Below are 57671 nucleotides of genomic sequence, written 5' to 3' on the forward strand. Positions count from 1 at the left end.
CCGGCGGCAACTTCGAGCAACTGACGCCGAACCCGACCCCGGCCCAGACCACGATCAACGACTCGGTCGACACCACCACTGCCACCCTGACGGCCACTCCGTCGGTGACCGAAGGCGGCGTCATCACCTACACAGTGACCCTGAGCAACCCGGCCCAGACCCCGGTGACCGTAACCCTGTCCAATGGCCAGACCATCACCGTCGAAGCGGGCAAGACCCAGGGCAGCGTCGACTTCGAAACGCCAGCGAACGACGTCTACAACAACGGCTCGACCGTCAGCGTAACCATCGAAAGCGCCACCGGCGGCAACTTCGAGCAGCTGACGCCGAACCCGACGCCGGCCCAGACCACGATCAACGACTCGGTCGACAACACCACGGCCACCCTGACGGCCACTCCATCGGTGACCGAAGGCGGGGTGATCACCTATACCGTGACCCTGAGCAACCCGGCCCAGACCCCGGTGACCGTAACCCTGTCCAATGGCCAGACCATCACCGTCGAAGCGGGCAAGACCCAGGGCAGTGTCGATTTCCAGACCCCGGCCAACGATGTCTACAACAACGGTTCGACCGTCAGCACCACGATTACCGGTGCGACCGGCGGCAACTTCGAGCAACTGACGCCGAACCCGACCCCGGCCCAGACCACGATCAACGACTCGGTCGACACCACCACCGCCACCCTGACGGCCACTCCATCGGTGACCGAAGGCGGGGTGATCACCTACACCGTGACCCTGAGCAATCCGGCACAGACTCCGGTGACCGTGACCCTGTCCAACGGTCAGACCATCACCGTCGAAGCCGGCAAGACCCAGGGCAGCGTCGACTTCGAAACGCCAGCGAACGACGTCTACAACAACGGCTCGACCGTCAGCACCACGATTACCGGTGCGACCGGTGGCAACTTCGAACAGCTGACGCCAGACCCGACGCCAGCATCGACTGTCATCAATGACAGTATCGATACCGTCACCGTGAGCATTGTCAGCAATGGCGATGTGACAGAGGACCAGCAGCCGTCCTTTACTGTGAAGGTAAGCCAGGCACTGGACCGTCCGTTGACGGTTACCTTGTCGAACGGCGATACCGTGACCATCGGGGCCGGCAAGACCGAAGTGGAATACAAGACTGCGGCCCAAGGCGATGACGTAATCCAGGATGCCGGCTCTGTCACGCTCAGCGTGACGGATGCCACCGTCTCGGGCGCCACCTTCGAGAAGCTGGCGTTCGGAGGCCCGGCTACCGTTGAAATCTCGGATACCATCAGTGAGGTCGTCGCCAAACTGACCGCTACCGAGTCCGTAAGCGAAGGTGGCGAAATTACCTACACCGTCACGCTGACCAGCAAGGATGGACTCCCGCTCAACATCCAATCACCGCTGTATTTCACCCTCAGCGATGGCAAGACCGTTATTGAGGTACCGGCCAACAGCACAACCGGTTCGATTACCGTTGCCGCGCCGGACAACGTCTACATGGGCGCCAATCCGCCGGTGGTCAATGCGATCGATTCGGTTAGCGGTGCGGATGTATGGAAGTTCGAGAAACTGACCTTGGACAAAACCGAGGTCAGTACCACCGTGACTGATGAATCCGGCACCCCTGGCTCTGGTGGCGATCTTGTGTTGGTAAGCATCGAGGCCGACCAAGCGTCGGTTCTCGAGAACCAGAACCCGACATTTACCGTGAAGATCAACACCGCGCTGGCGCATGATCTTGTCGTTACCCTGAGCAACGATGCCCAGGTCACTATCAAGGCGGGGGATACCAGTGCGCAGTACACCCACGCCGTACAGGGAGACGACGTTTATCAGGACGCCGGCACTATCAGTCTCGGCCTCAAGTCAGCGACCGATACTGCAGGTAGCACCTTCGAGAACCTGCAGTTTGGCGGCGCCGCGTCGGTGGAAGTGACTGACACCATCAACGAAGTGGTGGCCAGACTGACGGCTACCGATACCGTTACCGAAGGTGGCGAAATTACCTATACCGTCACGCTGACCAGCGAAGACGGCCTGCCGATCAACAACCACTCGCCGCTCTATTTCACCCTCAGCGACGGCAAGACCGTTGTCATGGTGCCAGCCAACAGCAACACCGGCTCTATCACCGTTACCGCGCCTAATGATGTCTATGTAGGCGCTCAGCCTGTAGTAAACGCGATCGACTCGGTCAGCGGTGCAGATGCCTGGAAGTTTGAAAAGCTGACCCTGGACAAAACGGAAGTCAGCACAACGGTTACCGATGGCCCAGGCTCCGAGGACATTACCTGCCTGACGCTCTCTGCTACGCCTACAGTGGCCGAAGGTGGCGCTATCACCTACACCGCCACGTTGACCAACAAGGCCGGCACTGACCTGGTCATCAAACTGAGCAACGGCGAAACCATCACCATCGCGGCTGGCCAGAAGGAAGCTTCGATCATCGTCGACGCCCCAGGCGACGATGTGTACATCGATGCCAAAGACCTCAGCGTGACCATCACCGATGCCACGGGTGGTAATTTCGAAAAACTGGATGTCAGCAGCAAGGCGGCTGTAACGAAAGTCACCGATACCATCGACACCACCACCGTGACCTTGACCGCCACGCAGAGCGTGGTCGAGGGCGGCGTGGTGACCTACACCGCATCGGTCAACCACAAGGTCACTGGCTCGGATCTGGTGGTGAAACTGGCCAACGGCCAGACCATTACCATTCCGGTGGGTGAGTCGTCGGCGTCGGTACCGTTCACCGCGCCAGACAATGCCTACAACACCAACCTGGACCTGACCAACAAGATCACTGACATCTCGGGCGGCAATTACGAAAAGACCGTAGCAGTTGGCGAGCCAGTGACGACCGTGACCGACGGACCAGGCACGAAGGACATTACCCACCTTACCCTGAGCGCGACCCCTACGGTTGCCGAGGGTGGCAAGATCACTTACACCGCGACCTTGACCAACAAGGCCGGCACCGATCTAGTGATCAAGCTGAGCAATGGCGAGACCATCACCATTGCCGCAGGCTCGAAGGAAGCTTCGGTCACCGTCGATGCTCCAGGCGATGATGTCTACATCGATGCTGAAGTGCTTCAGGTCAAAGTGACCGAAACCTCGGGTGGTGACTTCGAGAAGCTGAATGTAAACAGCGGCGCAGCCGTGACCAAGGTGACCGATACCATCGACACCACGACTGTCACTCTGACCGCGACCTCGACCGTCGCTGAAGGTGGCGTGGTCACTTACACCGCGTCGGTCAACCACAAGGTCACCGGTTCCGACCTGGTGGTGAAACTGGCCAACGGTCAGACCATCACCATCCCGGTGGGCGAGTCGTCTGCATCGGTACCGTTCACTGCACCGAACAACGCACTCAATACCAATCTGGACTTGAGCAACAAGATCACCAGCATCTCGGGTGGTAATTACGAGAAAACCGTGGCCGTTGGCGAGCCGGTGACCACTGTCACCGACAACCCGGCGACCCCGGATGTCACCACGCTTACGCTGAGCGCGACGGATACCGTGGCCGAAGGCGGCAAGATTACGTATACCGCTACGCTGACCAACCCGGCGGGTACTGCGCTTACCGTAAAGCTGAGCAACGGCGAGACCATCACCATCGCGGCGGGTCAGAAAGAAGGGTCGATTACCATCGACGCGCCGAGCGACGATGTGTACATCGATGCGGGTACCGTTCAGGCCAATATCGATAGCACCAGCGGCGGTGACTTCGAGAAATTGGACGTCAGCAGCACTGCGGCCGTGACCAAGGTTACCGACACCATCGACACCACCACCGTCACTCTGACCGCGACCTCGACCGTTGCTGAAGGTGGCGTGGTGACCTACACCGCGTCGGTCAACCACAAGGTCACCGGCTCGGACCTGGTGGTGAAACTGGCCAACGGTCAGACCATCACCATCCCGGTGGGCGAGTCGTCTGCTTCGGTACCGTTCACCGCTCCGAACAACGTCCACAACACCAACCTGGACCTGACCAACAAGATCACCAATATCTCGGGTGGCAACTACGAGAAGACCGTGGCGGTTGGCGAGCCAGTGACCACCGTCACCGACAACCCGGCGACTCCGGACGTCACCACGCTCACCCTGACCGCGACGGATACCGTAGCCGAAGGCGGCAAGATCACCTACACCGCGACCTTGACCAACAAGGCCGGTACCGACCTGGTGATCAAGCTGAGCAACGGTGAAACCATCACCATCGCCGCCGGTTCGAAGGAAGCGTCGATCACCGTCGATGCCCCAGGCGACGACGTGTACCTCGATGCCGAAAACCTGAGCGTGACCGTTACCGGCACCACCGGTGGTGACTTCGAGCAGCTGGACGTCAGCAGCACTGCGGCCGTGACCAAGGTTACCGACACCATCGACACCACCACCGTCACTCTGACCGCGACCTCGACCGTTGCTGAAGGTGGCGTGGTGACCTACACCGCGTCGGTCAACCACAAGGTCACCGGCTCGGACCTGGTGGTGAAACTGGCCAACGGTCAGACCATCACCATCCCGGTGGGCGAGTCGTCTGCTTCGGTACCGTTCACCGCTCCGAACAACGTCCACAACACCAACCTGGACCTGACCAACAAGATCACCAATATCTCGGGTGGCAACTACGAGAAGACCGTGGCGGTTGGCGAGCCAGTGACCACCGTCACCGACAACCCGGCGACTCCGGACGTCACCACGCTCACCCTGACCGCGACGGATACCGTAGCCGAAGGCGGCAAGATCACCTACACCGCGACCTTGACCAACAAGGCCGGTACCGACCTGGTGATCAAACTGAGCAACGGTGAAACCATCACCATCGCGGCCGGCTCGAAGGAAGCGTCGATCACCGTCGATGCCCCAGGCGACGACGTGTACCTCGATGCCGAAAACCTGAGCGTGACCGTTACCGGCACCACCGGTGGTGACTTCGAGAAGCTGGACGTCAGCAGCACTGCGGCCGTGACCAAGGTTACCGACACCATCGACACCACCACCGTCACTCTGACCGCGACCTCGACCGTTGCTGAAGGTGGCGTGGTGACCTACACCGCGTCGGTCAACCACAAGGTCACCGGCTCGGATCTGGTGGTGAAACTGGCCAACGGTCAGACCATCACCATTCCGGTAGGCGAGTCGTCTGCTTCGGTACCGTTCACCGCTCCGAACAACGTCCACAACACCAACCTGGATCTGACCAACAAGATCACCAATATCTCGGGTGGCAACTACGAGAAGACCGTGGCGGTTGGCGAGCCAGTGACCACCGTCACCGACAACCCGGCGACTCCGGACGTCACCACGCTCACCCTGACCGCGACGGACACCGTCGCCGAAGGCGGCAAGATCACCTACACCGCGACCTTGACCAACAAGGCCGGTACCGACCTGGTGATCAAACTGAGCAACGGTGAAACCATCACCATCGCGGCCGGCTCGAAGGAAGCGTCGATCACCGTCGATGCCCCAGGCGACGACGTGTACCTCGATGCCGAAAACCTGAGCGTGACCGTTACCGGCACCACCGGTGGTGACTTCGAGAAGCTGAACGTCAGCAGCACTGCAGCTGTGACCAAAGTTACCGACACCCTCGATAGCACCGGTCTGACCCTGACTGCCACTCCTACCGTCCAGGAAGGTGGCCAGATCACCTACACCGCCGCCTTGACCAACAAGGCCGGCACCGACATGACCATCAAGCTCAGCAATGGTGCCGTCATCAGCATCGAAGCGGGCAAGCTCTCCGGTAGCGTTACCGTTCCGGCGCCGACCGATGACGTCTATATCGATGCAGGCAACGTTTCGGCGAAGATCACCGAAACCAGCGGTGGCAACTTCGAGAAACTGAACGTCAGCGACACGGCGGCGGTCACTGCGGTCACGGATACCATCCAGACCACCACCCTGAGCATCAGCGGCACCGCCGCGGTTGCTGAAGGTGGCGATGCCACGTACGTGCTGAACCTGACCAACAAGGCCGAGACCGACGTCACCGTCAAACTGACCTACACCGGCACCGCGGCCGATGGCACTGACTACACCGGCGTGGCCACCGTGGTAATCAAGGCCAACAGCACGCAGGCAACGTTCACCATCCCGACCTTCAAGGACAGCGTCACCGAGGGCACCGAGCACTTCACGGTCAAGATCGATTCGGCCACCGGTGGCAACTTCGAGAAGCTCGACATCAGCTCCAGCGCCGGCAGCGTGACCACCCAGATCTTCGAGCCAGCCCCGGTTCTGGACCTGGATGGCAACGACTCCAGCGGCAAGACCGGTGCCGACTACCAGACCACCTTCACCGAGAACCAGCCGGGCAGTGGTGTGTCGATCGGTGATGTGGACGTCACCATCACCGACTTCGACAGCTCGAAGCTGACTGGCGCGACGGTCACCCTGACCAACCGCCAGCCGGGTGACGCGCTGAACCTGGGTAACAGTGTCAACGGCATCACGATCAACGCCAACAGTACCGACGGCAAGGTAGTCCTGACTCTGAGCGGCGCTGCATCGCTGGCCGACTATATCCAGGCGATCAAGAACATCACCTTCATAAACAGCAGCGAGAACCCGAGCACCACGCCTCGCATCATCACCGTGACGGTGACCGACGGCGTGAATACCTCGAACACCGCCACGACCACGGTGAATGTGATCGCAGTCAACGACGCACCGGTTGCCGCCGGCGGCGCCGTCACTGGCGTCGAAGACACGCCGCTGGTGCTGACCTGGAACGACTTCAACATTTCCGACGTCGACAGTGCCCTGTCGAGCCTGGGTGTGACCTTCACCCAGCTGCCAGCAGGTTCCCTGCAGCTGTTCAACGGCACCGCCTGGGTCAACGTCGCCCAGAACCAGACCGTCAGCCAGGCCGACATCGCTGCCGGCAACCTGCGGTTCGTGCCGAAATCCAACGAGTCGGGTATCGACGGATATGGCGGAACGGGCGTCGGCAACAAGCAGGCCGACTATGCCCAGATCAAGTACAAGCCTACCGACGGTACCGCTGCTGGTAACGAGGCCACCCTGAAGGTCGATATCACGCCTGTAGCCGACAAGCCTGGCCTGAACATCGGCAGCAATACCCCAGATTCGCTTGGCCTGACCAAGGAAACCTGGAACAGCCTCACGGGCCTGGGCACCAACGGCAACGGCATTAGCGGTACTGCGCTGAAGAACGTGTTCGCCAACTCTGGCAGTGCCAGCAAGACCGAGCAGGTTGTCAGCGCCGACTCGGGCGGCAGCGTTGCCGCCGGAACTGGCTCCAAGACCTCCGGCCTTATCTACCTGGAAGCCGGCCAGACCTACACCTTCAGCGGCACAGCCGATGACAGCCTGCAGGTCTACATCGGCAAAACCAGCGTGGTCGGCGCCACTTGGGGGGCGGGCGGTACGATCTCCGGCAGCTTCTCGCCGCCTGTCAGCGGCTACTACACCCTCGAGATCTACCATGCCAACCAGTCCGGCCCGGGCAGCCTGGATATCAACGTCAAGGTCGGCAACGGCCCCGTGACCGACCTGAGCAGCTCGGCCATCCCGATGTACCCGAACGTTGCGGCGATGGGTAACGCCGGGCTTTCCGTATCCGATTTCCATGGCAGTGACGGCCAAGGTTACTACGACGGCTACAAGCTCAACGAAGGGCCGGAGAACGGCACCGTCAAGCTGGTTGGCATTTCCACCAACCTGACCGACACCGATGGCTCCGAGAGCCTGAGCGTCAAGCTGGACGGCATTCCGGCAGGTTCGGTGATCAGCGATGGCGCCGGCCATACCGTAACCGTCGGCGCCACTTCGGTTGACGTCACCGGCTGGAACCTCAACGGCCTGAGCATCAAGCCACCGGCGTACTACCAGGGCAGTTTCGATGTGAAGGTCACCTCGACCGCTACCGAAAGCGTGGGCGGCAGCAAAGCCTCCACCGAAGGTACGATCAAGGTAACCGTTTATCCGGACACCTACACCGCCAGCAACCTGACCACCGACAGCGACAGTTTCACCGGCACCGCCACCAGCGACATCATCGTTGCCGACATCAGTGGCTTGCACGTGACGCCGGGCCAGGACTACAACATTGCGTTCATCGTCGATACCTCAGGCAGCATGGGCAGCGCTGTCGATGCCGCGCGCAACTCGCTGAAGTCGGTGTTCGATACCTTGGCCAACAGCGTCAAGGGCGCACAGTCCGGCACAGTGAACATCCTGCTGGTGGACTTCTCCACCCAAGTGAACAGTACGGTTTCGGTCAACCTGGGCGACAAGAACGCGCTGAGCTCGCTCTACACTGCGCTCAATACGCTTTATTCCAGCGGCTCGACCAACTACGAGGATGCCTTCAAGACCACCGCCAACTGGTTCAAGCAATTGATGGACGCGGGCAACACCGGCAGCCGTCAGACGTTCTTCATCACCGACGGTCAGCCGAACGTGTACCAGGCTGGCGAACGTGAGGGCACCTTCAAGAACATCGGCACCACGGTGGATTCCGTGCTCAAGTCGATCGGCTACAAGTTGGGCGACGTGGTCACCAACAAGATGGTGGGCAGCGACAACCGCTTCAGCATCGATGCCAAAGGCAACATGACCGCTGAGTACTACAACAAAGGATGGCGTAACGACAGTGGTGCATCCGGGCAGCTGCACGCCCAAGGTGATGGCACCTTCGAGTTCTCTTACGCCGAAAGCGGTTACTACTCTGTGGACTACAACTCGCAACAGAGCTTCTTGTTGCTGTCCAACCTGTCTGGCGTGGAAGCCATCGGCCTGAACAGTGCAGTCAATGTCAACGACCTGAAGCCTTACGACACCGATAGCAAGCCGCAGACCAATATCGACCCGAGCAAACTGGCGGAAGCGATCCTGGGCCACACCGAAGCCACCGTGCCGGGCAATGACACTGTCAACGGTGGTGACGGCAACGACATCATCTTCGGTGACCTGGTGAGCTTCGGTTCGGTCGCCGGCAACGGTGTCGAAGCCATACAGGGATATGTCGCAGGCCAGCTGGGTGTGGCCCTGGGTGATGTCGACGGTCGCGTGCTGCACAAGTACATCGTCGAGCACGTAAGCGAATTCGATGTCTCGCGCAGTAACGATGGCAACGACATTCTCAACGGTGGCGCGGGCAATGATCTTCTGTTCGGCCAAGGCGGCGACGACACTCTCGACGGTGGCAAGGGCAATGACATCCTGATCGGTGGCCTGGGCAAGGACACTCTGCTCGGCGGTGAAGGCAATGACATCCTGCTTGGCGGCAAGGGCGATGACACCATGACCGGTGGCAGCGGTGCCGACACCTTCGTATGGAAGGCTGGCGATACCGGCAAAGACGTGATCAAAGACTTCAAGGTGGCCGAAGGCGACCGTATCGACCTGAAGGACCTGCTCCAGGGAGAGAAGGGCAGCACCATCGACAACTACCTGAAGCTCACCACGGTGGAAGGCACGACGACGCTGCAGGTCAGCAGCGAAGGCAAGCTCAACGCCGCCGGTGGTATCGCCAACGCCGACGTGACCATCAAGCTGGAAGGGGTGAACTGGTCCAACACCACAATCAACTCGTTGATCAGCGGTGCTGACCCGACCATCATCATCCACAACAAGGACAGCTGATTGCTGATGCGCTAGCGGGCTGCTCTGCAGCCCGATCGCCGGCAAGCCAGCGATTGGCCGCTCAGCGGCCATGGCACTTTCCTGACATCCTGCGACAGCGCATACTCTGGCGCCGGGCCTGCGTGCCCGGTGATCTTTGCCTATGCTGCTGTCTACCACCAAGGAACCAATGTGACGAGGGACACTGCCATGTTCTACGTGCAACGCGACGACGCTGGCCAGTTGCTGCGGGTAGAAGCAGCCGCTTTTGACGAGTTCACCGAAATACTCCCCGCCGACCATGCCGATATCCAGGAATGGTTTGCCAATGACGATGTGGAAAACAGCCTCAACCAGCTCAAGCAAAGCGACCTCGACATGATCCGCGTGCTCGAGGACCTGATCGATGTGCTGACCGCCAAGGGCGTGTTCAAGATCACCGATCTGCCCGCTGGTGCGCAGGCCAAGCTGCTCAACCGTTCTAAAGCGCGCAAGGCGCTCAGCAGCCTGAACAACCTCATCGATGAAGAAGAGCAGAGCGGGTTGATCTGATTCGTACTGCCCGTGACAGCAGTGCTATGGTTATTCTGTATCGGTATTTAAAATAATTTTCTTATGACTATATAGTCACCTCCACTGCGTACCCGTCGACCAATCGATGCGCCGCACGACTTGAACCCACACGGGAAATCCCCGTGCGTTTCTGATCGTTGCGCGCCGTTGAAGTCGCGCACTGCGTGGGAGTGAATAATGTCAGCCGCCTCGAACGCCTTGTCGATCACCGACAGCGCCCAGCCGCAACACTTCGAAATCCGCCCCTTCTCCGGTGCCGTAGGCGCCGAGATCATCGGCCTGGACTTGGCCAGAACGGTCAACGCCGGGGATTTCGCCCGTATCCATCGCGCCCACCTCGATCACCATGTGCTGGTGTTCCGCGACCAGCGCATCAGCCCCGACCAGCAAATCGCCTTCAGCCGCCGTTTTGGCCCATTGCAGATCCATGTGCTCAAGCAGTTCCTGCTCGCCGGCCACCCCGAGATCCTGATCGTTTCCAACATCATTGAAAACGGCCAGAACATCGGCCTGGGTGATGCCGGCAAGTTCTGGCATTCGGACCTGTCATACAAGGAACTGCCCAGCCTCGGCTCCATGCTGCATGCCCAGGAACTGCCCGACGAGGGCGGCGATACTCTGTTTGCCGACATGCACAAAGCCTGGGACGCCGTACCCGCAGCCCTGCGCAAGGTGATCGAGGGCCGTGATGCTGCGCACTCCTACACCGCCCGCTATGCCGAGACCAAATTCGAAGGCAACTGGCGCCCGACCCTGACCGCCGAGCAGCTGGCGCAGGTACAGGAAGTCATCCACCCGGTGGTGCGTACCCACCCGGAGAACGGCCGCAAGGCGCTGTTCGTCAGCGAAGGCTTCACCACTCGTATCGTCGGCCTGCCAAGCGACGAAAGCCGCGATGTGCTGCAACAGCTGTATGCCCTGAGCGTGCTGGAGCAGAACATCTACCGCCACCAGTGGCAGCCCCACGACCTGGTGTTCTGGGACAACCGCTCGCTGATCCACCTGGCAACCGGCTGCCCCGCACATCTGCGACGCAAGCTGTATCGCACCACCATCCAGGGCGATGCCCCGTTCTGACGACTGAGGAAACCCACCATGCGTAAATCCATCAGCCGCCTGGCGGCAAGCATCGGCTTGGGCGCAAGCCTGGTCGTAGGCAGCCTGGCGGCCCCCGCCGCGGCGCAAGCAGAAGGCAAGATTCGCATCGCCGAACAGTTCGGCATCGTGTATCTGCTGCTGAACGTAGTACGTGACCAGCATCTGATCGAAAAACATGGCAAGGAGCAGGGCATCGACATCGAAGTCGATTGGGCTCAGCTGTCGGGTGGCTCGGCCATCAACGATGCACTGCTGTCCGGTTCGGTGGACATTGCCGGTGCCGGTGTTGGCCCATTGTTGACCGTGTGGGACCGCACCAAGGGCCGACAGAACGTCAAGGCCGTGGCCTCGCTGGGCAACTTCCCGTACTACCTGGTCAGCAGCAACCCCAACGTGAAGACCATTGCCGACCTCTCCGACAAGGACCGCATCGCCGTGCCGGCGGTAGGCGTTTCGGTGCAGTCGCGCTTCCTGCAGTATGCCGCTGCCCAGCAATGGGGCGACAAGGAATACAACCGCCTCGACAAGTACACCTTGGCCGTGCCGCACCCGGATGCCACTGCCGCGCTGCTGGCCGGCGGCACCGAACTTAACGGGCACTTCTCCAACCCGCCGTTCCAGGACCAGGTATTGGCCAACAAGAACGTGCACGTGGTGCTCAACAGCTACGACCTGCTCGGCCCCAACTCGCCGACCTTGCTGTTTGCCACCGAAAAATTCCGCAAGGACAACCCCAAGACCTACAAGGCCTTCGTCGATGCGCTGGCCGAAGCCGCGGACTTCGCCCAGAAGGACAAGGCAGCCGCCGCCGACACCTACATCCGCGTGACCAAGGCGAAGATCGATCGCGACACGCTGATCAAGCTGATCGACAACCCGCAGTACGAATTCACGGTCACGCCAAAAAACACCTACAAGCTGGCCGACTTCCTCTATCGGGTAGGCGCCATCAAGCACAAGCCGGAGTCGTGGAAGGACTACTTCTTCCAGGATGAACGGCCGCTGCAGGGGAGCTGACCGATCATGACCGCCCCATTGCCAGGCCACACGGCCAGCAACCTGAGCCGTGTCGCAACGCCACCTTTGCTCAAGGTGGATAACCTCAGCCTCGAATACCGCACCGCGCAACGCGTGGTGCGGGCCACCCACCAAGTCAGCTTCGAAGTCGACCGTGCCGACCGCTTCGTGCTGCTCGGCCCTTCCGGCTGCGGCAAGTCCACCTTGCTCAAGGCCGTGGCCGGGTTCATCTCGCCCCAGGAGGGGCAGATACTGCTGCAAGGTCAGCCAGTCAGCGGCCCTGGCCCCGACCGCATCGTGGTGTTCCAGGAGTTCGACCAGCTGCCGCCATGGAAGACGGTGAAACAGAACGTCATGTTCCCTCTGCTGGTGTCGGGCCAGCTGAAACGCGCCGAGGCCGAGGAGCGGGCACTGCACTACCTGGACAAAGTCGGCCTGGCCGCCTTCGCCGATGCTTACCCGCACACCCTGTCGGGGGGTATGAAGGCGCGCGTGGCGATCGCCCGTGCCCTGGCCACGCAGCCGAAGATCCTGCTGATGGACGAACCGTTCGCAGCACTTGATGCGCTGACCCGGCGCAAGATGCAGGAAGAACTGCTGCTGCTGTGGGAGGAGGTACGTTTTACCCTGCTGTTCGTTACCCACTCCATCGAAGAGGCTCTGGTGGTCGGCAACCGCATCCTGCTGTTGTCGCCCCACCCGGGGCGGGTGCGTGCCGAAGTGCACAGCCACCAGTACGACCTGGGCAGCCTGGGTGGTAGCGAATTCCAGGCCAGTGCCCGACGCATCCATCATTTGCTGTTCGATGAGGTGGGTGCCCCCGAACAGCCCGACGATCTTGGTTTCAACGATATCCGTATCGCCTACTGACAGGAGCTTCAGCCATGACCACTACACCTGTACGCCAGGAATACGAGGTGCAGCTGGAGCCTTTGCTCAGTGTGCCTGTGGAGCGCAACCTGCCGCTGGCACAGCGCCTGTGGCAGCACGGCTGGTTGCGCAAGGCGGTCATCCTGCTGGTGATCGCCGTGCTGTGGGAGGCCATTGCCCGCTATCAGGGCAACGATCTGTTGCTACCGACCTTCCTGCAGACGGCCACGGCGCTGTGGGACGGCATGGTCAGCGGTGAGTTGCCGGCCAAGGTTGGCGTGTCGCTGGTGATTCTGCTCAAGGGTTACCTGCTGGGGATCATTCTGGCCTTTGGCCTCACCAGCCTGGCGGTGTCGACCCAGCTTGGGCGCGATCTGTTAGGCACCCTGACCTCGATGTTCAACCCGTTGCCGGCGATTGCCTTGTTGCCGCTAGCCCTGCTGTGGTTCGGGCTGGGCGACAACAGCCTGATCTTCGTGCTGGTGCACTCGGTGCTATGGGCGCTGGCGCTGAATACCTATGCGGGCTTTCTTGGGATGTCGGAAACCTTGCGCATGGCCGGGCGCAATTACGGCCTGAAGGGGCTGCGGCTGGTGCTGCATATCCTTGTACCTGCGGCGCTGCCGTCGATCCTGTCGGGGCTGAAGATCGGCTGGGCATTTGCCTGGCGAACGCTCATCGCTGCCGAGTTGGTGTTCGGGGCCAGCAGTGGCAAAGGCGGGTTGGGCTGGTACATCTTCCAGAACCGCAACGAGCTGTACACCGACAAGGTGTTCGCCGGGTTGGCGGTGGTGATCCTGATCGGCTTGCTGGTGGAAGGCCTGGTGTTCAATACCCTGGAGCGGCTGACGGTACGGCGCTGGGGAATGCAGCGTTGACCTGCACTGGCCTCATCGCCGGCAAGCCAGCTCCCACAGGAAAGCCACAGCTCTCAAGGCTTGTGCATTACCTGTGGGAGATGGCTTGCCGGCGATAGGGCCGGTACAGGCTAAAAATTCTGGTACTGCGCCGCCGCATTGCTCAGGATCTTGCCGATCTCCTCCCGCAAGCCGCCCGGCTGCTCCACCACCACCCCATCGCCATGGCTCAACAGCCACCAGCGCAGTGGCCAGCCGTCACTAACCGTGGCCTGCAACCGATGCCCGTGCTCCAACGCCGTCAGCTGCATGTCGCTACTCAACGGCGCAACCCGCAACTGCCGCGCCAGCGTATCGCTGATCCGCGCCACCAACTCCACCCCCTCACCCCGAGCCGGTTGCAGCGCATCGCCGCGCAGGTGCGTCAACAAGTCGAAATTGCCGCGCAAGTCGCCCACTGCGCTCGCCGACCAGTGCCAGCCAAACGGGATGCTCTTGTCATTGCGCTCCAGCGGAAATATCAGCGACAGCTCGTTGAGATCACGCTCGACAGTGCGTTTGCTGACAGTGAAGCCCACGTCACGCAGGCGCCAGACCAGTTCGGCGCTGGTAATGCCTGGGGAACGGCTGGGCAGCTGGCGCAGCAGCGCCCACTGCCGACTGAGGGTGGCGCGAGTGGTGGCGAACGGCAAAAGATAACGTCCTTGTCTAGGCTTGCCGCAATAGGATGGCGGCAGGCGTGGGTCATGGCAATTGGCCACAGCCTGCTCAGATCAAGGAAGTCGCATTTGGTTGCCTGGTGCCGAATCGTTCGCGACAGGTTTTGACGTTACGTCACGCAGAATCACGCCTCATCACAGCCGAAGGTTGGGGTTGTGTGTCGTTCAATGAGGATGAACATGTCTGCTGCCAGCAATATCCATTCGCTGCTTGCCCGCCTTCTGCCCGAGCGGGTCATTGCCCCGCCGGCCGCTGTCGGGAGGCGACAGCGACTGTTTGCCGGGATAGGGTTGCCCAGCCAACGCTCGCTGCTTGTCACCCGTCTGGACGAAGCCAGCGACTTGCAGGCGGTGTACGTCGACCTGCGCCGCCAGGCCTTGCAAGGCAACGTGGCGGCGCTCAACGACCTTGGCTGGATCTGGCTCAACGGCAAATACTGGCGTGCTGACACCGTGTTGGCCGGCCACCTGTTGCGCATGGCGGCCCTGCAAGGCAATGCCGCGGCGTGGTTCAACCTAGGGCAGCAACATTACTTCGGCAAAGGTATCGACCCCTCCTATGTACAGGCGGCGGAGTGCTACCGGCAGGCATTCGAGCGGGGCATGTTGCATGCTGCTGCCGCGCTGGGTGACCTGTACGAGGAAGAGGTGTGTGATGGCGGCCTGCAATGGCAAGTCGACCTGATACAGGCTTACCAGTGGTTCCTGCGCGGGGCTGAGCAGGGCGAAGCACGCTGCCGTTTCGAGGTGGGTTACCGGTTGATGCACGGGCTGTACGTGGAGGCTGATTTAAAGGCCGCGCTGTACTGGCTTGAGCTGGCGGCAGCTGCGGGGGTGGTGCAGGCGGCAGAAGAGCTGGCGGTGCACTTCAGCAGCCGTGACGAGGGCCGCTACCAGGAGTGGCGTGACCGGGCGGTGCAGATGGGCAGCACATTGGCCTTGACCATGAAGCTGGAAGACCAGATACAGCCCTGAATGCGCTGCTGCTTGTCCGGGCCCTTCGCGGGCTCGCCCGCTCCCACAGGTACCGCGCATGGCTTGAATCGTATGCATCACCTGTGGGAGCGGGTTTACCCGCGATGAAGCCGGCACAGGCGGACCAAAGCCCCAGCATGAAAAACAATTCATCCATCCCCACGGTTGACGACAGGGGGAGGCACAGGCGTATATTGATAGTTAGCAAACTATGAATATCCTTGGTTCCTTTCATGTCCCTTGATCTCCTGCGCCTGCAAGTGAGCAGTGGCGTGGTGGTTGCCGCTCGCCATTGGCGGCGCATCTGCCATACCGCGCTGACCGGTTACGGTATTTCCGAGGCCTGCGCCACGCCGTTGCTGATGATCGTGCGCCTGGGTGACGGTGTGCATCAGGTGGCCGTGGCCCAGGCCTCCGGCTTGGAAAGCCCGTCGCTGGTGCGTCTGCTCGACCAACTGTGCAAGGCTGGCCTGGTATGCCGCAGCGAAGACCCGCTGGATCGCCGCGCCAAGGCCCTGAGCCTGACCGCCGAAGGCCGCACCCTGGCCGAATCCATCGAAGCCGAACTGGTGCGCCTGCGCCGTGAGGTGCTGCATGGCATCGACCAGGCCGACCTGGAAGCCGCCTTGCGCGTGCTGCTTGCCTTCGAAGCCGCCGGCCTGGGCAACACAGGCGGGGCAGCATGAACGGTTTCTTCAGCTCGGTGCCCCCGGCCCGCGACTGGTTCTATGGCGTGCGTACCTTTGCCGCCTCCATGATCGCCCTGTACATCGCCCTGCTCATGCAGTTGCCGCGCCCGTATTGGGCCATGGCCACGGTGTACATCGTCTCCAGCCCGTTCCTTGGCCCCACCAGCTCCAAGGCCCTGTACCGTGCCTTAGGCACACTGCTCGGCGCTGGCGGGGCGATTTTCCTTGTACCACCGCTGGTGCAGTCGCCGTTGCTGTTGAGCATCGCCATCGCCCTGTGGACCGGCACCTTGCTGTTTCTGTCGCTGAACCTGCGCACCGCCAACAACTATGTGCTGATGCTGGCTGGCTACACCTTGCCGATGATTGCCCTGGCGGTGGTCGACAACCCGCTTGCTGTGTTCGACGTGGCGTCTTCCCGCGCCCAGGAAATCTGCCTGGGGATCGTCTGTGCGGCGGTGGTCGGAGCGATCTTCTGGCCACGCCGGCTGGCGCCAGTTGTAGTCGGTGCCACTGGTAGCTGGTTCACCGAGGCGATCCGCTACAGCGACACCTACCTGGCCCGCCAGGCCAGCGCAGACCAGGTTGGCGGCATGCGCGGGGGGATGGTCGCCACCTTCAACTCGCTGGAGCTGATGATCGGCCAGCTCGGCCATGAAGGTGCCGGTCCGCACACCCTGAAAAACGCACGCGAGTTGCGCGGGCGGATGATCCACCTGCTGCCCGTGATCGATGCCCTCGACGACGCCTTGGTCGCCCTCGAAGGCCGCGCCCCGGCACAGTTTGCCCAGTTGCAACCGTTGCTCGATGCCGCCCGCGAATGGCTCAAGGGTACCGTCGACAGCGCCTCCATCGCCCGCTGGGCCGCCCTGCACGAACAGATCGAGCGCCTGCAGCCCGGCGCCGCTGCCCTCGACCAGCGTGCCGAACTGCTGCTGTCCAACGCCCTGTATCGCCTGACCGAATGGGCCGACCTGTGGCAGGACTGCTGCAGCCTGCAACATGCCCTGCGCAGCGACGATTCCAAACCCTGGCGCGCGGTGTACCGCCACTGGCGCCTGGGTCGTCTGACGGCGTTCTTCGACCGTGGCCTGATGCTGTATTCCGTGGCCTCCACCGTGCTGGCGATCATTGTCGCCTGCGGCCTGTGGATTGGTCTGGGCTGGAACGACGGCGCCAGCGCCGTGATCCTCGCCGCCGTGTCGTGCAGCTTCTTTGCCGCCATGGACGACCCGGCACCGCAGATCTACAAGTTCTTCTTCTGGACGCTGATGTCGGTCATTTTCTCCAGCCTGTACCTGTTCCTGGTGCTGCCCAACCTGCACGATTTCCCGATGCTGGTGCTGGCCTTCGCCGTGCCGTTCATCTGCGTCGGCACCCTGACCGTGCAGCCGCGCTTCTACCTGGGTACCTTGCTGACCATCGTCAACACTTCGACCTTCATCAGCATCCAGGGCGCCTACGATGCTGACTTCTTCACCTTCCTCAATTCCAACCTCGCCGGCCCCGTGGGGCTGCTGTTCGCCTTCATCTGGACCTTGGTGATGCGCCCGTTCGGCGTGGAGCTGGCAGCCAAGCGCATGACCCGCTTCGCCTGGCGCGACATCGTCGAAATGACCGAGCCGGCCACCTTGGCCGAGCACCGCCAGGTCGGCGTGCAGATGCTCGACCGCCTGATGCAGCATCTGCCGCGTCTGTCGCAAACCGGCCAGGACAGCGGCGTAGCACTGCGCGACCTGCGCGTGGGGTTGAACCTGCTCGACCTGCTGGCCTATATGCCGCGTGCCGGGCAGCAGGCTCGCGAGCGCCTGAACACGGTAGTCGAGGAAGTCGGCGCGCACTATGCCGCCTGCCTGCGCGCCGGCGAGCGCCTGCACGCCCCGGCCGCACTGCTGCGCAACATGGAGCGCGCGCGCCTGGCGCTGAACCTGGATGAGCTGTACGAGCGCGGCGATGCCCGTACCCACCTGCTGCACGCACTTAGCGGTCTGCGCCTGGCGCTGCTGCCGGGCGTGGAAGTGATGCTCGAACCAGCCGAACAACCGCAACTGCCCCCCGGCCTCGACGGAGCACCCCTGTGATTGGTGAACTGGATATCAGCGGGGTATTCCTGCCCACGCTGCTGGTGATGATGTTTGGCACCTACCTGCTGTTTCTCGGGGTGCACGCGGTGCTGGTGCGCCTGCATTTCTACCGCCTGGTCTGGCACCGGGCGTTGTTCAACGTTGCCCTGTATGCCGTGCTGCTTGGCGCGGTAGACCACTTTTGCCGAAACCTGATGCTGCCATGAAAAAACCTTTGCTGACCTTGGGCCGTGTGGTCCTGACCTTGCTGGTAGTGACCTTCGCCGCCGTGCTCGTGTGGCAGATGGTGGTGTATTACATGTTCGCCCCCTGGACTCGCGACGGCCACATCCGCGCCGACGTGATCCAGATCGCCCCGGACGTCTCCGGGCTGATCCAGAAGGTCGAGGTGCGTGACAACCAGACCGTCAAGCGCGGCGATGTGCTGTTCACCATCGATCAGGACCGTTTCACCCTGGCCCTGCGCCAGGCCAAGGCGACCCTCGGCGAACGCCAGGAAACCCTGGCCCAGGCTACTCGCGAAGCGCAGCGCAACCGCAAGCTGGGCAACCTGGTGGCCGCCGAGCAGCTGGAAGAAAGCCAGTCTCGCGAGGCCCGTGCCCGTTCCGCCGTCAGCGAAGCGCAGGTGGCCGTCGATACCGCCCAGCTCAACCTCGACCGCTCGGTGGTACGCAGCCCGGTGGACGGTTACCTGAACGACCGAGCACCGCGTAATCACGAATTCGTCACAGCCGGCCGCCCGGTGCTGTCGGTGGTCGACAGCGCCTCGTACCACGTCGACGGCTACTTCGAGGAAACCAAGCTTGGCGGTATCCACATCGGCGATGCCGTCGACATTCGTGTCATGGGCGACAACACCCGCCTGCGTGGTCATGTGCAAAGCTTCGCCGCCGGCATCGAAGACCGCGACCGCAGCAGTGGTGCCAACCTGTTGCCCAACGTCAACCCGGCATTCAGCTGGGTGCGCCTGGCCCAGCGTATTCCGGTGCGCATCGCCTTTGATGAGGTGCCGCAAGACTTCCGCATGATTGCCGGGCGAACCGCCACGGTGTCGATCATCGAGGGCCAGCGCCCATGAAACAGCTGATCCTGGCGGGGCTGTGCCTGTCGTTGGGGGCCTGCATGATGGTCGGCCCCGACTATGAACTGCCGAAGGACGCGGCGGTGCAACGCAGCGACCTCAACGGCCCGCTGCGCCAGGATGCCGACAGCGTGGTGTCGGCACCGGTGCCCGAGGACTGGTGGCAGCTGTACCAGGATCAACGGCTGAACGAGCTGGTGCACCAGGCGCTGAGTGCCAACACCGAACTGCGCGTGGCTGCCGCAAATATTGCCAAGGCACGCGCCCAGGTCGAAGTGGCTGAGTCGCAAGGTGGCTTCAACGGTGGCGTCAAACTTGGCGCCCAACGCCTGCAGGAGTCGGGCGAGGCGTTCCTGCTGCCAGAGAAAGTGCCGGTGGCCAACATCGGCGAGGCTATCATCAGTGCCTCGTACCAGTTCGACCTGTGGGGTACCTTCAAGCGTGGCACCGAGGCGGCCAAGGCGAATGCCGACGCAGTGCAGGCCGCCGCCGATACTGCCCGCATCACCCTGGTGGCGGATGTGGTCAAGGCTTACACCCAGGTGTGCTCGGCCAACGAGGAATACCACATTGCCCGCGAGTCGCTCGATCTGCAGGAGCAAAGCGTGAAGCTCAACCAGCGCCTGCGTGATGCCGGGCGCGGCGATGAAACCCAGGTCACCCGCTCGCAGACCCAGTTCAAATCCTTGCGCGCAGAGCTGCCACGCTTCAAGGCCGAGCGCGAGACCGGCCTGTACACCCTGGCCGCTTTGTTGGCCAAACCGGTTGACCAGCTACCTGCCGGCACTGCCGATTGTGCCGAGCTGCCGCACCTGAACCAGCTGCTCCCTGTTGGCGATGGCGCGGCGCTGCTCAAGCGCCGTCCCGACGTGCGCCAGGCCGAACGGCAGCTGGCCGCCGCCACCGCCTACATTGGCGTGGCCACCGGCGCTCTGTACCCTGACATCAGCATCGGCGCCCAGGTTGGTACGATTGGTATCCTCGAGAACCTTGGTGAGCCGTCGACCAACCGCTGGGGCTTCGGCCCGCAGATCAGCTGGACCATCCCCACCAACGGCACCCGCGCCCGCATTCGCATGGCCGAAGCCTCGACTCAGGCAGCCTTGGCGAATTTTGATGGGGTAGTGCTGAACGCAATTCGCGAGACCCAGACCCGCCTGGCGCAGTACAGCGCCCTGTTGGACCGACGTGACGCGCTGGCCGAGGCTGAGAAATCGGCCAAGGAAGCAGCGGACCAGACGCACCGCTATTACCAGGCTGGGCGTGAATCGTTCCTGGCCGACCTGCAGGCGACGCGCACCTACACCGACATGCGCGCGCAGCTGGCAGCGGCCAATAGCCAAGTGGCTCAGGGGCAGATTGGTGTGTTCCTGGCGTTGGGTGGGGGTTGGAAGGGCACCGCCAAGCCTTGATGCCAAATCGCCGGCAAGCCAGCTCCCACAGGTACTCCACCGCTTTTGAGGCCTGTGGTGCACCTGTGGTAGCCGGCTTGTACGTGCCTCGTAGTTGGTGCGGACCCTGTGGGAGCTGGCTTGCCGGCGATAGGGCCCTGACAGGCAAAGCCCCATCAAAGCCAAATTGCATCCCAATGCGGATAATCCCCCACCCTCGCGACCAATCCTGCCCGCTTCGGATTCATGACAATGTACCGCGCCACCGCCTGCACATTCTCCTCCCGGCGCAATGCTCGGTCATGAAATCCCTTCTGCCAGAGCTGGCCGCTTCGCCCTTGATACCTGTTGATCATCATGGTGCTGCGAGATTTCACCCTGCGCATCAAGCGCTTCAGGCTGCCCGGTCCAAGCTCGACCAGCCAATGAAAGTGATCAGGCATCACCACCCAGGCCAGCGATCTTACGGCACCTTCCTCTTCAGCCTGGCGCAACTCGGCAACCAGCAAGCGGGCCGAGTGAAAGTCATTGAATATTGGGGCCCGGTCAAGGGTTGTGCTGGTAAGCAGATACAATCGACTGGTTTCCGAAAAACGGCCAAGCCGTAACTGAACTGAGTGGGGGCGATCCATGTTCCCTGTCTCCTGATGGTTTGCTCCTCAGGCTAGTGGCTATGGATCTGCGAATAACCAATCAATTGGTACCCGGTGTTTCCAGTGACATCGGCGCAGCCTTTAGAAATTGAGCAAGACAGTTGCTCCCACCACGAGCGCATCTCCCTCAAGCCATGTGCAATACCTGTGGGCAGGCAACACAAGACAGAATCTCCCACAGGTTCAGCGCATTCCCCCTCTTCATCTGATTTGTAGCAAGATTTTTCATGAAATCCGCCCGGCACCCTTGAGCGAAGCTAAGTGGAAGTGAACAATGTTCTCTTTCGCATTCCCTTCGAGACTGGCCATGAAAACCCGTTCCCGTCTGCTTGCCTGGCTGCCGGTTATATTGCTCGGCCCGGTGCTGGCGCTGTGCAGCACCTTGGCGCAGGCCGAGGCCTCCGCCGAGGCCACCAAGGCCCTGCACCTGCTGGACTACATTGGCGCCGACTACCCGCCGACCGTACAAGACGGCAAGGTCATCGACGATGGCGAATACCGCGAGCAGCAAGAGTTCAGCGCGGTATTGGCCGAGCTGGTCAAAAGCTTGCCTGCAAACGCCGAGCAAGCTGCTCTGGAGCAAGGCATCCAGGCGTTGCGCCACGCCATCGACCAGCGTCAGGACGGCCCGGCTGTCGCCAAACAGGCCCGCCAATTGGGCGCTCGTCTGGCGGTGGCCTATGAGGTCAGCCAGGCTCCGGTGATTACCCCGGACCCGGCCCGCGGCGCTTCGTTGTACGCGCAAAACTGTTCGATCTGCCACGGCGACACCGGCGCTGGCGATGGCCCGGCCGGCGTGGGCCTTGAGCCTGCACCCGCCAACCTGCGCGATGTCTCGCGCCTCGACCAGTTGAGCCTGTTCGACCTCTACAACACCCTGGCCCTGGGCATCGATGGCACCGAGATGCCGTCCTTTGCCGACCAGTTGGACGACCGCCAGCGCTGGGACGTAGCCGCTTACATCGCCAGCTTCACCGCCAAGCCAGAAGCCGGCAAAGGCGACAAGACCTGGAACATTGGCGACTTGGCCCGCCAGACCCCGGCCGAAGTCGCCGCCAACGAAGGCCCTGCGGTCGTAGAAGCGTTTCGCGCCCAGCGCGCTCAACCGCCACAGGTCAAACGTGGCCCGGCGCAATTGCTCGAGTACACCGCGAGCACCTTGGACAAGAGCCTGGCGGCCTACCGCGCAGGTGATCACGACCAGGCTTATGACCTGTCAGTAGCGGCCTACCTGGAAGGCTTCGAACTGGTGGAAAGCTCGCTGGACAATATCGACACCCAGGCGCGCAAGGACACCGAAAAATCGCTGATGGCCTATCGTCAGTCGCTGCAGGACGGCATGCCCGTGGCCCAGGCCGAGCAACGCCTGAGCGAAGCCAAGGCCAAGCTCGAGCAGGCTTCCAAACTGCTCGGCAGCGATGGCCTGAGCTGGTCGCTGAGCTTTGTATCCGGCTTGCTGATCCTGCTGCGCGAAGGCCTGGAGGCGATTCTGGTGCTGGCGGCGATCCTGGCCTTCCTGCGCAATACCGGCCAGCAGTCGGCGGTGCGCAGCGTCAACATCGGATGGGGGTTGGCACTGGTGGCCGGTTTTGCAACCTGGGCCCTGGCAGCCTATGTGATCGACGTTGGTGGCGCTCAGCGCGAACTGCTGGAAGGTTGCACGGCGCTTTTCGCTGCGGTGATGGTGCTGTGGCTTGGCGTGTGGATGCACGACCGCCGCCATGCGGCCGCGTGGCAGGACTACATCAAGAGCAGCCTGGTCAGTGGTGGCGGACGTTTCGGTTTTGCCGTGCTGGCGTTCTTCTCGGTTTACCGCGAACTGTTCGAAGTGATCCTGTTCTACGAAACCCTGTGGCTGCAGGCCGGCCCAGCCGGGCACCAGGCGGTGCTGGCGGGCGGTGCCACGGCGCTTGTGCTGCTGGTGGGGTTGGCCTGGGTAATTCTGCGTGGTTCGGCCAAGCTGCCGCTGTCGCTGTTCTTCAGCATCAACGCAGCGCTGCTATGTGCCTTGTCGGTGGTGTTTGCCGGGCATGGCGTGAAGGCACTGCAAGAGGCCGGGGTACTTGGCACACGGCCGGTGGCGTTCTTCGAGTTCGACTGGCTGGGGATTCATGCTGACGCCTACTCGCTTTCGGCGCAGGCGCTGGCCTTGCTGGCCATCGTGTTCCTGTACGGGCGCTCGCGCCTGGTGGAAAAGCGCAGGGCAGCGGCTAACTGATCGCCTGACAGGCTGGCGCGGCCCCCTGTGGCAGCGGGTTTACCCGCGAAGCAAGCGGCGCGGTGTATGGCACCGGCTTCGCCGGTATTCGCGGCTAAAGCCGCTCCCACAGGGACCGCGCGAGTTTCAAAGTTTGAGCAAGACCGCCATTCAAGCCGGCTGTGGCGCCTTCAGGATGTTTTGCAGCAACTGGACACTTTCGACAGCGTCATGACCCAGGCTGGTCAGGTAGCCGCCATCAGGTTGATCGGTCAGCCCCTTTTCATACAGGCGCTGCGCGGCGGCTACCAGTGCGGGGGAAGCGTTCTTGTGAATCTTGATGCCTTCCTGGCTGCTGTCGTGCTTGAACAGCGAAAGTACTTCCAGTTCAGCGATCAGATCGGGGGTAAAAGGCATGGCGACTCCTGACTTCCAGACAAGGATGACGGCACCGTTCTACGGTGCCTGATCTTCGAGTGTAGCCGGGTTATTCGTCCTCGCCTTGATCCATCTCAGGCGGCAGCTCCGGCAGCGCGCGCAGGGCATTCTCGTACCATTCGCCATTGAACGCGCGGTCCTCCACAAGCATGTTATCGATCTCAAAGGCCAGCACGTGGGCCATCAGGTTGAGAATGTCTTCACGCTCATAGCCAACCAGGGTCAGCTTGTTGAAGGTGGCCTTGGCCGCTGGCGGCTCGCCGCTTTCTATCTGGTTTTCGATGGCCTGGGTCAGCGTTGCCTCGGCGAAGGCTTCGTCGTCGTCATTGTCGATGTCGGTGGGCTCGCTCATGGCGGTACTCCTGTGATGTGGAGGCACAGTGTGCCACGCCCGTGGCGGCAATGCCCGGGCATTGACGGGGCGCATGACGCTGGTCAGGGGCGGGCGTACGGTCTATAAATGCCGGGCCAACCCCTTACGGCCTGGAGGCTGTTACCTCATGCTCAAGCTTCATGGATTCTCGGTCAGCAACTACTACAACATGGTCAAGCTGGCCCTGCTGGAAAAAGGCCTGCCCTTCGAGGAAGTCACCTTCTATGGCGGCCAGGCGCCACAGGCGCTGGAAGTGAGCCCGCGAGGCAAGGTCCCGGTGCTGCAGACCGAACACGGCTTCCTCAGCGAAACAAGCGTGATCCTCGACTATATCGAGCAGACTCAAGGCGGCAAGGCGCTGCTGCCGGCCGACCCGTTCGGGCAAGCCAAGGTGCGCGAGCTGCTCAAGGAAATCGAGCTGTACATCGAGCTGCCGGCGCGTACCTGCTATGCCGAGTCTTTCTTTGGTATGCAGGTCGAGCCACTGATAAAGGAGAAAGCCCGTGCCGACCTGCTGGCCGGTTTTGCCACGCTCAAGCGCAACGGCCGCTTCACGCCCTATGTGGCGGGTGAGCAACTGACCCTGGCAGACCTGATGTTCTGCTTCTCGGTCGACCTGGCCTGCGCGGTGGGCAAGAAGGTGCTGAACATCGACTTCCTGGCAGACTTCCCGCAGGCCAAGGCGTTGCTGCAGCTGATGGGCGACAACCCGCACATGGCGCGGATCGTGGCGGACAAGGAGGCGGCGATGCCGGCCTTCATGGAGATGATTCGCAGCGGTAAACGCTAAAAGCTAGGGCTGCTTCGCAGCCCATCGCCGGCAAGCCAGCTCCCACAGTTACAGTGCTTACCTTGAGGGTCACGCTATACCTGTGGGAGCTGGCTTGCCGGCGATCGAGGGCAAAGCCCTCGCCTTGAGGCCTTAACGCGAAGCCAGCAGCGCCTTGCCGCGGGCGACGGCCGCATGCACCTGCGCCGGCGCGGTACCACCAATGTGGTTACGGGCATTCACCGAGCCTTCCAGGGTCAGCACGGCAAACACGTCCTGCTCGATCTGGTCGCTGAACTGGCGCAGTTCGTCCAGGCTCATTTCGGCCAGGTCCTTGCCGGTGTCCACGCCATATTTCACCGCATGACCCACGATCTCGTGGCAGTCACGGAACGGCAGGCCACGGCGTACCAGGTAGTCGGCCAGGTCGGTGGCGGTGGAGAAACCGCGCAGGGCTGCTTCACGCATGATGGCGTGCTTGGGCTTGATTGCCGGGATCATGTCGGCAAAGGCACGCAGCGAGTCGCGCAGGGTGTCGGCGGCGTCGAACAGCGGTTCCTTGTCTTCCTGGTTGTCCTTGTTGTAGGCCAGCGGCTGGCCTTTCATCAGGGTCAGCAGGCCGGTCAGGGCACCAAACACGCGGCCGCTCTTGCCACGTACCAGTTCCGGCACGTCCGGGTTCTTTTTCTGCGGCATGATCGAGCTGCCAGTGCAGAAGCGGTCTGGCAGGTCGATGAACTGGAACTGCGCGCTGGTCCACAGCACCAACTCCTCGGAGAAGCGCGACAGGTGCATCATCGCCACGCTGGCGGCGGCGCAGAATTCAATGGCGAAGTCGCGGTCCGACACGCCGTCCAGCGAGTTGCCGGCCACGGCTTCGAAGCCCAGCAGCTTGCAGGTGAGTTCGCGGTCGATCGGGTAGGTGGTGCCTGCCAGCGCGGCGCTGCCCAGGGGCATGCGGTTGGCACGCTTGCGGCAGTCGACCAGGCGCTCATAGTCGCGGCTGAGCATCTCGAACCAGGCCAGCAGGTGATGGCCGAAGGTGACCGGCTGGGCCGTCTGCAGGTGGGTGAAACCGGGCATGATGGTTTCGGCTTCACGCTCGGCCTGCTCCAGCAGGCCCTGTTGCAGGCGGGTGATTTCGGCCAGGATCAGGTCGATTTCATCGCGCAGCCAAAGGCGAATGTCGGTGGCCACCTGGTCGTTGCGGCTACGGCCGGTGTGCAGCTTCTTGCCGGTGATGCCGATACGGTCGGTCAGGCGTGCCTCGATGTTCATGTGCACATCTTCGAGGTCGACGCGCCAGTCGAAGGTGCCGGCCTCGATCTCGCCCTGGATGGTTTTCAGGCCATCGATGATGGTGTCGCGCTCGGCATCGCTGAGCACGCCGACCTGCGCCAGCATGGTGGCATGGGCGATCGAACCCATGATGTCGTGGCGGTACAGGCGCTTGTCGAAATCGACCGAGGCGGTGAAACGGGCGACGAATGCGTCGACGGGCTCACTGAAGCGGCCGCCCCAGGACTGATTGGTCTTGTCGGTGCTCATGGATTCACTCATTGCAGGCGTGAACGAAAAAGTGCCGCCGATGATAGCAGGGTTGGACTGGCCGCCGCAGGGCGCTGGTCGATAGAAATGCTCGGAAAACGACAGAGAAGGATTTGCAGGAATGAACGGCAGTGTTCCACGGACCGTCTACAGTTGGACAGAGGACTGGCAGTGAATCTGCCGGCCGAGTGAATCTTTGGCCATCGCACCGGTCTAGAGCGTGACCTCAGTGTCGCTCGAACCATACCTGTCTACGCTATACCTGTGCGAGACTCATTCAGGAATCCAGCGCAATTATGAATGTCCTGATCGTTGATGACGAACCCCAAGGCCGTGAGCGCCTCAGCCGGCTGCTCGGCGAACTGGAGGGCTACACCGTGCTGGAGCCTAGCGCCACCAACGGCGAAGAAGCCTTGGCGCTGATCGAAAGCCTCAAGCCCGATGTGGTCCTGCTGGACATCGGCATGCCTGGCCTGGACGGCCTGCAGGTTGCTGCTCGCCTGTGCGAGCGCGAGGCGCCGCCGGCGGTGGTGTTTTGCACCGGGGACGATGAATACGGTGCCGAGGCTTTCAAGGACAGTACCCTCAGCCATGTGACCAAACCTTTCCAGGCCCAGGCCTTGCGCGATGCCTTGCGCAAGGCTGAAAAGCCCAACCGGGCCCAGTTGGCGGCGCTCACCAGGCCAGCCAATGAAGGTGGCGGCCCGCGTAGCCACATCAGTGCCCGCACGCGCAAAGGCATCGAGCTGATCCCTTTGCCACAGGTGATCTATTTCATTGCCGACCACAAGTACGTGACCTTGCGCCATGAGGCCGGGGAGGTCCTGCTCGACGAGCCGCTCAAGGCCTTGGAAGACGAGTTTGGCGAACGCTTCGTGCGTATCCACCGCAATGCGCTGGTCGCCCGTGAGCGTATCGAACGCCTGCAGCGCACGCCGCTGGGGCATTTCCAGCTATACCTGAAAGGCCTGGACGGAGACGCCCTGACCGTCAGCCGGCGCCACGTGGCCGGTGTGCGCAAGATGATGCAGACCCTCTGAGCCTGGACCGGCCCAATCGCTGACAAGCTCCACAGGTATAGCGCCAGCGTTGAGCCTTGCACGGCTTCTGTGGGAGCTGGCTTGCCGGCGATTGGACGGTACAGGTGAGCACAGGATCCTGATCCACATCTGCTAGCGATACCGGCGATGCTGTTATCATCGGCAGCATTTCTCTGGATCGGGGCGTTCCATGTCCACTCGCGAAATCCGCATTGCCACCCGTAAAAGTGCCTTGGCCTTGTGGCAGGCCGAATACGTCAAAGCCCGCCTCGAGCAGGCCCACCCCGGTCTGCTGGTGACCCTTGTGCCCATGGTCAGCCGTGGCGACAAGCTCCTCGACGCGCCGCTGGCGAAGATCGGTGGCAAGGGTCTGTTCGTCAAGGAACTGGAAACCGCCCTGCTGGACAATGAAGCCGACATCGCCGTGCATTCGATGAAGGACGTGCCCATGGACTTTCCTGAAGGCCTGGGCCTGTACTGCATCTGTGAGCGCGAAGACCCGCGCGATGCCTTCGTTTCCAATACCTTCGACAACCTCGAAGCGCTGCCTGCCGGCAGCATCGTCGGTACCTCCAGCCTGCGCCGCCAGGCTCAGCTGCTGGCGCGTCGCCCGGACCTGGAAATCCGCTTCCTGCGTGGCAACGTCAACACCCGCCTGGCCAAGCTGGATGCCGGTGAGTACGACGCTATCATCCTTGCCGCTGCCGGCTTGATTCGCCTGGGTTTCGAGGACCGCATCACTTCCGCCATCGGCGTCGATGACAGCCTGCCGGCAGGCGGCCAGGGTGCGGTGGGTATCGAATGTCGCAGTGCCGACCACGAAATCCATGCACTGCTGGCGCCGCTGCACCATGCCGATACTGCCGACCGGGTGGTGGCCGAGCGTGCCCTGAACAAGCGCCTGAATGGTGGCTGCCAGGTACCGATTGCCTGCTATGCGGTGCTTGAAGGTGACCAGCTGTGGCTGCGTGGCCTGGTAGGCCAACCCAGCGGCGGTACCCTGTTGGTGGCCGATGCCCGCGCACCACGTACTGCCGCCGAAACCCTGGGCGTGCAGGTGGCCGAGGACCTGCTGGGGCAGGGCGCCGAGGCCATCCTCAAGGAAGTCTACGGCGAGGCCGGCCACCCGTGAGTTCGTGGCGCCTGTTGCTGACCCGGCCTGCCGAGGACTGTGCGGCACTGGCGCAAAGCCTGGCAGCGGAGGGGATAGCCAGCAGCTGCCTGCCGCTGCTGGCTATCGAGCCCGTCGTTGTGAATAACCAGCAACGCCTGTTGCTGGAAGGCCTGCAGGGCTTCCAGGCGATCATCGTGGTCAGCAAGCCGGCAGCCCGGTTGATGCTTGAGCAACTGGCCGATGCCGGCCTGCAGCCCCCGGTGCAAGGCTGGTTCACCGTGGGTGAAGCGACCGCCGCCGTGCTGCAAGGTGCGGGCCTGGCGGTGAGCTTCCCCCCACGTGGCGATGACAGCGAAGCGTTGCTGGCGCTGCCGGCCCTGCGCCAGGCAGTTGCCGTGCCGGCACCACGGATCTTGATCGTTCGTGGTGTGGGAGGTCGCGAACTGCTGGCAGAGCGTCTTGCAGAGCAAGGTGCTAGTGTCGATTATCTGGAACTGTATCGTCGCTGCCTGCCGGCTTACCCGGTGGGCACCCTGATGCGCCGCATCGAAGCGGAACGCCTCAATGGCCTGGTGGTCAGCAGTGGGCAGGGTTTTGAACACTTGCAGCAGATGGCCGGCGCCGATTGGCCGCAGCTCGCGCGTCTGCCGCTGTTCGTGCCCAGCCCTCGGGTTGCCGATCAGGCAAGGGCCGCCGGAGCCCAACAGGTTGTGGATTGCCGTGGCGCCAGTGCCACGGCCTTGCTGGCAGCCGTGCAGCGCAGCGCTGCACCTGCCTCTTAAGGCGCTAAGCTGAACGCGATGCGCCCCCATGCAAAGGATGGATACGTGAGCGAGACTGTCTTGTCCAATAACGATCAGCCGTCGGCACAGGCGCCGGCGGAACCCGTCACCGCCCCACCTGCCAAGCGCTCCGGCAGTGGTCTGGCAACGCTGGCCCTGCTGTTGGGCGCGGCCGGGGTAGCGGTAGGTGGCTGGGGTGTCTGGCAGGTACGTCAACTGCAAGGCAGCGAATTCAACCAGGGCCAGCACATCGAGGCGCTCAACCAGCGCGCCGAGGCCCTGCAGCAGCGTGAACAGCAGATCAGCGCGCAACTGGCCAGCCTGCCGGCGGCCAGCGAGCTGGAGGACCGCCGCCGCCTGGTGGCACAACTGCAAGGCGATCAGCAACGCCTCAGCCAGCGGTTGGAAACCATTCTGGGCGAAAGCCGCAAGGAATGGCGCCTGGCCGAGGCCGAGCACCTGCTGCGCCTCGCCACCCTGCGCCTGTCGGCGCTGCAGGACATCACCAGTGCCAAGGCCTTGGTAGAGGGTGCCGACGAGATCCTGCGCGAGCAGAGCGATCCGGGTGCTTTCGCCGCCCGTGAGCAACTGGCGCGCAGCCTGGCCACGCTCAACAGCACCCAGCAACCGGACCGTACCGGCCTGTTCCTGAAACTGGCGGCTCAGCGCGAGCTGGTGCAGCAACTCAGCGCCCAGTCGCCGGAGTTCGACACCAATGCCGATGCCCTGGGCGCGCTAACCGCCGATGGTGATGGCGCCAGTCGCCTGTCCCAGTGGTGGGCCGAGATCTCCAAGTACTTCCAGATCGACTTCAACGCCGATGACAATGTGCGCCCGCTGCTGGCCGGGCAGCAACTGAACCAGCTGCGCCTGGCCCTGAGCCTGACCATCGAGCAGGCCCAGTGGGCAGCGCTCAATGGCGATAGCAAGGTCTACACCCAGGCGCTGGACGACGCTCGCAGCGTGCTGCTGGCCAACTTCAACGCCGACAACCCGCAAAGCAAGGCCATGCTTGACAGCCTCAATGCCCTGGCCGAGCAGCCGGTGTCGGTGGTAACCCCTGACCTCAGTGAAAGCCTGGCCGCAGTGCAGGCCTATATACAGCGCCGCCACCTGCCGGCCGAGGCTGAAGGGGGCAAGCCATGAAGCGTGTCTACCTGCTGGCCGTGCTGGCGATCGTGGTCGCCGCGGCGCTGGGTATCGCGGTCGCCAAGCACAGCGGCTACGTGCTGATCTCGTATGGCAGCTTCCGCTACCAGTCGGGGCTGTGGGCGGCACTGGCCGGCTTGCTGGCTGTGGTGTTGCTGCTGTGGCTGGTGCGCTATCTGGTCGGCCTGGTGCTGACCTCCAGCGGCGTGGTCAACCCGTGGTCCCGGCGTAATCGCAGCCGGCGCGTTCGTCTGGCCATCGAGCAGGGCCAACTGGACCTCGCCGAGGGCCGTTGGGCCAGTGCCCAGCGGCATCTGCATCGTGCCGCCGAGGCCGAGCGCCAGCCGTTGCTGTATTACCTCGGTGCCGCGCGTGCTGCCAACGAGCAAGGCCGAACCGAGGACAGCGACAACCTGCTTGAACGTGCCCTGGAGCGCCAGCCGCAAGCGGAACTGGCTATCGCCCTTACTCATGCACAGTTGCAGATGGACCGTGGCGAAAGCGACGGCGCCCTGGAAACCCTGCTGGCCATGCAGGAGCGCCACCCGCACAACGGTCAGGTGCTGCGCCTGCTGCAGCGCCTGTACCTGGAGCGCGGCGACTGGTCGGCACTGATTCGCCTGCTGCCCGACCTGCGCAAGGGCAAGGTGCTGCCTGCCGCCGAGCTGGCTGCCCTGGAGCAACGTGCCTGGGGCCAGAACCTGAGCCTGGCCACCACCCGTGGCGAGGACGCGCAAGGTGCCCGTCAGGCCCTGGAGCGCGCCTGGCAGCAACTGACCGCAGCCCAGCGCCAGGAGCCACAGCTGGTGCTGGCCTATGCCGAGCAATTGCGCCAGGTGGGCGCCCAGAGCGAAGCCGAACAAGTGCTACGCACTGCCCTGAAGCGTGAATACGAAAGCCACTTGGCCCGCCTGTATGGCCTGGTGCGCGGCGATGACCCTGCGCGCCAGCTGCAAACTGCCGAAGGTTGGCTCAAGGCCCACCCGCAAGACGCCAGCCTGCTGCTTACCCTGGGCCGTCTGAGCCTGCAGAACCGCCTGTGGGGCAAAGCGCGCGACTACCTGGAAAGCAGCCTGCGCATGGAGCGCAACCCCGAGGCCTGTGCCGAGCTGGCGCGCCTGCTCGCCGGCCTTGGCGAAACAGAGCGCAGCAACCAGCTGTTCCAGGAGGGCCTCGGCCTGTTGGACGAGCGCCTGCTAGCCCTGCCTTTGCCCGAAGGCGTACGCGCCTGACCTACCCTGGGGGCCGCGCAAAGGTGCGGGCCCCGGGGGCGGGTAACTTTTCTTTCGATGTAAGTTAGATCTGCAGTCCATTTCTTCAGATATTTCCTACTTCATGATTGGAAATTTCCTTCGCGATTCAGCGACTTGTCGTTGCTGTCGCGCCTTGAAACAAAGCGCGTCTTTCCTCTACCGTTTCAAGCCACTTCATTATCCCGGGACCTTCACCGCCCATGTTGCCGGCCCGTTTACGCACCTTTTTCCTACCTGCCTGCCTTGCTGCATTGGCGGTACTGGCCGCGTCCTTTCACCTGGAAAGCGTACTGGGCCTGGTGCCCTGCCCGTTGTGTTTCAGCCAGCGGCTGCTGCTTGGCGTATACGCGCTGGTGTGCCTGGCGGCGGTGCTGCACGCACCGGGTACGGCGGGCATTCGCTGTTACGCGCGGGCAACGCTGGGGTGTTCCCTGGCTGGGGCGTTGCTGGCAGCGCGACATGTCTGGTTACAAGGGGATGACGGGGCCATCTCTGTCTGCCCTGTGCCGCTCGGGCGGCTGTTCGAGCAATCCTGGGGCGAGGCGGCTCGGCAATTGTTGTTCGGTGGGCCGGATTGCAACTCGCTGACCTGGAGCTTTCTCGACCTGACCCTGCCCGAGTGGAGCCTGCTGGCCTTCCTGCTGCTGGCGGTACTGCCCTTGAGTTGCCTGCTGGCGTATCGTTTCCGCACACTGGCGAGAACATGACCTGGCGCAAGGTTGCACCATTGGCACGACCAATGGCCGTGTAACAGGGTATTAAACACTTGTATGAACTTTGTCCGCTGCGTACCTTGAAGGGCAGCACGCGCGGGAATAATCTCCCAGCACGCATACCGAAAACACAACTGCTCGATGCCGCCTGCTGATGTCACCTTTGTGCTGCACGGTCGTGGTGCGAGGTGCAGCGGCATCTACCCAGAAGGGAAGAGATCGCCATGCTCGATAGTTGTCAGAACGCTCAGGAACGCTGGGGTGGGGTTCACAAACTGATCGACCGCTGGCTGGAGGAGCGCCAGGAACTGGTGCAGGCTTTCCGCGCACTGCGCGATGCCAGGCCGGCCTTCGCCGACAAGGACACGAACGGGGAGTTTTGCGCGCTCCTTGTGGACTACGTTTCGGCGTGGCATTTCGAAGTCTGCGAGCAGTTGGTCAGTGAGGCCAAGGCCTTCGGCGACCAGAAGGCGCTGAAGCTGGCGGAAGAGATCAACCCACGGATCAACGACAGTACGCAGATCGCACTGGCCTTCAATGACCATTGCGCCAAGGGTGAGTGCAAGGACACCGAACGCTTTGCCGAAAAGCTGGGCAAGCTGGGTGGCCTGCTGCACGAGCGCTTCGAACTGGAAGACTGCCTGATCGAAGTGTTGCACAACGCGCACAAGGAAGAAGGCGCGGTCCAGGCCTGAGGGTTGGCGTCAGTCGCCAACCGCCAGCAGTTCGATCTCGAACACCAAGGGTGTATAAGGTTCTATAAGGTCGCCCGCGCCCTCGGCGCCATAAGCTTGCGCTGAGGGAATCACCAGGCGCCATTTGGCGCCGGTGCGCATCTTTGGCAAGGCCACCTGCCACCCCTTGATTACCGAGTCCAGGCTGAACCACTGGGGCGTCTGGTTCTGGTCGAACACCGAACCGTCTGGCAGCCTGCCCACGTAGCGCACCTGCACCTTGCCACCGGCTTTGGGCTGCGCGCCCATACCTGCTTGCAGTTCGCTGTAGAGCACGCCCTCCGGTAGTTCATGTACGCCATGGCGACCACGCTCGTTGGCCATGAAGCGTGTTTCGGCAGCTTGAAGTTTCTGGATGGCGGCATCGCCTTCCTGCGCTTCCTGTTGCTGGAGCAAGGCCTGCATGCGTGCCTTTTCGAGTTTCAGCGGTTGCCCCTGGTAGGACTGGCGCAGGCCTTCTACCAGCGCATCCAGCTGCAGGCCCGGCATATCCTGGCGCAGCCGCTCACCCAGGCTGGCGCCGATGCTGTAGGCGAGGTCATGTTCTTCGCTGTCGGCCAGGGCGATGGGTGCCAGCAGGCATAAACCTAAAACAAGATATCGAGGCATGGTCAGTTCCTGCGCCAATGAGCGGGGAAGTATGCCAGTGTTCAGTTTTGTATTGTGTGCTCGCTGTCCTTGTAGGAGCGGCCTTTTGTCGCGACAGGGCTGCGAAGCAGCCCCGGCAATATCTGCGGTGGTGCTGAAACCCAGGGGCTGCTCCGCAGCCCATCGCGACACAAGGCCGCTCCTACAGACGGATGTGCAATACAGATAATTGCCAAATATCAGCAATGATTTATTCAGCAACTACACTTGCTCGGAGCTGCAAGATAACAACTTTGCCCAGGCATGCAACGCGGCGTAAACAATACTGTCAACATGCCCTAGCGGCGGTAGCAGCAGAAGCATAGTATGAGCCGCAATCTCGTCAGCCAGGAGGTAAACCATGTCGGCTAAAAAGAAGCCAGTAAGCACGCCGTTACACCTGCTCCAGCAACTTTCGGGCAGCTTGCTCGAACACTTGGAAGATGCCTGCTCGCAAGCGCTGGCTGATGCGGAAAAACTGCTGGCCAAGTTGGAAAAGCAGCGTGGCAAGGCCCAGGAAAAACTGCACAACGGTCGCCTGAAACTGCAAGACGCGGCCAAGGCAGGTAAAGCCAAGGCGCAGACCAAGGCGCAAAAAGCCATTGGCGAACTTGAAGAACTGCTCGATTCCCTCAAGGAACGTCAAACCCAGACTCGTTCTTATATTCAGCAACTCAAGCGCGATGCGCAGGACAGCCTCAAGCTGGCCCAAGGTGTAGGCAAGGTTCGCGAAGCTGCAGCCAAGGCCCTTGACCAGCGTGCTGCCAAGACCTCCAAACCGGCAGCCGCCAAACCCGTCACCAAGGCTGCTGCAGCGAAACCTGCAGCCAAGCCAGCCGCCAGGGCCACTGCCGCTGCCAAACCTGCAGCCAAGCCAGCCGCCAAGGCCAGTGCTGCTGCCAAACCTGCGGCCAAGCCAGCCGCCAAGGCCAGTGCTGCTGCCAAACCTGCAGCCAAGCCAGCCGCCAAGGCCAGTGCTGCTGCCAAACCTGCAGCCAAGCCAGCCGCCAAGGCCACTGCCGCTGCCAAGCCTGCAGCCAAGCCCGCTGCCGCCAAGCCGGCCGCGAAACCCGCTGCTGCCAAGGCCCCAGCACGTACGGCTGCCAAACCAGCAACTGCCAAGCCTGTTGCCAGCAAGCCAGCCGAAGCCAAACCAGCTACGCCAGCCGCCAGCACTCCAGCCGCTGCGACCAACTCGGCCACGCCGGCAGCTTCGGTAGCGCCATCGGCATCTGCCAGCAACCCGGTTCAGGCACCGTCTTCGGCGTCCTGAAGCGCTGCCGCCGCGACGCGCAACTCAACCAGCGCGTCGTGGTGGCGGGCCTGGTCCGGCGCCAGCCGGGCCAGCCAGCCATCCGTGGGCTCATGGGCGCCAACCGGCCACTGTCGCGAACGCTCCTGCAGGCGCTCCAGCAAGGCCTTCTCGGCCTGTAATTCCAATACCTTCACCTGCTCACGCAACACCGCCAGCTGCGCATCACTTTGCGCTGCTGCTTGCCACTGTTGGCGCAAGCAGCGCAATGGCTTGATCACGTCGCGCTGCCAGGGCTCGGTAATCTCGCGCAATACTGTCACGCGTTCCTTTCGCACGGCCACGCCACGCACCTGCAGCCAGGTTGCGCACAGCAGCAGACAGACATCGCCACCCAGCGCCTGCAGTTCTAGGCAGGCGGCTTCTACGCCGGGCCTGGCGTACAGGGCCAGGGCGTGATTCCACAGGTCGGTGTGCATGGTTCCACTCGCGCTATGGGCCGAGGAAGCTGGTAGACTCCGCGACCATCATGATCAGACTATCCAACCTCACTTTACAGCGTGGTCCGCAGCGCTTGCTAGAAGGCGCCGAGATGACCCTGCACACCGGTCACAAGGCCGGCCTGATCGGCGCCAACGGCGCCGGGAAATCCAGCCTGTTCGCCTTGCTGCGCGGTGAGCTGTCGCCCGATGCCGGCGACTGCCAGCTGCCCGGTGACTGGCGCATCGCCCACATGCGCCAGGAGGTCGATACCCTCGACCGCCTGGCCGTGGACTATGTGCTCGACGGTGATGTGCGCCTGCGCAAGGTCCAGTCCGAGCTGGCCGCGGCCGAGCAGGCCCATGATGGTACCGCCCTGGCACGCCTGCACATTGAGCTGGATAGCGCCGACGGCTATACCGCCGACGCCCGCGCCCGCAAGTTGCTGGCCGGCCTTGGTTTCACCAACGAACAGATGGACCGCCGCGTCGGCGACTTCTCCGGTGGCTGGCGGATGCGCCTGAACCTGGCCCAGGCCCTGATGTGCCCGTCCGACCTGCTGCTGCTCGACGAGCCCACCAACCACCTGGACCTGGACGCTATCCTGTGGCTGGAGGACTGGCTCAAGGGCTACCCCGGCACGTTGTTGCTGATCTCCCACGACCGCGACTTCCTCGATGCCGTGGTCGACCATGTGCTCCATGTCGAGCAGCGCAAGCTGAACCTGTACAAAGGCGGCTACACCGCCTTCGAGCGCACCCGGGCCGAGCGCCTGGCGCAACAGCAGCAGGCCTACGAGAAACAGCAGGCCCAGCGTGCGCACATGGAAAAGTACATTGCCCGCTTCAAGGCCCAGGCCACCAAGGCCCGCCAGGCACAGAGCCGGATCAAGGCCCTGGAGCGCATGGAAGAGCTGTCGGCGGCGCATGTCGATTCGCCGTTCGACTTCGTTTTCCGCGAGTCGCAGAAAATCTCCAGCCCGCTGCTCAGCCTGTCCGAAGGCCGCCTGGGCTACGGTAACAAGGCGATCCTCGACAAGGTCAAGCTGCAGCTCACCCCCGGTGCACGCATTGGCCTGCTCGGCCCCAACGGCGCTGGCAAGTCGACCCTGATCAAGAACCTCGCTGGCGAGCTCGAGCCATTGTCGGGCCGCCTGGTGCGGGGTGAGAACCTGGCCGTGGGCTACTTCGCCCAGCACCAGCTGGATTCGCTGGATGACAAGGCCAGCCCGCTGTTGCACCTGCAGCGCATTGCCCCCACCGAGCGTGAGCAGACCCTGCGCGACTTCCTGGGCGGTTTCGACTTCCATGGCGACCGCGTCGACGAGCCGGTGGTGAACTTCTCCGGTGGTGAGAAGGCTCGCCTGGCGCTGGCCTTGATCGCCTGGGAGCGCCCGAACCTGCTGCTGCTCGACGAACCGACCAACCACCTCGACCTGGAAATGCGCCTGGCGCTGACCATGGCCCTGCAGGAGTTTGCCGGTGCCGTGGTGGTGGTATCGCACGACCGTCACCTGCTCAAGAGCACTACCGACGACTTCCTGTTGGTGGCTGACGGCAAGGTCGACATCTTCGATGGTGACCTGGACGACTACAGCCGCTGGCTGGTCGAGTACCGCCAGCGCAGCGCGCCGGCGAGTACAGCCCCGGTCAACCCGGACAAGACCGACAAGAAAGCCCAGCGCCAGGCTGCCGCGGCCTTGCGCCAGCAACTGGCCCCGCACAAGAAGGCCGCCGACAAACTTGAAGCCGAGCTTAACCAGGTGCACGCGCAACTGGCCGAGATCGAGACCGCATTGGGTGATGGTGGCCTCTACGACGCGTCGCGAAAGGACGAGTTGCGTGACCTGCTGGCGCGCCAGACCAAGCTGAAGCAGCGCGAAGGTGAACTGGAAGAGGCCTGGATGGAAGCCCTGGAAACCCTCGAAAGCATGCAGGCCGAGCTTGAGGCGCTGTCCTGATGGAGGAACTGCGTTCGCTGCTGCCAGGGCAATGGATGGACACTTTCTGGTTGGGCTTGCAGATCCTGTTGATCCTGGTAGCGGCCTTCGTCCTGCAGCGCATCGTTGCACGCGGTCTGAGTCGCCTGAGCCAGCGTTACCCGTTGCCGCCGGAGCTGCTGGTACCGGTGCGTGGCAGCCTGCGCTGGCTGATCATGGGCAGCGCGTTGCTGTTCGTGCTGGAGCGCCTGGGTGTGTCGGCGACTGTGCTGTGGACAGCACTGTCCGGCTTCGTCGCGGTGGCGGCGGTGGCCTTCTTCGCCATGTGGAGCGTGCTGTCCAACCTGCTGTGCGCCGTGCTGATCTTCACCGTAGGGCCGTTTCGTATCGGTGACGTGGTCGAACTGGTCGACACCCTGGACAAGCCGGGCGTCAAGGGCCGGGTGATTGCCATCAACCTGCTGTTCACCACACTGATGGAAATGCCCGAGGCGGGCGGGGCGCTGGTGCAGGTGCCCAATAGCCAGTTCTTCCAGAAGTCGGTACGGCGCTGGCGCGGGGCTGAGGTGCAGTCCATGCACAAAGAGTCGCCTGTCGAGGTTGACTGAATTTGCAACGGCCTCTCCGCGGGTACAGGCAGAACAAAACCTGCAAAATTTACTGGTTATTTTTTCACCAACACCTTAGCTTAACGTTTTGCAACATATGTTCGAGCGAGGTGTGTGATGTCGATGGAAGTGTGGTTGGGCTTCTTTGCCGCCTGTTGGGTGATCAGCCTTTCACCCGGTGCCGGGGCGATTGCCTCGATGTCCAGCGGCCTGCAATACGGCTTCTGGCGTGGTTACTGGAACGCCCTGGGCCTGCAACTGGGCCTGATCGTGCAGATCGCCATCATTGCCGCCGGCGTCGGCGCCATCCTGGCCGCCTCGGCCACGGCCTTCCAGATCATCAAATGGTTCGGCGTCGCCTATCTTGTCTACCTGGCCTACAAGCAATGGCGAGCCTTGCCGATGGACATGAGTGATGAATCCGCCGTGCGCCCGATCGGTAAACCGCTGAGCCTGGTGTTCCGTGGCTTCCTGGTCAACGTCAGCAACCCCAAGGCACTGGTGTTCATGCTGGCGGTGCTGCCGCAGTTCATCAACCCGCATGAACCGCTGCTGCCGCAGTATGTGGCGATCACCGTGACCATGGTCACCGTGGATATGCTGGTGATGGCGGGGTATACCGGGTTGGCTGCGCGGGTGTTGCGCTTGCTGCGTACGCCCAAGCAGCAGAAGCGTTTGAACCGGACGTTCGCCGGGTTGTTCATTGGTGCGGCCACCTTCCTGGCCACCCTGCGCCGCGCGCCTGTCTGATAGGCCCAAGGGCTGCTTTGCAGCCCATCGCGATACAAGGCCGCTCCTGCAGGGATTGCGTAGCGGCCTGCCCTATTTCTGCTTGTCCACCAACCCCTTGAGCAAATCCACCGGCAGCGGAAAGACGATAGTCGAGCTCTTGTCCCCGGCAATCGTCCCCAACGTCTGCATGTAACGCAACTGCATCGCTCCCGGCTCCTTGCTCAGCATCTGCGCTGCCTGCATAAGCTTCTCCGACGCCTGTAACTCACCCTCGGCATGGATCACCTTGGCTCGCCGTTCACGCTCAGCCTCTGCCTGGCGGGCGATGGCACGCACCATCGATTCGTTGAGGTCGACGTGCTTGATCTCGACGTTGGCCACCTTGATACCCCAGGCATCGGTCTGTGCATCCAGCACCTGGCGAATGTCCGAGTTCAGCTGCTCGCGTTCGGCCAACAGTTCATCCAGTTCGTGCTTGCCGAGCACCGCGCGCAGTGTGGTCTGGGCCAGCTGGCTGGTCGCCACGAGGAAATCCTCGACCTGGATGATCGCCTTCTGCGGGTCGAGCACGCGAAAGTACAGCACGGCATTGACCTTGACCGAGACGTTGTCGCGGGTAATCACATCCTGCGGTGGTACGTCCAGCACCACGGTGCGCAGGTCGACCCGCACCATTTGCTGGATCACCGGGATCAACAGGATCAGCCCCGGTCCCTTCACCTGCCAGAAGCGCCCCAGTTGGAACACCACGCCGCGCTCGTATTCACGCAGGATGCGGAACGCCGACAGCAACAGCATCATCAGCACGATCAGCACCGCGCCGAAGCCCAATTGCATGAACATGGTCATTCTCCTTGCGCCGCGGGCGCGGCGGCGCTCACTTCCAGCATGACGCCATGGCGCGCGGTCACCCGCACGTTCTGGCCCGCTTGCAGTGGCGTTGCACACTGCGCCTGCCATTGCTCGCCCTGGGCCAGCACAAAGCCACAGAACGGGTTGCCCGCCATTACTTGGGTGACGGTGACCAGGCTCCCGACCAGGCCGGCGTCACCGCTGACCAGCGCCCGTCGCCGGGCCTTGAGGGCCATGCTCAGCACACCACCGATCAGCAGCGCCGATAGCACCGCCAGTGTGCCGATCAGAGCCAGCGGGATGCCGAAACCAGGCGCATCAGTGTCGATCAGGATCAGCGCACCGACCACAAAGGCGACGATGCCGCCAAAGCCGACCACACCGAAACTGGGCAGGAACGCTTCGGCGATCATGAAGGCGATACCGAGCAATATCAGCGCCACCCCGGCGAAGCTCACCGGCAGTAGTTGCAGGGCATACAGCGCCAGCAGCAGGCAGATGCCGCCGACCACGCCGCCCACCGTAGAGCCGGGGTTCATGAATTCGAACAGCAGGCCGTACACGCCGATCATGATCAGGATCAGCGCCACGCTGGGGTTGGTGATGACCGCCAGTACCCGTGTGCGCCAGTCCGGTAGATGTTCGACCAGGCTGGCGCCGGCCGTCTGCAGTTGCAAGGGCTGGCCAGCGACAGTGAGATTCTTGCCATCGAGTTTGCGTAGCAGGTCGGGCAGGTCATCGGCCACCAGGTCGATAACGTCGAGCCGCAATGCCTCGCTGGCGGAGAGGCTGACCGCCTCGCGCACGGCCTTCTCCGCCCAGTCGGCATTTCGTCCACGCAGCTGCGCGAGGCCACGAATGTAGGCCGCCGCATCGTTGACCTGCTTGCGCGCGAGGGTTTGGTCACCACTGCCTTTGGCCTTGTCGTCCTTGGGGGTGCCTGGTGGGGCGCCGATCTGCACGGGCGTGGCGGCACCTAGGTTGGTACCGGGCGCCATGGCCGCGACATGGCTGGCATAGAGAATATAAGTACCGGCGCTGGCGGCGCGGGCCCCACTGGGGGCGACGAAAGTTGCGACTGGCACGGGGCTGGCGAGAATCGCCTTGATCATCTGGCGCATGGCGCTGTCGAGGCCGCCTGGAGTGTCCATGCGGACTACCACCAGCTGCGCGCCCTGCGCTTTGGCCTGGTCGAGGCTGCGCACCAGGTAGTCAGCGCTCGCCGGGCCGATGGCGTCATCGATGCCCAGCACCCAGACTGAGCCGGGCGCTCCCTGACCACCTGGCGTGATACCAAGCAGCAACAGCAGCAACAGCCAGCGCCAGCAGCGGGTGATCACCTGTCGTCACCTCGTTTGCCTCTATTGCACAAGTTTAGCCCTGCCTGCTGGTACCCGGCCTAAAATTGGAAATTGGGGGGCGAAACCGGAGGTGCATCATGCGTATGGCAAAGACCCTGCAGGATCGCCTGGACAAGGCCAACTGCGATTACGACATCATTCCCCATCCCCATTCAGCCACCAGCCTGGAGTCGGCCCGTACGGCCGGCGTACCCGCCGAGCGGGTCGCCAAGTCGGTGATGCTCGATGACCGTCATGGCAACTACATCATGGCCGTGCTACCGGCCAACCGGCATCTGGACATGACCAAGGTGCGCATGTCCGGGGCCTGGCAACTGACCCGTGAAAGCGGCCTGCCGAGCCTGTTCGGTGACTGCGAGCGCGGTGCCGTGCCGGCGCTCGGCGATGCCTACCAGATAAAGATGCTGCTTGATTCGAGTCTTACCCGCCAAGGCGATGTCTATCTGGAGGCAGGTGATCATGATCATCTGATTCACATGAGCATGGAGCAATATCTGAAGCTGGTGCCGCGCGCCGAAGTGTGTGAGCTCAGCTGATGCTCTCAACCCATGCCGGGCCGGCATCGTCGACGACCGGTCTGGCGACGAGGAGGAACCATGGAAAAGCCGATTCATCCTTTGTCCGAGATTTTCAAACAGCTGGGGCTGTCTGACGATCCGGTCGAAATCGACCGTTTCATCAGCACCCATTCGCCGCTCGACGATGATGTAAAGCTGGTTGATGCACCTTTCTGGAACGATTCCCAGCGCGCTTTCCTGAAAGAGAAGTACATCGCTGATGACGACTGGATTCCAATGATCGACCAACTGAACGAGGCGCTGCACCTGCGTAAAAAATAAAGCGCCGAGTGGTGCCTGACGAGTGATTGGCCGTTGCTATGCTCAGGAAAACAACAAGGGGATAGCGCGATGAAAGATCCCTACGCACCAGGTTTCTGGTGCTCCGTGACGATCCTGGGCACCTTGACGGCCAGTTATTTCTACGGCATCAGGCAAACGCAACAGATGAACCAGGCAGTGCACTTCCTGTACGCCGCTGCCGCTGTCACTGTGGCGGTTGCACTGGTCGCGCTGGCCTGGATCGCCTGGCAGCAACTGCACCTGAACAAGCGCGAGGTGGTGCAGGGGCGAACATTGCTGACCATCTGGAACACCAAGGTCGCGCTGCGCCGCGTCGAGACGGTGTTCGACCGCTACTTCTGGGGCAGCTACTGGCATTCGGGGCGCACCTTCGAAGAGGTCATGGGCGAGCTCAAGGGCACCCCGCTGGAGCAGAGCCTGGATGCCCTGAAACGCCAGTGCCGCTTGCTCGACCGCGAAGTTCACGACCACCATCACCACTGGCTGGCCAATGCCCGTGACCTGTCCAGCGTGGCCCAGGCCATGGCCCGTGAACGCTACCAATTGGATTTGGGCGAGCCAACCCGTAGCGGCCATGGCAACACCGCCGTACTCAACCGGGACCTGGAAGTGCTGGTGTACACCTGGTCGGCGCGCCTGCGCAGCTTCGACCATCAGCTGGACGAACTGGAGCGCGCCTACCATTGAGGCGCTTCATTCACCGCGGATGTATTGCTCCAGTTTCAGAATCAGGTTTGCTTGTTCAGCGATGGTTTCCTTTACCAGGTCACCGATCGACAGCAGGCCCAGCAGCTCGCCATTGCTGACCACCGGCAGGTGGCGCAGGTGGCGGTTGGTCATCAGGTTCATGCAGTACTCGAGGTTCTGCTTCGGTTCCACGGTGACCACCGGAGCACTCATGATCTCGCGCACGGGGGTAGCGGCAGACGAGCGGCCTTTGAGCACCAGCTTGCGCGCATAGTCCCGTTCACTGACGATACCCACCACCTGGTTGGCCTCGACCACCGGTAGCGCACCGACGTTTTTCTCCGCCAGCAGCTTCAGGGCGTCGAGTACCGAGTCATCCGGGCCGATGGTGTATACGGTCTGGTGCTGGGACTTGGTCTTGAGGAGTTGTTCGACGGTCTTCATACGGGCCTCTGCTGGGGAAAAAGCGATGTCTCGGAGTAAATAAAGCATCCGGCACGGCGCTCTGCACGGCAATGCAGGAAACGGCATCGAGTCGATTGAAAAACGTCATTGGTGATCGCCTGTACCGGCCTCTTCGCGGGCATGCCCGCTCCCACAGGTATCGCACTTACTTCGATCGTTGCGTAATTCCTCCGGGAGCGGGCGTGCCCGCGAAGAGGCCGGTAACAGTCAATCAGAGCTTCGGCATCTGCCCGATCCGCGCCACCATCTCGCTCACCACCTGCAAGTCCAGCATGAACTGTTCCACGGTCTTGAACTCGTTGTCGTTGTGCCCGGTGTACTTCACATCCGGCATGGCCAGGCCGAACTGCACGCCGTTAGGCAGGTCATGTACCGAGGTGGCGCCCGCCGAGGTACCAAACTCGTGCTTCATGCCCAGGTTCTCGGTAGCCACGTCAAGCAAGGCCTTGACCCATTCGCCCTCGGGGTTGCGGTACATCGGCTCGTCCAGGCTGTAGTCGAAGGCCACCGAGGTATGGCTCTGCCGGGTCCATTTGCCCAGTTTGTCAGCCAGCTCGTCCTTGATCGTGGCAATTGGCTTGCCTTTCGGAATGCGCAGGTTCACCGCCAGTTTCAGGCCTTTTTCATCCACCCCGACAAAGGTCAGCGAGGCGGTAAGCGGGCCCATGAACGAATCCTTGAAGGCCACGCCGAGCTTGTTGCCCAGGTAGTCCAGGCCCCAGTTGTCGTCGGCATAGCGGGCGGCATCGGTGAAGTGGTTGTGCTTGAGTGGTACATCCTTGCCCAGGCCGTTGATGAAACCAAGCATGCGCGCCACCGGGTTGACCCCGGACTCCGGCTCCGAAGAGTGGGCGGAAACGCCGGTCACGGTGAGCAATACCTGCTTGCCATCGGCCTTGGCAGCGATGCTGAAGTCGCCGCCATTGCGCTTCACGTAATCGGCGCCGGCTTTTTCCAGCTGGCTGGCCAGCTTCGCCGGGTTGTCGGTGACCAGGGTCGCGACCGAGGTGGTCGGGATCTGGTTGGTGGCCAGGCCGCCGGTCAGGTTGACGATCTCGGCACCCTTGCCACTGGCCTGGCGCTTGCTGAAGCTGGCCATGATCGTGCCGTAGCCTTTCTCGGCGATGACCACCGGGTAGCCGCCATCGAGGGCCAGGTTGTAGTCGGGCGTGGGGTTGCGCTCGAAGTAGTAGGGGATGGCATCACCGCTGGTTTCTTCAGTGGTGTCGATCAGCAGCTTGAACTGACGAGCCAGAGGCAGGTTCTCGTCCTTGGCCACTTTCAGTGCATACATCGCCACGACAATGCCGTTCTTGTCGTCTTCGGTGCCACGGCCGTACATGCGGTCGCCGACCAAGGTAACCTTGAACGGGTCCAGGCGCGTGCCATCGGCCAGTTTCCAGTTGTCCGGGTTGACCGGCACCACGTCGGCGTGGGCATGGATGCCGACCACTTCCTTGCCGCTGCCCAGCGAAATCTCGTATACCCGATTGTCGATGTTGCGGAATGCCAGGCCGAAGCTCTCGGCAAGGGCCTTGATCTTGTCAGCGATCCTGAGAAATTCGGGATTTTCGTGCTGAGGTGTGCCTTCGACGTTGAAGGTGGGGATGGCCACCAGTTCACGCAGGGTTTCGCTGGCGGCCTTGCCGTACTTGATGCGGGTGTACAGGCCGAGCAGGCGGTTGATTTCGTTCTGCTGCTCGGCGGCCAGTGGCTTGCCGGCCAGGTAGGCATCGAGCGTTGCCTCGAGGTTGTCGGCCTTGGCCAGGTCGCTGCCTTTGAGCTTGCCGAGGAACTGCTTGAAGTCGCTTGGGTCGCTGCCGTCGAAGGCTTTGACGATGGCCGCGGACTGCTGCTGGGTAAGGTTGGCCTGTGCCGGTTGGGTGAACAGGCCGATGCTGGCCAGCAGCAGGGTGGTGGCGGTAAGTTTTTTCAGGTGCATGGTTGTGCGCATTCCTTCGCCAATCATTGTTGTGGGTCACCCGTTGGGAAACGGGAAGACGCCCACGCTAACACCAATGACCCATGGCACGGGAGTGCCAGAAACGCGACATGTCGCACAAACGAAAAAGCCCCGGGCACAGGCCCAGGGCTTTTTGATATGGCGCACTCGGCGGGATTCGAACCCACGACCCCTGCCTTCGGAGGGCAGTACTCTATCCAGCTGAGCTACGAGTGCAACGCGCACGCATGATACCCATCTGATCCGATGGCGTCCATCGCCTTGATCTGTAGCCGTTTTTACCTTTCGCCGAGAGCTGCCGACAGCAGCAATCACAAACGCATCTATCCATATGCGATATCGATATTTCCACGGAAGTTATTATGCCCTCTATTCTCTGGTCACAACTTGTTATAACAAGTAAATCGATCAGCGAAGAGACCTATGGCCGAACTGCTCCCCCTGTCCCCGGTACCGCTTTACACCCAGCTCAAGGAATTGCTGCGCGAGCGCATCCTCGACGGCACTTATCCATCGCATAGCCGCATGCCCTCGGAAAGCGAACTGGGCAAGGCTTTCGACGTCAGCCGCATCACCGTGCGCCAGGCGCTGGGCGATCTGCAGAAGGAAGGGCTGATTTTCAAGATCCACGGCAAGGGCACCTTCGTCGCCAAGCCCAAGGCATTCCAGAATGTCAGCACCCTGCAGGGGTTGGGCGAGTCGATGACGCAAATGGGATACGAGGTGATCAACCGCCTGCGCAGCTTCCGCCATGTGCCAGCCAATGCATTGGTAGCCGCGCGGCTGCAGGTCGAGGAGGGCAGCCTGGTCACCGAGATCCGCCGGGTGCGGCTGATCAACCGCGAGCCGGTGTCGCTGGAGCTGACCTGGTTGCCCAAGGCCGTCGGCGAAAAACTGGAAAAGGCCGACCTTGTCACCCGCGATATTTTCCTGCTTCTGGAAAACGACTGCGGCATTGCCCTCGGCCACGCCGACCTGGCCATCGATGCCGTGCTGGCTGACAGCGACCTGACCCAGGCCCTGGATGTTGAAGAAGGCTCGCCGATCATGCGCATCGAGCGCCTGACCCATGCCGCCGACGGTACACCACTGGACTTCGAACACCTTTACTACCGCGGCGATGCTTTCCAGTACCGCCTGCGCATCGACCGCCAGAAGGGGAGCAAGGCATGAGCATCCAGACCCAGGATTACGACATCATCGTTATCGGTGGCGGTACCGCCGGGCCGATGGCGGCGATCAAGGCCAAGGAGCAGGACAAAAACCTGCGCGTGCTGCTGCTGGACAAAGCCAACGTCAAGCGCAGCGGTGCCATCAGCATGGGCATGGATGGCCTGAACAACGCGATCATCCCAGGCCACGCCACCCCCGAGCAGTACACCAAGGAAATCACCGTGGCCAATGACGGCATCGTCAACCAGGCCACGGTGCATGCCTACGCTACCCACAGCTTTGAAACCATCGAGCAACTCGACCGCTGGGGGGTGAAGTTCGAGAAGGACGAGACCGGCGACTACGCGGTGAAAAAGGTTCACCACATGGGCGCCTACGTGTTGCCCATGCCCGAAGGCCACGACATCAAGAAGGTGCTGTACCGTCAGCTCAAGCGTGCCCGGGTCGAAATCAGCAACCGTATGGTCTGCACCCGTGTGCTGCTCGATGGTGAAGGCGCGGCCGCTGGCGTGCTGGGTTTCGATTGCCGTAGCGGAGAGTTTCGGGTGGTGCGGGCCAAGGCGGTGATCCTTGCCTGCGGTGCGGCCGGGCGCCTGGGCTTGCCGTCGTCGGGTTATTTGATGGGCACCTACGAGAACCCGACAAACGCCGGTGATGGCTACGCCATGGCCTACCATGCAGGTGCCGAACTGGCCAACCTCGAGTGCTTCCAGATCAACCCGCTGATCAAGGACTACAACGGTCCGGCCTGTGCCTACGTCACCGGCCCACTGGGTGGGTATACCGCCAACAGCAAGGGTGAGCGCTTTATCGAGTGCGACTACTGGAGCGGCCAGATGATGTGGGAATTCCACCAGGAGCTCGAAGGCGGCAATGGCCCGGTGTTCCTCAAGCTCGATCACCTGGCCGAGGAAACCATCCAGAACATCGAAGAGATCTTGCACAGCAACGAGCGCCCCAGTCGTGGCCAGTTCCACGCCGGGCGTGGTACCGATTATCGCCAGCACATGGTCGAGATGCATATCTCGGAGATCGGTTTCTGCTCGGGGCATTCGGCGTCGGGGGTGTGGGTCAATGAAAAGGCCGAGACCAGCGTCAAAGGGCTGTATGCCGCGGGCGATATGGCAGCGGTGCCGCACAACTACATGCTCGGGGCCTTCACCTATGGCTGGTTCGCCGGTGTGAACGCTGCCCATTACGTGATCGGGCGTGAATTCGCCGAGGTCGATGCCGAACAGGTCGAGCGCGAGCGCGCGCGGGTGTTTGCCCCGCTGCAGCGTCAGCATGGCCTGCCGCCGGCGCAGGTCGAGTACAAGCTCAGGCGCATGGTCAACGATTACCTGCAGCCGCCCAAGGTGACCAGGAAGATGGAAATCGGCCTTGAGCGCTTTGCCGAGATCGAACGTGACCTGGACCAGATGAAGGCCAGCAACCCTCATGAACTGATGCGTGCGATGGAAGTTTCGGTGATTCGCGATTGCGCCGAGATGGCGGCGCGGGCCTCGCTGTTCCGCGAGGAAAGCCGCTGGGGGCTGTACCACCATCGAGTGGACTTCCCCGAGCGCAACGATGGCGAGTGGTTCTGCCATTGCCATTTGAAAAAAGGCGAGAACGGTGAAATGACCAGCTTCAAGAAAGCGGTCGAGCCTTACCTGATTGCTTTGGATGCAGAAGAGCAGACCGCCTACGACCAGCTGCGGGTAAAGGCCGACGCAGCCTAGGCGACCCTGTGTCCTGTGAACACTTTGAAGAACGTGGGCCGCAGGCCCCGAGGACTCCGTGAAATGGCCTACCAGCCGCAAGAAATCTTCTTTCGCAGCAGCGCCCCGGTCACCATCGACGAAGACAAGTGCATCGCAGATAAAGGCTGCACCGTCTGCGTGGAGGTTTGCCCCATGGACCTGCTGGCGATCAACCCGGCCACGCAGAAGGCCTACATGGCCTTCGACGAATGCTGGTACTGCATGCCCTGCGAAAAGGACTGCCCCACGGGGGCGGTGAAAGTCGACATCCCGTACCTGCTGCGCTGATTCATCCTGCCATCCGGCGCACCACCGGACGCCCTCCCGCTGTGCCCCTCGTTTCCCACCACCCAAGCCGGGCGGCGGAGACGATCCAACTCTTATAACGACTCGAGGGGAAACACCCATGCGCCTTGTTGCAACCGTGGCCGGCCTCGCGCTGGCGCTCACTGGCCTGAATGCCAGCGCCGAAACCATCCGCATCGCCATTGGCACACAGGACACCACCATCAACTGCGCCACTGGTGGCCTGCTGATACGCGAGCTTGGCCTGCTGGAGAAGTACCTGCCGCATGACGGCAAATACAAGGATGCCAAGTATCAGGTGGAGTGGAAGAACTTCACCAGCGGTGCGCCACTGACCAATGAAATGGTCGCTGGGAAACTCGACTTCGGGGCAATGGCCGACTTCCCCGGGTCGTTCAACGGCGTTGCTCACCTGGACGCCGGCAAGCGCAGCCTGTTCGTAAGCGTGCTGTCGGGCAGCGTGCACGGCAGCGGCAATGGCATCGTCGTACCCGCAGCATCCAGCGTGCAGTCGTTGACTGAACTCAAGGGCAAGACCATTTCCGTGCCATTCGCCTCCACCGCCCACGGAATGCTGCTGCGTGCCGTAGCAGCCCAAGGCTGGGACCCGCAGAAGGATGTGCGAATCATCGCCCAGGCGCCGGAAATCGCCGGTTCCGCCCTGCGTAGCAACCGCATCGAGGCCCATGCCGACTTTGTGCCGTTCGCCGAACTGTTCCCCAACCGCGGCTTCGCCCGCAAGATCTATGACGGCGCCCAGGCCAACGCACCGACCTTCCATGGCGCTTTGGTCGATGCCGATTATGCGAAGAAATACCCCGAAGTGGTCACCGCCTACCTGCGCGCCAGCCTCGAAGCCGATCGGCTGATCGCTGCGGAACCTGAGAAGTACAGCGAGTTGATCGAGAAAGTCACCGGCATCGAAGCCGAGGTCAATTACCTGTTCCACGGCCCGCTCGGCCTGCAGACCCGCGACCTGACCTGGAAGCCTGAATACCGTCAGGCAGTCGCAACCTCCATCGATACGCTCAAGCTGCTCAAAAAGACCGACCGTGGCCTCGACACCGACAAGTTCATCGACGACCAATACATCCGTGCGGCCTTCAAGGAGGCTGGCCTGGACTACGACAAGGCGCTGAAAGACTACGATCCGCAGCCACTCAAGGCCAATGACGCGCTGACAGGCAAACCGATCACCGACTTCAGCCGCCTGGCACAGATCTGGGTGCGCGGTGAAGGCAAGGTCCGCCACTACGCTTCGCCGGAGGCCGCGCTTGGCGCCTTGGCCCAACTGGAGCAGGAGGGCAGGGACATCCGCGCCATCTACGCCCAGGCCGCCGACAGCGGAATCAAGTTGCTGGCCAACCAGGCCTGGTTCGTGCGCAACGCAAAGGGTGAGCTGGCGGCGTTCCTGCTCAAGGACCAAGCCGAGCAGTATGCCAAGGCCCATGGCGGTGAAGCGCTGGACTTCGTCAGCGCCAACCAGAAGCTTGTCGCTCAGCGCTGACCGGGAGGCACCGACATGACCTGCAACCTCAAGCGCTGGCCGGTGCGCCTCGCTTCGCTGGTGGCCTGCCTGCTGTTCTGGCAGGTCGCGGCGAGCATGAAGCTGGACCTCGGGCTGCTGACGTTCACCTATGTCCCCACACCGAAGGCGGTGCTGGAAGCTGCTTGGCAGCTGCTGACATCCAGCACCCTGCTGGCGCACCTGGGCAGCAGCTTGTCACGGGTGTTTGCCGGTTATGCCGCCGCAGCGCTGATTGGCGTTGCCCTGGGGTTGTTGATCGGCCGCTCGAAATGGGCGGAGGACACCTTGCTGCCGCCACTCGAAGTGCTGCGGCCGATTCCGGCAGTGGCCTGGATCCCGCTGGCGATCCTGATGTTCCCCTCGTCGGAACTGTCGATGGTGTTCATAACCTTCACTGGTGCGTTGTTCCCGATCCTGCTGAACACCGTCCACGGCGTCGAGGCCATCGACCCGCGCCTGGTAGCATCGGCGCGCAGCCTCGGTGCAGAGCGTTGGTCGATCCTGCGCGAAGTGGTGTTGCCTGGAGCGTTGCCGAGCATCGTCACTGGCCTGGCCATCGGCATGGGGACTTCATGGTTCTGCCTGGTCACCGCCGAGATGATTTCCGGACAGTTCGGTATCGGCTACTACACCTGGGAGTCGTACACCTTGCAAAACTACCCGGACATCATCGTCGGCATGCTGCTGATCGGCGTGCTGGGCATGGGCAGCAGCGCCCTGGTCAAGCGACTTGGGGAGTTGGCCACGCCTTGGTACCGCACGCGGAGGGCCAGCTGATGAATAGTTATCAACCAGCGCCAGGGCGTATCGACGGGCGTGGCCTGTCGATACGCCTGGGGCACGGCAGCGAAACATTCGAGGCTGTGCAGCGTCTGGATTTTGCCGTAGAGCCTGGCGAATTCGTCTGCATCCTTGGCCCCTCCGGTTGTGGCAAGTCGACGTTGCTTGGCGCCTTGGCCGGGCACCTGGTGCCCAGCAGCGGCCAGTTGAGCGTGGATGGCCAGACCGTTTCCGGGCCGTCACCGCAGCGCGGCATGGTGTTTCAGCACCACACCTTGCTGCCTTGGCGTAGCGTGCTCGACAACGTGGCCTTCGGCCTGAAGATGCAAGGCCAGGGCCGCGCCGAACGTCGCCAGCAGGCTCGTGAAATGCTGCAACTGGTGGGGCTGGCCGACTTTGCCGGGCGCTGGCCCAGTCAGTTGTCCGGCGGTATGCAGCAACGGGCCGAGATTGCCCGGGTGCTGGTCAACCGCCCGCGCCTTTTGCTCATGGACGAACCCTTCGGTGCCCTGGATGCGCAAACCCGTGCACGCATGCAGGAGCTGTTGCTGGATATCTGGGCAAGCATCCGCACCACCGTGGTGTTCGTCACCCACGATATCGACGAGGCGCTGTTCCTGGCCGACCGTATCCTGGTGATGAGCCCGCGACCTGGCCGCTTTATCGAAGACCTGCACCTGAAATTTCCGCGCCCACGCCGCGCCAGCCTGCTGACCAGCCCTGAATTCACTCACCTCAAGCGTCACTGTCTGGCCTTGCTCCGTCACGAGGAAGGCCGCGAACTTCCGCGCCTGACCCCGCTGGGCCTGCCGGACACTGAGCACCCACCGCTACGGATCGCACTATGACTGAACGAACGACTGACAACCCCGACATCCTTGCTCTTCTGCCTCGCCTTGGTGCCGCTGATGCAGGCGTGCGCCGCATCGCCCTGATCGAACTGGCCGACCTGGAAGACCCGGATGGCTTGCCATGGCTCACCGATGCACTGCTGGTGGATGCCGCCGACGAGGTGCGAGCCGAGGCCGCGCGCCTGCTCGAGGCCTGGGAAGAACCCGAAGTCGTGCAGGCCCTGTGCGCTGCGCTGGCCGATGCTGCCGAGCCGGTACGGCTGGCTGCCGCGCAGAGCCTCAGCGAACTCAAGAGCCTTGAAACCGGTCAGCTGATCCTGCCATGGGTCAAGCATGCCGATGCCTTCGTCCGTGCCAGCGCCCTGCGTGCCTTGCGCGAGTTGCGCCTGGAAGATGCTGCAGAGCCCGCACTTCTGGCCCTGGCCGATGGCGACGCCGCGGTCCGGCGTGAGGCCGTGGGTATTCTTGGCTGGCTCAAGCACCAGCCGGCGTTGCCAGCATTGGCAAAGCTTGCCGCAGACGAGCCGGACACCGAGGTGCGCCGCGCGGCCATTGGTGCGCTGGGCCTCGCCCGCGACAGCGCGGTGGTGCCAGCATTGGTGGCTGCATTGGCTGACAAGGCCTGGCAAGTGCGCGAAGAAGCCGCCACCACGCTAGGCAAGGTGGGCCTGGCCCCAGCAGGACCGGCTCTGGTAAATGCTCTTGCCGATGACTTCTGGCAAGTACGTCTGCGTGCGGCGCGGTCCCTGGGGCGGCTGCGTCATGCTGCGGCCCTGGACGCGCTTGGCGAGTTGCTTGGCCACGGCATTGCCAACCTGCGCAAGGAGGCGGCTCTGGCCCTGGGTGAGCTGGGCCAGGCGCGTGCCTTGCCGGTGCTGCAGGCCGCCGAGACCGATAGCGACCCCGAGGTGCGCAAGGCTGTGCGGATCGCCATGGCGCAACTGCGCGGGGCCTCCTGATGAACGCCCCGCAAGCTATTCGCAACATGCGCGGGCCAGGGCAACTGGTGCTGCAATGGCAAGACGGCGAACACAGCCTCAGCCATGCCCGCCTGCGCGGTGCCTGCCCCTGTTCGCAATGCCGAGCGGCACGGTTGCAGGGGGGCATCAGCCTGGTTCGCGATGATGTGCGCGTGGTGCAGATCGAGCCGCAAGGGTATGGCGTGCAGCTGGTGTTCAGCGATGGGCATGAGCGGGGTATCTACCCCTGGGCTTACCTGCATGACCTGATTGCCCAGTCCTGAATTCGCAAGCGGTCCGCGTACCCTGTGGGAGCAGCTTTAGCCGCGAAGAATCCAACGCGGTGCATGGCACCGGCTGCGCCGGTGTTCGCGGCTAAAGCCGCTCCCACACGGTCCCGGCTAATTCAATGAGTTATTTGCAGTTCTATGAGTACGGGCATGCCCGCTGTCACAGGCTCAAAGCGCAATCAGCTCCGGCCTGAGCCCTTCGACCCTTCGCACCGGCGGCGCCAGGTAGCCGCCATCCCCGGTAATCTGGTGCAGCACCTTCTCCCGCAGCTGGTGAAGTGCAACGCCCGTACGCAAGCGTGGGTGGGGCAGGTCGATCTCCACCACCGACTTGATCCGCCCCGGGCGCGGCTCCAGAACCACCACCCGGTCGGCCAGGTAGGTGGCCTCTTCAGCGTCATGGGTGACCAGCAGCGTGGTGATGCCGGCACGTTCGCGAATGGCCAGCAGCTCGTCCTGCAGTTGCTGGCGGGTCAGCGCATCCAGCGCGCCGAACGGTTCGTCGAGCAGCAGGATACGCGGGCTGGCTACCAGGCCTCGGGCGATCGCCACGCGCTGAGCCATGCCGCCGGACAGCTGGTGTGGGTAGGCCGACTCGAAGCCGACCAGCCCCACCAGTTGCACGAATTCGTGTACCCGCCGCGCGCGCTCACCCTGGGTGAGCGGTTCGTTGACCAGGCCCAGGGCAATGTTCTGTTCCACGCTCAGCCAGGGGAACAGCCGGTGTTCCTGAAACACGATGCCGCGTTCGCTACCAATGCCGTTGACAGTGTGGCCGTCCACACGGATGTTGCCGCTGTAGTCGGTATCCAGCCCTACCAGCAGGCGCAGCAGGGTGGATTTGCCACAGCCGGAAGCACCAACGATGGCGATGAATTCACCCTGGTTGATCGACAGGTTGAAGTTGCGGATGGCTTCCAGCGGCTGGCCATCGACGCTGAACACTTTGCCGACCCCCTCGAAGCTGACCAGGGGCGGAGTGACGTCGGGCTGGTTGGCCGCGTGCAGGTGCGAGGTATTGAAGGCGTTCATGCGGTTCTCCAGCGCGTGGCGCGCGATTCGAGGCGTTGTCCAAGGGTGCCGAGCAGGGCGCCGACCAGGCCGATCAGCAGCATGGCGGCCATTACCTGGTCCATGCGGAACAATTGCTGGGCGCCGATCATCAGGCTGGCGATGCCACCATCCGAGGGCATGAAGTATTCGGCACCGATGGTGCCCAGCCAGGCGTAGATCAGCGACAGGCGCAGGCCGGCAAAAATGGCCGGGGCTGCGCCGGGCAGCACCAGCAGGCGCAGGCGTTGCCACAGGTTCAGGCGCAGGGTGCGCGCGGCTTCACCCAGCTGGGGCGAGAGGCTGGCGATACCGCGCTGGGTGGCGATCAGCAACGGGAAGAACGCAGCCATGCCGACGAATACCTGCTTTGCCCCTTCACCCAGGCCGAACCAGGCTGTGAGCAGCGGCACCCAGGCAAACAGCGCCACCTGACGCAATGCCGACAGGCTGGGCCCGAAGATACGTTCGGCATTGGCCGAAAGCCCCAACAGCAAACCGACCAGCAGGCCAGCGCTACCGCCCAGCAGCAAGCCGGCCAGGGCGCGCTGCAGGCTCAGCAGCAAGGCTTGCGGCAGCGAACCGTCGGCCAGGCCGGTCAGCAGAGTGCGCAACACTTCTAGTGGCGAGGTCAGGATGTTGCTGTCGACCCAGCCAAAGCTGCTGCTGGCCTGCCACAGGGCCAGCAGTGCCAGTGGCAGCAGCAGGCTTTGCCAACCCCGCGGCACGGGGCCACGGTGCTGCTCCCCTGTGGCCGCTTGCGGCCAGTACAGCAGGCGCTTTTCCAGAGCCGAGAAGCCGTGCTCCAGCAGTGCGCCGACCAGGCCGATCACCAGGATGCACAGCAACACCAGGTCGAGCATGAACAGCTGCCGTCCCCACACCATCAAGTAGCCAATCCCTTCGCTGGAGGCCAGCAGTTCGACTGCCAGCAGCGAGGTCCAGCCGGTGGCCAGGGCCAGGCGTACGCCGGTGAGGAAGGCGGGCAGGGCAGCCGGCAGCAGCAGGCGCAGGAACAATAGATGGCGAGGCAGGCGCAGCACCGCAGCGGCCTCTCGCAGCTTGGGCTGGGCATCCCGTACACCGACCAGCGTGTGCAAGGTAACGGGGACCACCACGGCTTTCACCAGCACCACCAGCTTGAGCAACTCGCCGATCCCGAAGAACAGCATGAACAACGGGATCCAGGCCAGGGTAGGAATCTGTGCCAGCGCGACGAAGGTCGGCAGCACCAACGTCTGCGCCCGCCGCGAAGCACCCAGCCAGACCCCCAGCAGCAACCCGCTGCCGATGCCGACCGCCAGCCCCCAGAACAACCGCTGCAAGCTTATCCACAGGTGCCCCCACAGCTCGCCGGAACCAAACTCCACCGCGCTCTGCCATACCAATGCTGGCGCCGGCAGAATCTGCTCGCTCATCCAGTGCTCCCGGCTGGCCACTACCCACAGCAGCGCAACCAGCACAGGCAAGACCCAGGGCAACAAGCGGGCGCGATTCTTTTGGGAGCGGCCTTGCGTCGCGAAAGGGTCGCGTAGCGACCCTCGGAGCCATCCACGACTTCTGCTCAGAATTCCATTCATCGGCCATCTCTCGAAGCGTTGTTAGATTATTCATTTATGGAATTAAAAATTCTTAAAAATGACTTTCAAGAGATAAGAACATGCGCTTCATGCATACGGAAGCCCCTCGCCGTTGCGTTTTCCTCATATTTTCCATGCATTTTCCGCAAGCCGGCCGCAGACCCGCATGCCGCCTGATTTATGCCTTCCAGTTACTGAAGAATGAAGTTTTGATCTTTGTAGGTTCTAACCAGACCTGCCTAGCTTCTGGCCAAAGCGCCGGCCATCGCCGGTGGCAGCCTGCCAAGGAGCCTTGCCATGAAAACCCCGCTGCGCCACCTGATCACCGCCCTCGGGCTGGCCTTCACCCTCAGCGCCCACGCAGTTGAGCCGGCCAAGCCAGCAAGCATCCGCATCGCCGTGCCCGACCTCAGCGCGGGCAGCAAGCCCAGCGCCGGTGGAGTGGTCGACGTGCTGCGTGACCAGCAACTGCTGGAGAAGGAGTTCGCCAAGGACGGCATTCGCATCGACTGGCATTTCTTCAAGGGCGCCGGGCCGGTGGTGAACGAAGCGTTGGCCAACGGCCAGGCCGATTTCGCCTACCTCGGCGACCTGGCCGCCATCGTCGGCAAGGCCAACGGCCTGGACACCCGCGTGCTGTCGGCGGGCGTACGTGGGGTGAAGAGCTACCTGGGCGTGGTGCCCGGTTCCGGCATCAAGACCCTGCACGACCTCAAGGGCAAGCGCGTGGCGGTGTTCCGTGGCACCGCCAACCAACTGTCGTTCGCCAGCGCCCTGGCCAGCCAGGGGCTGAGCGAGCGCGAGCTGAAGGTGATCAACCTGGACTTCAACGCCGCCAATGCCGCACTGGCCGCCAAGCAGATCGACGCCACCTGGGGCCTGTCCAACCTGCTGTCGCTGCGCGAGCGCGGGCTGGTCGAGCTACCCGTCAACTCGCGTGACCTGGCAGGTGCCGGCAGCACCCAGGCAGTGCTGCTGGGCACTGGCGATTTCATCCGCAAATATCCCGAACTGGTGCAGCGCCTGGTCAATACCCAGCAACAGGCCAGCGCCTGGCTGCGTGACGAACACAACCGCGAGGCCTACGTCGAGCTGGTGGCCAGCAATGCCAACTGGCCGCGCAGCATCCTCAGCGACGACCTGGCCACGGAAGACCTGGCCCATTACTTCGATCCACGGCTGGACGCCGAATTCGTCGGCCAGCTGCAACAGGGCGTTGACCTTGCCGCCAAGGAGCGCCTGATCCGCCGTGGCTTCCAGGTGGCCGACTGGATCGAACCACGCTTCCTCGATGCCGCCCTGCAACAGAGTCAGGCCGTGCAGGCCGCCCGCTGAATCCCAAAGACCCGACAATGACCGCAAGGACACGACCATGAGCAACGCTGCCCTGGCCTCCGCGCCACAAACCCTCGAACTCGACATCCACCCGGTTGCCGGCCGTATTGGCGCCGAAATTCGCGGGGTGCAATTGTCCGCCGACCTTGATGCCGCCACCCTCGACGCCATTCAGGCCGCGCTGGTGAAGCACAAGGTGATCTTCTTCCGTGGCCAGACCCACCTGGATGACCAAAGCCAGGAAGCCTTCGCCAAGTTGCTCGGCGAGCCGGTCGCCCACCCCACCGTGCCGGTGGTGGATGGCACCAGCTACCTGTTGCAGCTCGATGGCGCCGAAGGCCAGCGGGCCAACTCCTGGCACACCGACGTGACCTTCGTCGACGCCTACCCCAAGGCCTCGATCCTGCGCAGCGTAGTGGCACCGGCATCCGGTGGCGACACCGTGTGGGCCAATACCGCCGCGGCCTACCAGGATCTGCCTGAGCCGCTGCGCGAGCTGGCGGACAAACTTTGGGCGGTGCACAGCAACGAATACGAC

At 62.7% G+C, this 57671-nt stretch carries 51 protein-coding genes and 1 tRNA gene (1 of these 52 running past the window's edge); 38 read left to right on the forward strand and 14 right to left on the reverse strand.

The features are described from left to right. The 6 genes from CAF92_RS06650 to CAF92_RS06675 all read left to right on the forward strand — a co-directional run. Positions 1–9617 (forward strand): immunoglobulin-like domain-containing protein (locus CAF92_RS06650; RefSeq protein WP_143516073.1); only part of this gene is annotated, 9617 nt, incomplete at its 5' end. 189 nt (positions 9618–9806) lie between these two features. Next, complete coding sequence (locus CAF92_RS06655) at positions 9807–10148, forward strand: hypothetical protein (protein WP_046616445.1); 342 nt, start codon at positions 9807–9809, stop codon at positions 10146–10148. 198 nt (positions 10149–10346) lie between these two features. Further along, positions 10347–11246 carry a TauD/TfdA family dioxygenase gene (locus CAF92_RS06660; RefSeq protein WP_085599866.1) on the forward strand — a complete coding sequence of 300 codons (900 nt, stop codon included), beginning with the start codon at positions 10347–10349 and terminating at the stop codon, positions 11244–11246. A gap of 18 nt (positions 11247–11264) precedes the next feature. Then, the gene (locus CAF92_RS06665; protein WP_025337262.1) at positions 11265–12284 is read left to right on the forward strand and encodes an ABC transporter substrate-binding protein; all 1020 of its coding nucleotides are present in this window, start codon (positions 11265–11267) and stop codon (positions 12282–12284) included. A 6-nt stretch (positions 12285–12290) separates the two neighbouring features. Beyond that, a complete protein-coding gene (locus CAF92_RS06670) occupies positions 12291–13154 on the forward strand; it encodes an ABC transporter ATP-binding protein (protein WP_085599868.1) in 864 nt (287 codons plus the stop codon). Positions 13155–13168: 14 nt separating this feature from the next. After that, positions 13169–14032 (forward strand): ABC transporter permease, encoded by an 864-nt coding sequence (locus CAF92_RS06675; protein ID WP_085599870.1) that lies wholly within the window; start codon positions 13169–13171, stop codon positions 14030–14032. Positions 14033–14142: 110 nt separating this feature from the next. Here the strand turns inward: CAF92_RS06675 and CAF92_RS06680 are convergent, their stop codons facing one another. Beyond that, positions 14143–14703, reverse strand: a complete 561-nt coding sequence (locus CAF92_RS06680) for a WYL domain-containing protein (protein WP_025337264.1) — start codon at positions 14701–14703, stop codon at positions 14143–14145. Positions 14704–14910: 207 nt separating this feature from the next. Between CAF92_RS06680 and CAF92_RS06685 the strand changes: the two genes are divergently transcribed. The 6 genes from CAF92_RS06685 to CAF92_RS06710 all read left to right on the forward strand — a co-directional run bounded on the left by CAF92_RS06685 (position 14911) and on the right by CAF92_RS06710 (position 20971). Further along, positions 14911–15705 carry a tetratricopeptide repeat protein gene (locus CAF92_RS06685; protein WP_046616440.1) on the forward strand — a complete coding sequence of 265 codons (795 nt, stop codon included), beginning with the start codon at positions 14911–14913 and terminating at the stop codon, positions 15703–15705. A 233-nt stretch (positions 15706–15938) separates the two neighbouring features. Continuing rightward, the gene (locus CAF92_RS06690; RefSeq protein WP_085599872.1) at positions 15939–16391 is read left to right on the forward strand and encodes a MarR family winged helix-turn-helix transcriptional regulator; all 453 of its coding nucleotides are present in this window, start codon (positions 15939–15941) and stop codon (positions 16389–16391) included. Beyond that, entirely contained in the window at positions 16388–18475 is a 2088-nt protein-coding gene (locus CAF92_RS06695) for an FUSC family protein (protein ID WP_085599874.1), read from the forward strand. The genes CAF92_RS06690 and CAF92_RS06695 overlap by 4 nt, the downstream gene beginning before the upstream one ends. After that, a complete protein-coding gene (locus CAF92_RS06700) occupies positions 18472–18684 on the forward strand; it encodes a DUF1656 domain-containing protein (protein ID WP_003255905.1) in 213 nt (70 codons plus the stop codon). The genes CAF92_RS06695 and CAF92_RS06700 overlap by 4 nt, the downstream gene beginning before the upstream one ends. Then, entirely contained in the window at positions 18681–19556 is an 876-nt protein-coding gene (locus CAF92_RS06705; RefSeq protein ID WP_039614279.1) for an HlyD family secretion protein, read from the forward strand. Before CAF92_RS06700 ends, CAF92_RS06705 begins: the two co-directional genes overlap by 4 nt. After that, the gene (locus CAF92_RS06710; RefSeq protein WP_085599876.1) at positions 19553–20971 is read left to right on the forward strand and encodes an efflux transporter outer membrane subunit; all 1419 of its coding nucleotides are present in this window, start codon (positions 19553–19555) and stop codon (positions 20969–20971) included. The genes CAF92_RS06705 and CAF92_RS06710 overlap by 4 nt, the downstream gene beginning before the upstream one ends. Positions 20972–21126: 155 nt before the next feature. Here CAF92_RS06710 and CAF92_RS06715 read toward each other — a convergent pair whose 3' ends face one another. Beyond that, positions 21127–21582 (reverse strand): transposase, encoded by a 456-nt coding sequence (locus CAF92_RS06715; protein ID WP_085599878.1) that lies wholly within the window; start codon positions 21580–21582, stop codon positions 21127–21129. A gap of 295 nt (positions 21583–21877) precedes the next feature. Here CAF92_RS06715 and CAF92_RS06720 point away from each other — a divergent pair, with 295 nt between their 5' ends. After that, positions 21878–23821: an FTR1 family protein gene (locus CAF92_RS06720; RefSeq protein WP_085599880.1), complete on the forward strand. Its 1944-nt coding sequence runs from the start codon at positions 21878–21880 to the stop codon at positions 23819–23821. 150 nt (positions 23822–23971) lie between these two features. Here the strand turns inward: CAF92_RS06720 and CAF92_RS06725 are convergent, their stop codons facing one another. Then, a complete protein-coding gene (locus CAF92_RS06725; protein WP_046616434.1) occupies positions 23972–24217 on the reverse strand; it encodes a TIGR02647 family protein in 246 nt (81 codons plus the stop codon). Between the two features lie 70 nt (positions 24218–24287). Further along, positions 24288–24590 carry a hypothetical protein gene (locus tag CAF92_RS06730; protein ID WP_046616433.1) on the reverse strand — a complete coding sequence of 101 codons (303 nt, stop codon included), beginning with the start codon at positions 24588–24590 and terminating at the stop codon, positions 24288–24290. A gap of 148 nt (positions 24591–24738) precedes the next feature. On the opposite strand from CAF92_RS06730, the gene CAF92_RS06735 reads away from it, so the two are divergent. Continuing rightward, on the forward strand, positions 24739–25401 hold the full coding sequence (locus tag CAF92_RS06735) for a glutathione S-transferase (RefSeq protein ID WP_046616432.1): 663 nt from the start codon (positions 24739–24741) through the stop codon (positions 25399–25401). A gap of 132 nt (positions 25402–25533) precedes the next feature. Here CAF92_RS06735 and argH read toward each other — a convergent pair whose 3' ends face one another. Continuing rightward, positions 25534–26928, reverse strand: coding sequence for an argininosuccinate lyase (gene argH / locus CAF92_RS06740; protein ID WP_085599882.1), 1395 nt, complete (start codon positions 26926–26928; stop codon positions 25534–25536). A 296-nt stretch (positions 26929–27224) separates the two neighbouring features. On the opposite strand from argH, the gene CAF92_RS06745 reads away from it, so the two are divergent. The 7 genes from CAF92_RS06745 to CAF92_RS06775 all read left to right on the forward strand — a co-directional run bounded on the left by CAF92_RS06745 (position 27225) and on the right by CAF92_RS06775 (position 33674). Further along, on the forward strand, positions 27225–27968 hold the full coding sequence (locus CAF92_RS06745; RefSeq protein ID WP_015268539.1) for a LytTR family DNA-binding domain-containing protein: 744 nt from the start codon (positions 27225–27227) through the stop codon (positions 27966–27968). A 190-nt stretch (positions 27969–28158) separates the two neighbouring features. After that, positions 28159–29100 carry a hydroxymethylbilane synthase gene (gene hemC, locus CAF92_RS06750; protein WP_085599884.1) on the forward strand — a complete coding sequence of 314 codons (942 nt, stop codon included), beginning with the start codon at positions 28159–28161 and terminating at the stop codon, positions 29098–29100. Beyond that, positions 29097–29864 (forward strand): uroporphyrinogen-III synthase, encoded by a 768-nt coding sequence (locus CAF92_RS06755; protein ID WP_085599886.1) that lies wholly within the window; start codon positions 29097–29099, stop codon positions 29862–29864. The genes hemC and CAF92_RS06755 overlap by 4 nt, the downstream gene beginning before the upstream one ends. A 45-nt stretch (positions 29865–29909) precedes the next feature. After that, on the forward strand, positions 29910–31010 hold the full coding sequence (locus tag CAF92_RS06760) for a uroporphyrinogen-III C-methyltransferase (RefSeq protein ID WP_046616428.1): 1101 nt from the start codon (positions 29910–29912) through the stop codon (positions 31008–31010). Continuing rightward, the gene (locus tag CAF92_RS06765; protein WP_046616427.1) at positions 31007–32245 is read left to right on the forward strand and encodes a heme biosynthesis protein HemY; all 1239 of its coding nucleotides are present in this window, start codon (positions 31007–31009) and stop codon (positions 32243–32245) included. The genes CAF92_RS06760 and CAF92_RS06765 overlap by 4 nt, the downstream gene beginning before the upstream one ends. Before the next feature lie 221 nt (positions 32246–32466). Then, a complete protein-coding gene (locus CAF92_RS06770; RefSeq protein WP_085599888.1) occupies positions 32467–32973 on the forward strand; it encodes a disulfide bond formation protein B in 507 nt (168 codons plus the stop codon). A 230-nt stretch (positions 32974–33203) separates the two neighbouring features. Continuing rightward, entirely contained in the window at positions 33204–33674 is a 471-nt protein-coding gene (locus CAF92_RS06775; RefSeq protein ID WP_046616425.1) for an Rsd/AlgQ family anti-sigma factor, read from the forward strand. A 9-nt stretch (positions 33675–33683) separates the two neighbouring features. On the opposite strand, the gene CAF92_RS06780 is transcribed toward CAF92_RS06775, so the two are convergent. Further along, a complete protein-coding gene (locus tag CAF92_RS06780) occupies positions 33684–34322 on the reverse strand; it encodes an FKBP-type peptidyl-prolyl cis-trans isomerase (RefSeq protein WP_085599890.1) in 639 nt (212 codons plus the stop codon). 379 nt (positions 34323–34701) lie between these two features. Here CAF92_RS06780 and CAF92_RS06785 point away from each other — a divergent pair, with 379 nt between their 5' ends. Continuing rightward, entirely contained in the window at positions 34702–35613 is a 912-nt protein-coding gene (locus CAF92_RS06785) for an AlgP family protein (RefSeq protein WP_085599892.1), read from the forward strand. Here CAF92_RS06785 and CAF92_RS06790 read toward each other — a convergent pair. Continuing rightward, on the reverse strand, positions 35589–36071 hold the full coding sequence (locus tag CAF92_RS06790) for a TIGR02444 family protein (RefSeq protein ID WP_085599894.1): 483 nt from the start codon (positions 36069–36071) through the stop codon (positions 35589–35591). The genes CAF92_RS06785 and CAF92_RS06790 overlap by 25 nt on opposite strands. Positions 36072–36121: 50 nt before the next feature. Here CAF92_RS06790 and CAF92_RS06795 point away from each other — a divergent pair, with 50 nt between their 5' ends. The 3 genes from CAF92_RS06795 (at position 36122) to CAF92_RS06805 (ending at position 39369) form a co-directional block, all read left to right on the forward strand. Then, on the forward strand, positions 36122–38032 hold the full coding sequence (locus CAF92_RS06795) for an ATP-binding cassette domain-containing protein (protein ID WP_085599896.1): 1911 nt from the start codon (positions 36122–36124) through the stop codon (positions 38030–38032). Further along, a complete protein-coding gene (locus CAF92_RS06800; protein WP_085599899.1) occupies positions 38032–38619 on the forward strand; it encodes a mechanosensitive ion channel family protein in 588 nt (195 codons plus the stop codon). The genes CAF92_RS06795 and CAF92_RS06800 overlap by 1 nt, the downstream gene beginning before the upstream one ends. A 117-nt stretch (positions 38620–38736) precedes the next feature. Continuing rightward, complete coding sequence (locus tag CAF92_RS06805; RefSeq protein WP_046616418.1) at positions 38737–39369, forward strand: LysE family transporter; 633 nt, start codon at positions 38737–38739, stop codon at positions 39367–39369. Between the two features lie 72 nt (positions 39370–39441). On the opposite strand, the gene CAF92_RS06810 is transcribed toward CAF92_RS06805, so the two are convergent. Beyond that, positions 39442–40194, reverse strand: a complete 753-nt coding sequence (locus CAF92_RS06810) for a slipin family protein (protein WP_046616417.1) — start codon at positions 40192–40194, stop codon at positions 39442–39444. 2 nt (positions 40195–40196) lie between these two features. Then, positions 40197–41543, reverse strand: a complete 1347-nt coding sequence (locus tag CAF92_RS06815) for a nodulation protein NfeD (RefSeq protein WP_085599901.1) — start codon at positions 41541–41543, stop codon at positions 40197–40199. A 98-nt stretch (positions 41544–41641) separates the two neighbouring features. Between CAF92_RS06815 and CAF92_RS06820 the strand changes: the two genes are divergently transcribed. The 3 genes from CAF92_RS06820 (at position 41642) to CAF92_RS06830 (ending at position 43111) form a co-directional block, all read left to right on the forward strand. After that, positions 41642–42100 (forward strand): aminoacyl-tRNA deacylase, encoded by a 459-nt coding sequence (locus CAF92_RS06820; RefSeq protein WP_085599903.1) that lies wholly within the window; start codon positions 41642–41644, stop codon positions 42098–42100. Positions 42101–42160: 60 nt separating this feature from the next. Beyond that, on the forward strand, positions 42161–42403 hold the full coding sequence (locus tag CAF92_RS06825) for a DUF2789 domain-containing protein (RefSeq protein WP_085599905.1): 243 nt from the start codon (positions 42161–42163) through the stop codon (positions 42401–42403). A 69-nt stretch (positions 42404–42472) separates the two neighbouring features. Beyond that, positions 42473–43111, forward strand: a complete 639-nt coding sequence (locus CAF92_RS06830; protein ID WP_046616414.1) for a hypothetical protein — start codon at positions 42473–42475, stop codon at positions 43109–43111. Between the two features lie 6 nt (positions 43112–43117). On the opposite strand, the gene CAF92_RS06835 is transcribed toward CAF92_RS06830, so the two are convergent. From CAF92_RS06835 to CAF92_RS06845, 3 genes are all read right to left on the reverse strand, one after another. After that, positions 43118–43555 carry a CBS domain-containing protein gene (locus CAF92_RS06835; RefSeq protein ID WP_085599907.1) on the reverse strand — a complete coding sequence of 146 codons (438 nt, stop codon included), beginning with the start codon at positions 43553–43555 and terminating at the stop codon, positions 43118–43120. A gap of 232 nt (positions 43556–43787) precedes the next feature. Continuing rightward, positions 43788–45518 (reverse strand): dipeptidase, encoded by a 1731-nt coding sequence (locus CAF92_RS06840; protein WP_085599909.1) that lies wholly within the window; start codon positions 45516–45518, stop codon positions 43788–43790. Between the two features lie 160 nt (positions 45519–45678). Further along, positions 45679–45755, reverse strand: a tRNA-Arg gene (locus CAF92_RS06845). A 207-nt stretch (positions 45756–45962) separates the two neighbouring features. Here CAF92_RS06845 and CAF92_RS06850 point away from each other — a divergent pair. The 8 genes from CAF92_RS06850 (at position 45963) to CAF92_RS06885 (ending at position 53162) form a co-directional block, all read left to right on the forward strand. Continuing rightward, on the forward strand, positions 45963–46712 hold the full coding sequence (locus CAF92_RS06850) for a GntR family transcriptional regulator (RefSeq protein ID WP_015268562.1): 750 nt from the start codon (positions 45963–45965) through the stop codon (positions 46710–46712). Next, positions 46709–48433, forward strand: coding sequence for a fumarate reductase/succinate dehydrogenase flavoprotein subunit (locus CAF92_RS06855; protein ID WP_085599911.1), 1725 nt, complete (start codon positions 46709–46711; stop codon positions 48431–48433). Before CAF92_RS06850 ends, CAF92_RS06855 begins: the two co-directional genes overlap by 4 nt. A gap of 63 nt (positions 48434–48496) precedes the next feature. Next, entirely contained in the window at positions 48497–48742 is a 246-nt protein-coding gene (locus tag CAF92_RS06860) for a ferredoxin family protein (RefSeq protein WP_046616397.1), read from the forward strand. Between the two features lie 118 nt (positions 48743–48860). Continuing rightward, complete coding sequence (locus CAF92_RS06865) at positions 48861–50267, forward strand: ABC transporter substrate-binding protein (protein ID WP_085599913.1); 1407 nt, start codon at positions 48861–48863, stop codon at positions 50265–50267. Between the two features lie 15 nt (positions 50268–50282). After that, the gene (locus tag CAF92_RS06870) at positions 50283–51065 is read left to right on the forward strand and encodes an ABC transporter permease (RefSeq protein WP_085599915.1); all 783 of its coding nucleotides are present in this window, start codon (positions 50283–50285) and stop codon (positions 51063–51065) included. After that, a complete protein-coding gene (locus CAF92_RS06875; protein WP_085599917.1) occupies positions 51065–51916 on the forward strand; it encodes an ABC transporter ATP-binding protein in 852 nt (283 codons plus the stop codon). The genes CAF92_RS06870 and CAF92_RS06875 overlap by 1 nt, the downstream gene beginning before the upstream one ends. Beyond that, positions 51913–52878 (forward strand): HEAT repeat domain-containing protein, encoded by a 966-nt coding sequence (locus tag CAF92_RS06880; protein WP_046616392.1) that lies wholly within the window; start codon positions 51913–51915, stop codon positions 52876–52878. The genes CAF92_RS06875 and CAF92_RS06880 overlap by 4 nt, the downstream gene beginning before the upstream one ends. After that, positions 52878–53162, forward strand: a complete 285-nt coding sequence (locus CAF92_RS06885; protein WP_085599919.1) for a gamma-butyrobetaine hydroxylase-like domain-containing protein — start codon at positions 52878–52880, stop codon at positions 53160–53162. Before CAF92_RS06880 ends, CAF92_RS06885 begins: the two co-directional genes overlap by 1 nt. A gap of 174 nt (positions 53163–53336) precedes the next feature. Here the strand turns inward: CAF92_RS06885 and CAF92_RS06890 are convergent, their stop codons facing one another. Beyond that, positions 53337–54200, reverse strand: a complete 864-nt coding sequence (locus CAF92_RS06890) for an ABC transporter ATP-binding protein (protein ID WP_085599921.1) — start codon at positions 54198–54200, stop codon at positions 53337–53339. Next, positions 54197–55798, reverse strand: a complete 1602-nt coding sequence (locus CAF92_RS06895) for an ABC transporter permease (RefSeq protein ID WP_256573696.1) — start codon at positions 55796–55798, stop codon at positions 54197–54199. Before CAF92_RS06895 ends, CAF92_RS06890 begins: the two co-directional genes overlap by 4 nt. Positions 55799–56095: 297 nt before the next feature. Between CAF92_RS06895 and CAF92_RS06900 the strand changes: the two genes are divergently transcribed. Further along, entirely contained in the window at positions 56096–57133 is a 1038-nt protein-coding gene (locus tag CAF92_RS06900; RefSeq protein ID WP_085599923.1) for an ABC transporter substrate-binding protein, read from the forward strand. A gap of 37 nt (positions 57134–57170) precedes the next feature. Beyond that, positions 57171–57671 carry the 5' portion of a TauD/TfdA family dioxygenase gene (locus CAF92_RS06905; RefSeq protein ID WP_085599925.1) on the forward strand. The gene runs 405 nt beyond the window's last position, so only the first 501 of its 906 coding nucleotides appear in the window; its start codon is at positions 57171–57173; the stop codon falls past the right edge of the window.

The organism is Pseudomonas sp. B10(2017), from assembly GCF_002113295.1.
GTDB lineage: Bacteria > Pseudomonadota > Gammaproteobacteria > Pseudomonadales > Pseudomonadaceae > Aquipseudomonas > Aquipseudomonas pudica.

Coding starts and splice junctions, on each gene's coding strand:
- CAF92_RS06655 (WP_046616445.1), top strand. CDS start 9,807: ATGTTCTACGTGCAACGCGACGACGCTGGCCAGTTGCTGCGGGTAGAA.
- CAF92_RS06660 (WP_085599866.1), top strand. CDS start 10,347: ATGTCAGCCGCCTCGAACGCCTTGTCGATCACCGACAGCGCCCAGCCG.
- CAF92_RS06665 (WP_025337262.1), top strand. CDS start 11,265: ATGCGTAAATCCATCAGCCGCCTGGCGGCAAGCATCGGCTTGGGCGCA.
- CAF92_RS06670 (WP_085599868.1), top strand. CDS start 12,291: ATGACCGCCCCATTGCCAGGCCACACGGCCAGCAACCTGAGCCGTGTC.
- CAF92_RS06675 (WP_085599870.1), top strand. CDS start 13,169: ATGACCACTACACCTGTACGCCAGGAATACGAGGTGCAGCTGGAGCCT.
- CAF92_RS06685 (WP_046616440.1), top strand. CDS start 14,911: ATGTCTGCTGCCAGCAATATCCATTCGCTGCTTGCCCGCCTTCTGCCC.
- CAF92_RS06690 (WP_085599872.1), top strand. CDS start 15,939: ATGTCCCTTGATCTCCTGCGCCTGCAAGTGAGCAGTGGCGTGGTGGTT.
- CAF92_RS06695 (WP_085599874.1), top strand. CDS start 16,388: ATGAACGGTTTCTTCAGCTCGGTGCCCCCGGCCCGCGACTGGTTCTAT.
- CAF92_RS06705 (WP_039614279.1), top strand. CDS start 18,681: ATGAAAAAACCTTTGCTGACCTTGGGCCGTGTGGTCCTGACCTTGCTG.
- CAF92_RS06710 (WP_085599876.1), top strand. CDS start 19,553: ATGAAACAGCTGATCCTGGCGGGGCTGTGCCTGTCGTTGGGGGCCTGC.
- CAF92_RS06715 (WP_085599878.1), bottom strand. CDS start 21,582: ATGGATCGCCCCCACTCAGTTCAGTTACGGCTTGGCCGTTTTTCGGAA.
- CAF92_RS06720 (WP_085599880.1), top strand. CDS start 21,878: ATGTTCTCTTTCGCATTCCCTTCGAGACTGGCCATGAAAACCCGTTCC.
- CAF92_RS06725 (WP_046616434.1), bottom strand. CDS start 24,217: ATGCCTTTTACCCCCGATCTGATCGCTGAACTGGAAGTACTTTCGCTG.
- CAF92_RS06730 (WP_046616433.1), bottom strand. CDS start 24,590: ATGAGCGAGCCCACCGACATCGACAATGACGACGACGAAGCCTTCGCC.
- CAF92_RS06735 (WP_046616432.1), top strand. CDS start 24,739: ATGCTCAAGCTTCATGGATTCTCGGTCAGCAACTACTACAACATGGTC.
- argH (WP_085599882.1), bottom strand. CDS start 26,928: ATGAGCACCGACAAGACCAATCAGTCCTGGGGCGGCCGCTTCAGTGAG.
- CAF92_RS06745 (WP_015268539.1), top strand. CDS start 27,225: ATGAATGTCCTGATCGTTGATGACGAACCCCAAGGCCGTGAGCGCCTC.
- hemC (WP_085599884.1), top strand. CDS start 28,159: ATGTCCACTCGCGAAATCCGCATTGCCACCCGTAAAAGTGCCTTGGCC.
- CAF92_RS06765 (WP_046616427.1), top strand. CDS start 31,007: ATGAAGCGTGTCTACCTGCTGGCCGTGCTGGCGATCGTGGTCGCCGCG.
- CAF92_RS06770 (WP_085599888.1), top strand. CDS start 32,467: ATGTTGCCGGCCCGTTTACGCACCTTTTTCCTACCTGCCTGCCTTGCT.
- CAF92_RS06775 (WP_046616425.1), top strand. CDS start 33,204: ATGCTCGATAGTTGTCAGAACGCTCAGGAACGCTGGGGTGGGGTTCAC.
- CAF92_RS06780 (WP_085599890.1), bottom strand. CDS start 34,322: ATGCCTCGATATCTTGTTTTAGGTTTATGCCTGCTGGCACCCATCGCC.
- CAF92_RS06785 (WP_085599892.1), top strand. CDS start 34,702: ATGTCGGCTAAAAAGAAGCCAGTAAGCACGCCGTTACACCTGCTCCAG.
- CAF92_RS06790 (WP_085599894.1), bottom strand. CDS start 36,071: ATGCACACCGACCTGTGGAATCACGCCCTGGCCCTGTACGCCAGGCCC.
- CAF92_RS06795 (WP_085599896.1), top strand. CDS start 36,122: ATGATCAGACTATCCAACCTCACTTTACAGCGTGGTCCGCAGCGCTTG.
- CAF92_RS06800 (WP_085599899.1), top strand. CDS start 38,032: ATGGAGGAACTGCGTTCGCTGCTGCCAGGGCAATGGATGGACACTTTC.
- CAF92_RS06805 (WP_046616418.1), top strand. CDS start 38,737: ATGTCGATGGAAGTGTGGTTGGGCTTCTTTGCCGCCTGTTGGGTGATC.
- CAF92_RS06810 (WP_046616417.1), bottom strand. CDS start 40,194: ATGTTCATGCAATTGGGCTTCGGCGCGGTGCTGATCGTGCTGATGATG.
- CAF92_RS06820 (WP_085599903.1), top strand. CDS start 41,642: ATGCGTATGGCAAAGACCCTGCAGGATCGCCTGGACAAGGCCAACTGC.
- CAF92_RS06825 (WP_085599905.1), top strand. CDS start 42,161: ATGGAAAAGCCGATTCATCCTTTGTCCGAGATTTTCAAACAGCTGGGG.
- CAF92_RS06830 (WP_046616414.1), top strand. CDS start 42,473: ATGAAAGATCCCTACGCACCAGGTTTCTGGTGCTCCGTGACGATCCTG.
- CAF92_RS06835 (WP_085599907.1), bottom strand. CDS start 43,555: ATGAAGACCGTCGAACAACTCCTCAAGACCAAGTCCCAGCACCAGACC.
- CAF92_RS06840 (WP_085599909.1), bottom strand. CDS start 45,518: ATGCACCTGAAAAAACTTACCGCCACCACCCTGCTGCTGGCCAGCATC.
- CAF92_RS06850 (WP_015268562.1), top strand. CDS start 45,963: ATGGCCGAACTGCTCCCCCTGTCCCCGGTACCGCTTTACACCCAGCTC.
- CAF92_RS06855 (WP_085599911.1), top strand. CDS start 46,709: ATGAGCATCCAGACCCAGGATTACGACATCATCGTTATCGGTGGCGGT.
- CAF92_RS06860 (WP_046616397.1), top strand. CDS start 48,497: ATGGCCTACCAGCCGCAAGAAATCTTCTTTCGCAGCAGCGCCCCGGTC.
- CAF92_RS06865 (WP_085599913.1), top strand. CDS start 48,861: ATGCGCCTTGTTGCAACCGTGGCCGGCCTCGCGCTGGCGCTCACTGGC.
- CAF92_RS06870 (WP_085599915.1), top strand. CDS start 50,283: ATGACCTGCAACCTCAAGCGCTGGCCGGTGCGCCTCGCTTCGCTGGTG.
- CAF92_RS06875 (WP_085599917.1), top strand. CDS start 51,065: ATGAATAGTTATCAACCAGCGCCAGGGCGTATCGACGGGCGTGGCCTG.
- CAF92_RS06880 (WP_046616392.1), top strand. CDS start 51,913: ATGACTGAACGAACGACTGACAACCCCGACATCCTTGCTCTTCTGCCT.
- CAF92_RS06885 (WP_085599919.1), top strand. CDS start 52,878: ATGAACGCCCCGCAAGCTATTCGCAACATGCGCGGGCCAGGGCAACTG.
- CAF92_RS06890 (WP_085599921.1), bottom strand. CDS start 54,200: ATGAACGCCTTCAATACCTCGCACCTGCACGCGGCCAACCAGCCCGAC.
- CAF92_RS06895 (WP_256573696.1), bottom strand. CDS start 55,798: ATGAATGGAATTCTGAGCAGAAGTCGTGGATGGCTCCGAGGGTCGCTA.
- CAF92_RS06900 (WP_085599923.1), top strand. CDS start 56,096: ATGAAAACCCCGCTGCGCCACCTGATCACCGCCCTCGGGCTGGCCTTC.